This window comes from Mesorhizobium sp. WSM4847 (genome assembly GCF_055811335.1).
In genome coordinates this window covers 1-57,042 of record NZ_JBVVPY010000004.1, presented here as the reverse complement: position 1 = coordinate 57,042, position 57,042 = coordinate 1, and the positions used below count along the sequence as shown (strand labels likewise).

The following is a 57,042-nucleotide window of genomic DNA, read 5'->3' as shown; positions in this document are numbered from 1 at the left end:
CATATGGGCATGCCGATCGCCGTTCGGCTGCGAAGGTTGGCGGCGCAATTTGCCGTGGGTGCGGGGGAGGTGAAGGGTGCAGGCAGCTGAAAAATAGTTTTCGCGGCCTGCGACAGGTTGAAGTCGATCTCCTCAGAAGGAATATGCAATGAAGAAAGTCAGGAAGGCAGTCATACCGGTAGCGGGGCTTGGAACGCGATTCCTGCCGGCGACCAAGTCGATGCCGAAGGAAATGCTGCCGGTCGTCGACAGGCCTGTCGTGCAATATGCGGTGGACGAGGCGTTCGAAGCCGGCATCGAGCACATTGTCTTCGTGACGGGCCGAAACAAGGCGGTCATCGAGGATTATTTCGACCTGCATCCAGAATTGATCGGAACTTTGGAGCAGACCGGCAAGACGGCGCAGCTTCAGGCGTTGGAAAGCCTGCTTCCCGTGGCTGGTGCGACGAGCTTCATCCGGCAGCAGTCACCGCAAGGTCTCGGCCATGCGGTATGGTGCGCCCGGGAAGTCATCGGCGATGAGCCCTTCGCATTGCTGTTACCGGACATGGTGTCCTTCGGCGGTCGCGGATGTCTCGCTGAAATTGCGGACCTCTATGCGCAGACCGGCGGAAACGTCATCGCCGTCGAGCGCTGCGACCCGGCCGAGACCAGCAAATACGGCATCGTCGGCTGCGGCGCCGATGTCGGCTCGGGCTTCGAGGTCACCGCCATGGTCGAAAAGCCGGCTCCGGCGAATGCGCCGTCGAACTACTACATCAACGGCCGCTATATCCTGCAGCCTGAAATATTCGGGCTGCTCGGCAATCAGCAGCGCGGCGCCGGCAATGAGATCCAACTGACCGACGCCATGGTCCGCCTTGCGCAAAGCCAGGCTTTCTTCGCGCAGCCCTTCAACGGCCGGATGTTCGATTGTGGCTCGAAGGAAGGGTTCATCCAGGCCAATGTCGCCTTCGCGCTGGCGCGCGACGACATGAAGGGACCGATCTTCGAGATGCTTCAGGAGTTCGTCCAGTTGCATGAGCGCCGGGTGGAGGCCGCATAAAGCCCATTTTTTGGGAGCAAGCATATGAATGGTACGCAAGACATGCCGATATGTTTGACTGCCCAGGTCTCGCGGTGGCTGGCATGAAGCTTGCGTTGGGCATATGCTGATGCTCCCGCTCTAGCGCCTGCAAACGAGAGCAGCGGACCCGAGTGGAGACAGGGTTTCCGAGGCTCAAACAAAAATAGAGCGGCGGCGCGTTCGACTTGAGAGACCGCCGCTCTAGATGCAAACTTGAATTGGACCGAAGATGAATTATGCCAATTTTCCTCTCGACAAGAGGAAACCATTGCCGAGTTCGGACCCAGTCAGCGCCGACGATTTTATCGATGTCGAGCGCCTGCTCGGCATGGCAGCAAGGCAGGCAAAGGTGGTTGCGGCATGCGCTGCCATCGGTCTTTTTCTGGGCGTGCTCTATTTGCAGACCACGCCTCCCACCTACATGGCGACGAGCCGTGTGCTGATCGACGAAGGGTTGAACAAGGTCGTCGACGAGGTCTCGGCGGCGTCGGTCAGCATGCAGACCGACTCCGCCATTCTGAGCCAGATCGAAATACTCCACTCGGCGAGACTGGCGGCGGTAGTCGTCGACAAGCAGAAACTCGATCAGAACGACGCTTTCATGGACCCTCCGACGTCGGCCGTGTCGAAGGCTGCCGGTTTTGTGCGCGGCGTGGTCCGGTATTTCCGTCCCAATCCCGCCGTGGGTACGGCCGACGTTACTCAGCTTGACCCGGCGACGCGTGACGCGATGATTGCCTCGTCACGGCGCGATTACGCAATCCTCAAACTGCAGGACGAGGTGCAGGCCGAGCGCATCGGTCGAAGCTATGTGATCTCCATCGCCTACCAGGCGACGGACCCCGCACTTGCGACCGCGGTCACCAAAGCCTATGCCGACGCCTATCTCGCCGATCAGCTCGATGCGAGCTTCGATGCGACCGAGCGGGCGGCGGTCTGGCTGCAAGGTCGGCTGACGGAGCTTCGCGAAAGTTCCCAGGCAGCGGCGCTCGCCGTCGAGAAGTTCAGGGCCGAACATGGGCTGGCCGTCGATGACGGCCAGTTGATCAGTGACAAGCAACTGTCGGACCTCAATGGCCAGCTCATTGAGGCGCAGGCCGATACCGCCCGCGCCAGCGCCCGCTACCAGCAATACAAGTCGATCGTCGAAAGCGGTTCGGACAACGCATTCAGGGACGCCGCGATATCCGCCGACCAGCCGAGCAACTCGATCATTTCAACACTCAAGACCCGCTATCTCACTGTCGCCAAGCGGCAGCAGGATATCGAAGCCAATTTCGGGGCTGAGCATCCCCAGGCGGTCGCACTTGCCAAGGAAAGGGCCGACATATCGGCGCAGATATTCGGCGAGTTGAAGCAATTGACCGAAAGCTACCGCAACGAATACGAAGTCGCTCTCGCGCGCGAGACGGCGCTCCGTGCAAATGTCGCGTTAGCGGCTGGCAAGAGTTCCATCGACAACCAGTCGCAGGTCAAGCTGCGCGAACTGGAGCAGAAGGCAACGGCGCTCTCGACGCTCTATCAAACGTTCCTTGGACGCTACGAGGAAGCCTCCCAGCAGCAATCCTTCCCGGTCGGCAAGATCCGCGTCATCTCGGACGCGACGCTGCCGAAGTCCGCGGCAACCCCGCGCACGTCCATAGTGCTGGGACTTTCGCTCGTGCTTGGCGTGATGTTGGGAGCCGGGGTTGGTGGCCTGAATGAGTTCAGGGAACGGTTCTTCAGGACCGGCGAAGACGTTCGCGATCGCGTCGGCCTCAAATTCCTCGGCTACCTGCCGATCATTGGCAGCAAGGTCGCCAAGGACGATAAGCGCGATGACGGTCAGGCGGATATCAAAACCGCCCACTCACCGTCGGCGGCTGAAAGACGCGCGCGCATGCGGGTGAGCATCGACGCCCCGGCATCGATGTTTTCCGAGACGCTGCGCAGCGCCAAGATTGCCTTCGACGTGGTGATGGAAGGGCAAGGCAGCCGGGTCATTGGCGTGATCTCGGTCCTTCCCGGCGAGGGCAAGTCGACCGTGGCGGCGAATCTGGCCGGATTGCTTGCCGCCAACGGGTCGAAAACGCTGCTGGTGGACGGCGACCTGCGTAACCCCGGCCTCAGCCGCAGCCTTGGCATGGAGGCCGAGCAAGGCCTGATGGAAGCGGTGGTGAGCGGGCAGACCTGGCAGTCCGTTGGCAAAATCGACCGGCAGACCAAGCTGGCGATCGTCCCCGCCGTGCCGCGCGGTCATTTCTCGCACACAAGCGAGCTTCTGTCGTCGGCCGGGATGCGGCGTTTCATCGACAATGCCAAGGAGACCTTCCAGTACATCGTCGTCGATCTGCCGCCGCTCGGCCCCGTGGTCGATGCCAAGGCCTTTGCTCCGCTTGCCGACGGCTTCGTGCTCGTGACCGAGTGGGGGCGCACGCCGCGTGCGATGGTGCAATCCATATTGAGTTCGGAATCCTATATCGCCAACAAGATCGTCGGCGTGGTCCTCAACAAGGTCGATTTGAAGAAGCTGGCGAAGTATGGATCGATCGGCGGCTCGGAAAAATTCTTCGACAGATATTCGTCATACTATCTGGAGAAGTCGGAAGCGCGGACGAAGGTGAACAGCTGAGGCCGGTCTGTAGGACCGGCAGATCGTCGTCTTCCGCCGTCAGGCCGATACCGGGCCGAGGCCGTCGTGAGCGAAGACGAATGCCCCTCGAACAGACCATGACCGGCAGCCTGTGCACTAGCCGGTAGGGTCGATGGCGAATGACGTTCCTTAGGATGCCGGTCGATTTCCTCTCTTGATCAGGTCGCCGAGCCGCGACGGGTCGCGCAAAAGCGTCCGCACCCTGCTTTATGCCGAACATTCCACCGTAGGACGTTTGCAGCCAGGAACCGGCGTGACAACGCTGGCGCGTTACGCCGCCTTGAGACGGTAGCGGAAGATGGTGTGGTCGAGCAGAAGCCGGATGCGCGGTTCGGCCTCGATCGCAATCAGCCAGCTCGCGGCGATCATGGTCGCCCCGACGATGACCACCGAAAGCAGGTATGGCACTCCCGCACGCATCAAGGCTCCGAGAATGGCTGCGCCGACGACATTATGGATCAGATAGAGAGGGTAGGTCATCAGGCCGATCCGGCGCCAGCCGCGCCAGGACAGGTCGAGCCGTAACGACCACGCCATCAGCGCCATGGCAGCGAGGAACAGGACGATCGGCGGCCCGTAGGGCATCGCGGCTTCGACCTTGATGCTGCGGACGTCGACAGCACTTATGATCTGCAGCACGCCGCCGGCCAGGAACAAGGCGCAGAAGACAAGGCGGGCGGGCGTCACTGCCTTGAAACGCATCAGCCAGAACAGCACACCTGTCGCGAAAAAACATCCGTGATGCACCAGGAGCAGGTCGAGCCAGCGCGCCTCGGCAAGGTCCGTCCAGTCGAATGGATAGTACAGGCACCAGAAAAGCGTGCTGATAGCGCCGAGCGCAACTGCCACCGCTTCCATCAGGTCGAAGCGGCCGAGCCGCAGCAGGATCCAGACGATGGCGTAAAAGGCGATCTCGATGCCAAGCGTCCAGTAGACGCTGTCGACCCAGGGGTTGAACGGAACGAACAGGGCGGTGCGTATGAGCGTGGTGACTGCGTCCGTCGGCCAACTGAGATCGACGAGAAGCAGCACCATCGCGGTGACCGGCGCACAGATCCAGACGGCCGGCGCCAATCGTTTCACCCTTGCCTCGAAAAACCGCAGCGGTGTGGAATGCTCGGCGCTGAAGGCGATGACGAAGCCGCTGATGACGAAGAATATCTGGACGCCGACCCATCCGAATTGGACCAGTCCGCCTATTTCCGGATGCGGCGGGATGCCGCCCGTCGCACGCGCCGAAACGCCCTCGGGGAATGCCCACACCCAGAAGCCGTAGTGGTAGACCATCACGAGGACAGCGGCGACAAAACGCAGGATGTCGACGCCGCCGAATGTTGTTTTTTGCTGAGCCATGCCGTGCCTTCGGAATGGCCCCCCACGCAAAGGTTTAAGGGCTATTGCTGCATTGCACAACAGACGATTGCAGTGCAGGATGAATTCGTATTCGTCCGAAGCCGCGATCGGCCTGCCGCGCTCCGAAAGCAGCTAAAGCCCGATTCCGCGTCCCTTCAGCGCCGCGGTGATTTCGTCGAGAATGACCGGATCGTCGATGGTCGCTGGCATTGTCCAGTCTTCCTTATCGGCAATCTTCTGCATGGTGCCGCGCAGGATTTTGCCGGAGCGCGTCTTGGGCAGGCGCTTGATCGTGACCACCGTCTTGAAGGCGGCGACCGGGCCGATCCGCTCGCGCACCAGCGTGACCACCTCGGTCTCAATAGTGGCGCTGTCACGCGTGACACCGGCATTCAGCACGACGAAGCCGAGCGGAACCTGACCCTTCATCGCATCTGCGACGCCGACGACAGCGCACTCGGCAACGTCCGGATGCGCGGCCAGCACCTCCTCCATGGCGCCGGTCGACAGCCGGTGGCCGGCGACATTGATGATGTCGTCGGTGCGGGCCATCACGAACAAATAGCCGTCCTCGTCCATCATGCCGGCATCCGCCGTCTTGTAGAAGCCGGGGAATTCGTCGAGATAGGCTTGGCGAAACCGGTCATCGGCATTCCATAGCGTCGGCAGGCAGCCGGCCGGCAGCGGCAGCTTGACCGCGACATTGCCCAACGTGCCGCGCGGCACTTCGTGGCCGGCATCGTCGAGCACACGGATATCGTAGCCGGGCATCGGCACCCCGGGCGAGCCGTATTTCACCGGCAGTAGCCCTAATCCGGCTGGGTTGATCGTCATCGGCGAGCCCGTCTCGGTCTGCCACCAATGGTCGATTACCGGCACGTTCAATTTCTGCTCCGCCCATTTGATGGTTTCCGGATCGGCGCGCTCGCCAGCGAGGAACAGCGTGCGGAATTTCGACAGGTCGTATTTCGGGACGAATTCGCCCTTGGGGTCCTGTCCCTTGATGGCGCGGAATGCGGTCGGCGCGGTGAACAGCGCGACCACGCCATGCTCTGATATCACCCGCCAGTAGGTGCCGGCGTCGGGCGTACCGACCGGCTTGCCCTCGAACAGGACGGTCGTGCAGCCATGCAGCAGCGGGCCGTAGACGATGTAGGAATGGCCGACCACCCAGCCGACGTCGGAAGCCGCCCAGAACACCTCACCCGGCTTGACGCCGAACTCGTTCTCCATCGACCATTTCAGCGCAACCATGTGGCCGCCATTGTCGCGCACGATGCCCTTGGGCTGGCCGGTCGTTCCGGACGTGTAGATGATGTAGAGCGGGTCGGTGGCGAGCACCGGAACGCAGTCGACATTGGCGCCCGCGGCCCGCTCGCGGGCGACGGCGTCGGCATAGTCGATGTCATGGTTCTCCTCTAGCTCGCAGCGCAGCTGATCGCGCTGCAGGATGAGGCAGGCTTCGGGCTTGTGCCGCGACATCTCGATCGCCTTGTCGAGCAGCGGCTTGTAGGCGACGACGCGCCCGGGCTCCAGGCCGCAAGAGGCGGAAATGATCAGCTTCGGTCTGGCGTCGTCGATGCGTGTGGCGAGCTCGTGCGAAGCAAAGCCGCCGAAGACGACCGAATGCACGGCGCCGATACGGGCGCAGGCAAGCATGGCAAACGCAGCTTCCGCCACCATCGGCATGTAGATGATGACCCGATCGCCTTTTTGGACGCCGCGGTTCTTCAGCACCGACGTCAGCGCGACCACCTCGCGTTTCAATTCGGCATAGGTGAATTTCCTGACCGTGCCGGAAATCGCGCTGTCATGGATCAGCGCGATCTGATCGGCGCGGCCACCCGCCACGTGGCGGTCGACGGCGTTGAAGCAGGTGTTGCAGGAGGCGCCGCCAAACCAGCGCCCATAGACGCCGGCATTCGCATCGAAGACCGTTTCGAACGGCGAGAACCAGTCGATGGCCTTGGCCGCATCCGCCCAGAATTTTTCCGGATCGCGTTTCCAGCCGTCATAGACCTCGTGGTAGCGTGACGCCATCCAGCTTTCTCCCAGGAATGTTTCTGTCCTTGGAAATAGCGTATGCTGTTTTTGCAAGCACGTGCAAATTCGTCTTGGCGACCTCGCTTTGGTCGAAATGGACGTGACCACCGCTTTATCGCCGCAACCGGCCAGGTCGTAGAAAGCGCCTGCTTGCTTAATACTGTTCCTATAGCCGTGGCGCGGTGTTGGCCGTGCTACATCCCCCGGCGCAGGGCAGCCGTATGCACCGGTGCGTCCCACAATGCGGTCGTCTCGTCGTCGAGCATGGTCAGCGTGATCGAGCAGCCGGCCATGTCGAGCGATGTCACATAGGACCCGACCAGCGAACGGGCGACCGTCACGCCGTTTTTCTCGAAGATTTTCCGGGCGCTGTTGTACATCAGGTAGAGCTCCATCAGCGGCGTGCCGCCGAAGCCGTTGACGAAAAGCAGCGCCGGGCCTTTTGCTCTGTCACCCAGATCGCCTGATATCGCCGCGCAGATCTCCTCGGCGATGGCGTCGGCGCTCTTCAATGTGTCGCGGCGGCGGCCGGGTTCGCCATGGATGCCGACGCCGAATTCCATCTCGCCGTCGCCGATATCGAAGGTCGGCCTGCCGGCGGCCGGTACGGTGCAACTGGTCAGCGCAACGCCCATCGAGCGCGTCGCGCCATTGATGCGTTCGCCAAGCGCCTTCAACGGCTTCAGCGCCATGCCTTGCTCGGCCGCGGCGCCGAGGATCTTCTCGACCACCAGCGTGCCGGCAACGCCGCGTCGGCCAGTGGTGTAGGAGGAGTTCTCGACCGCGACGTCGTCATTGGTCACCACTTGCATCACACCCTCCGACATTTCAGCAGCCATGTCGAAATTCATCACGTCGCCCTCGTAGTTCTTGACGATGAACAGGCAGCCGGCACCGGTGTTGACCGCCTCCGCGGCCGCCATCATCTGGTCCGGCGTCGGCGAGGTGAACACCTGGCCGGGGCAGGCGGCATCCAGCATGCCATGCCCGACCAGGCCGGCATGCAGCGGCTCGTGGCCAGAGCCGCCCCCGGAAATCAGCGCTACCTTGCCGGGCTTGAGTGTCCTGCGGCGCACGAATTTATGCTCGTCGCCAAGCACAAGGATGTCGGCATGGGCGGCAACGAAGCCGTCGAGGCTTTCGGTCAGCACCGTGTCCACAGAATTCAGAAACTTCTTCATGGCCGTCTCTCCCGAAATAGCTGAACGTGGCGCGACTATGTCCCGCCCTTGCCGGCGATGCTGGTGATCTTCTGGATGAAATCGTTGACCGCCCTGTCGAGCGCCGCGTTCTGTTTGTCGTCGCCGAAATCGGGAACGATCAGCGAAACATGCCGCGTCTTGCGCATGCCGGATGCCAGCGACATTTTTCCCGGATGCGCCTGATGGTAGGCGGCAAGAAAATGGTCGCGTTCGGCCGGGCTGAAATGGCACACGGCGAAAATAGCCGGCAAATGTTTTGACGGGATCGGGATCGAGTAGGCCGGACTGGAAATCTGGGTGACGAAGCTGCGATGCTTGCCCAACGCGTCGGCGAGGCGCTGGCGCATGCCGGACGGGCGCTGGTCGAGGACCTGCGACAGGATCGTCTTGTAGGCGCGGATCGCCTCTTCGGAGCCGGATTCAGGCGTCTTCTTGGTTTCGGCCATGCCGGTGCCTAGATCGAGACGTCCGCAATGGCCGCCTTGGCCATTGCGAGCTGGGCGGGAACCACGGAAAGGTCGCGCATGCCGGCCTCGATCAGCGCCGGGATCGCCGCCGGATCGCCGCCGGCGTCGCCGCACAGGCTGACCGGAATGTTTTGCGCGCGGCCGAACGCTGCAACCGAGGCGATCAGCCGAAGCACGGCCGGATGCCTGATCGAATTGAGATGCGCGACCGACGCGTTGTCGCGCGCCGCCGCCATCACATACTGGGTCAGGTCGTTCGAGCCGATCGAGAAGAAGGCGACCTCGGCAAACGCCTCAGGAGCGATCGCCACCGACGGCACCTCGACCATGATGCCGAGCGGCGGCATTTTTTGCGCGACGCCGCGCGCGGCAAGCGCGGCCTGCTCTTCGGCGAAGAGCGCGGCTGCTCGCTGATACTCGTCCCACACGGCGACCATCGGGAACATCACCTTGAGATTGCCATGCAAGGCGGCGCGCAGCAGCGCCCTGATCTGCACCCGAAAAACCTCCGGTCTCGCCAGCGATAGCCTGATGCCGCGCAGGCCGAGAAACGGATTACCCTCCTCGACGGTGAAACCCGGCACCGGCTTGTCGCCGCCGGCGTCGATGGTGCGGATGGTCACCGGTCTGTCGCCGGCCCATTCGAGCACCTTGCGGTAGGCGCGATACTGCGATTCCTCGTCCGGCAGCGTCTTGCCGAACAGGAACTCGGTCCGCATCAGCCCGACGCCATCGCAGGTCGAGACATCGATACCGTCGACATCGGACGGATCGGCGATGTTGACCTGCACCCGCACCGCAGTGCCGGCTTTCGTCACTGCCGGCCGAGCCAAAAAAGTTTCCGCCCTGTCGCGACGTGCCGCGAAAGACGAGGACGATTGCCGGAACGCCTCGACCTCTGCCCTTGTTGGCCTCAACACGATGCCGCCGTGCTCGGCATCGAGCAGGGCGACGCCGGCAAGATGAGCCGGCGAAGCACCGAGCCCCACGATCATAGGCACGCCGCGCGAGCGCGCCAGCATGGCGACGTGGCTGGCGGTACTGCCCGCCTTCAGCGCAATGCCGCCGCCGGCGCTCCAGTCGGTTTCAAGAAAGCGCGTGGGCGCGATGTCCTCGCCGTAGAAGATGGCGCCTGTCGGCGCGGCAGCCGCGCTGTCCGCGGTCAGCGCGCGAAGCACTTGGTCTCTGATGTCGCGCATGTCGGCGGCGCGTGCCCGGAAATAATCCTGATCCGACGTTTCGTAGCCGACAATTTCGGCGTCAAGCGCCTGCCGCCATGCCGCATCGGCCGGCTGGCCGGCGGCAATCGCGGCATAGGCCGGGCCGGTCAGCGCATCGTCCTCCAGCATGGCGAGCTGGAATTCGAGAATGTCGGCGGCATCGCCCTCGGTTGCCTGGATCAGCTTGGCAAGCCGGCCTGTCGCTGTGCCGATTGCCGTTTCGAGCGCGAGCCTCTCGTCAGCTGCGGTCGCTTTACCTTTATAGCGCGCGACAACCGGCTCGAGGTTGAACAGCGGCCCTTCGGCATAGCCGGCCGAAGCCGGGATCCCCTGCAGCTTAAGCGGTTCGGGCATGGTCCACGCCCTCGTCGAAGTCGCGCCGCACCAGCTCGACGAGCGCGCCGACCGCCTCGCCGGCACCGTCGCCCTTGGCTCTGATATGCAGCACCGTGCCTTGCGGCGCCTTGGCCGCCATCACCTTGACGATGCTCTTGGCGTCGAACCAAGGACCGTTGGCGGCGAGCGCCACTTCGACTTCGGCCGAAAACGTCTTGGCGAGCTTGGTGAATTTCACCGAAGGGCGCGCATGCAGGCCGACCTCATGGGTGATCAGAACGGTGGCTTCTGCGGATGCGGACATTGAGTCAAAATTCCTGTTCATTCACGATGGCGACAATTCGTGTGCCGTCGCCACCACTTCCCTGAGCGAGGCGCCGCCGGACGCCTCCGTCGCCGCCATCACCGCGCCCTCGACGATCGGCGCGTTGCAGACGATGATCTTGTGCGCGCGCGGCTCGCCGATCATCTCGACCGCCATCTCGCTGTTGCTTTCGGCGCCGCCAAGATCGACAAGTATAGCGACACCTGCCTCCGACCAGGCCTTATCGATCGCTCCCATGATCGCCTCGACATTGGTTCCCAGCCCGCCATGGCCGTTTCCGCCGCACCATGCAAGCGGCACTTCGTCGCCGACCATCTGGCGCACCATGTCGGCCGTGCCCTCGGCGACCAGCGGTGAGTGCGATACGATGACGATGCCGACATTGCTCATGCTTGCCCCTCGATGGTCTCAGTGACAGCCCGCACCAGAAGCGCGGTCGAGCGTGCCCCGGCATCCATATGGCCGATGGAGCGGTCGCCGAGAAACGAGGCGCGCCCGCGCAACGCCTTCATCGGCACGGTGGCATCGGCAGCACTGTCCGCGACATCGGCGATTTCCGATCCGGTCTTTCCCTGCAGCAGGGCGTCATGCACCGGCTGCAGCACGTCGAGCATGGTCTTCTGCCCGACCTGCGACTTGCCACGTGCCGCCACCGCCTCGATCGCCTTGCCGAACGCTGCCATCAGATTGGCGTGGTCCGGCTCTACGGAAATCTCCTTGCCGAGCGCCATGAACAGCGTCCCGAACAAGGGGCCCGAAGCCCCGCCGACTGTCATCACCAGCTTGGTGCCGATCGCTTTCAGAGCGTCCGGCAGCGGCTTTGTCGCGAACGTGTCGGCCTCGGCGCGCACCGCCTCGAAGCCGCGCTTCATGTTCAGCCCATGGTCGCCGTCGCCAATCGCCTGGTCGAGCCTGGTCAGCTCTTCGGCGTGAGCGGCAATCGTGTCGGCGGTGACGGATATCAGCGTCTTCAGGTCAAGCTTGTCCATCGTCCCGGTCTTGTCCTGTGTCCCGTTCTTTTCCAGTGCCCAACGGCTCATCGGTTTGCAATCCTGTTTCCGGCCTGGTCGAAGAACAGCGGCGCCCGGTAGCGGATAATCACCCTGTCGCCCTTTTCCAATTGGATGTCGGGATCGGTCAGCGTCACCAGCTTTCTGCTTCCCACCGTCACATGCAGGTGGTTCTGGTCGCCCAGATGCTCGACCCAGTTAACAACGCCGTCGGCGGGGCCATTCGATGCCTTGCCGATCGACAGATGTTCTGTACGCGCGCCGATCGTTTTGGTTCCCGCCGGCATGTCGCCATCCGGCAGCAGGCCGGTCGGCAACAGATTGATCGCCGGCTGGCCGAGCCTTGCGGCGACATGAACGTTTGCCGGCTCCGAGTAGATGGTGCGTGGCGTGCCGATCTGCGCCAGCACGCCGTCGGCGAGAATGCCGATGCGATCGGCCATCGTCATCGCTTCGATCTGGTCGTGCGTGACATAAAGCATGGTGGCGCCGACCTCGGCCTGGATGCGCTTCAGTTCGAGCCGGAGATCGGCGCGCAGCTTGGCATCGAGCGACGACAGCGGCTCGTCCATCAGATAGATCGAGGGCTTGCGCACCAACGCGCGCCCGATGGCGACGCGCTGCATCTCGCCGCCGGAAAGTTTGGTGGAGCGGTTGTTCAGCTTGTGGTGGATACGCACCATCTTGGCCACATCCTCGACGCGGCGGCGCACCGAGTCCTCGCTCAACCGCCGCGCCGGCGAGCGCAGCGGAAAGGCCAAATTGTCGAAGACCGACAGATGCGGATAAAGCGAATATTGCTGGAAGACGAAGGCCGTGTCGCGCTCGGCCGGCGACAACATTGTCGCATCGCGGCCGCCGATATGGATCGAGCCCGTATCCGGCCGTTCCAATCCGGCGATAAGTCTGAGCGTCGTCGTCTTGCCGGCCCCGGTCGGGCCGAGCAGCACGACGAATTCGCCGTCGGCAACGTGCAGATCGAGAGTGTCCACGGCGACATGTTCGCCGAAGCTCTTGGTCACGCCTTTGATCTGCACGTCAGCCATGATGCGCTCTTCCCTGGGAAGCCCCGTCATGGATTGCGGTTCGCACCGCGCGGCCGGAGCCCTTCTCGAACAGCGACAGCCGTGCGCTGCTCAGCGCGAGGCCGACATGGTCGCCCGCATTGAGCCGGATTTCGGCCGGCACCCGCGCCTTGACGATACCGCCGGATGTCTCCACCGCAACGATCTGCGTGGTGCCGAGATACTCGGTGCCATAGATGGCGCCGCGCAGCTTCGAAGCGTCGTCGAAGCGGATGTGTTCCGGTCGGATGCCGAGCGCCATGTCGGCCGGCGCGATGTCCTCGCGCACCTCCGGCACTGCCACTTTGGCGCCTTGCACCAAAATCTCCCTGGCTCCCTTTGAAAGCCCGCCGCCGAAGCCGAGAAAATTCATCGGCGGCGAGCCGATGAAATCGGCGACGAACATGGTCGCCGGCCGGTCATAGATTTCGCGCGGCGTGCCGAACTGTTCGATTACGCCGTGGTTCATAACCGCGATCTTGTCGGCCATCGACATCGCTTCCATCTGGTCATGCGTGACATAGACCGTGGTGGCGTGGATGCGGTTGTGCAGTTCGCGCAGTTCATGCACCATGAGATCGCGGAATTCGGTGTCGAGCGTGCCGAGCGGCTCGTCCATCAGGAAGCATTTTGGCCGCCGCACGATGGCGCGGCCGAGTGCCACGCGCTGGCGATCGCCGCCGGCAAGACCGGAGACCGATTTGTTGAGCAGATGGTCGATGCGCAACAGCTTCGCCGTCTCTTCGACGCGCCGGCGGATTTCGATGCCTGGCGTGCCCTGCGCCAGCAGCGGGAAGCCGATGTTCTTGCGCACGTTCATATGCGGATAGAGCGCGAACAGCTGGAAGACAAAGGCGATGTCGCGCTCGCGGGCACGCCGCATGGTGACGTCCTCGCCACCGAGCAGGATCTTGCCGCCGGTCGGCAGTTCGAGCCCGGCAATCATGCGCAACGTCGTCGTCTTGCCGCAACCCGAAGGCCCCAGCATGACGAAGAACTCGCCATCCCCGACGACGAAGTTGGAATCCTGCACGGCGACGAAATCGCCGAAGGCCTTTCTCAGATGCTCGACCCTGATCTCCGCCATCGTCTACTCCGGAAACTTCGAGACGATGATGAACATCGCCGTGCCGGCCAGCATGGTGATGAACGAATAAGTGTAGAGCGACAGCGCGAAGGGCTGGAACAGCATCAGGAAGCCAATGGCAATGATTACCGTGGCGATGTTCTCCATCAATCCACGCCTCGCCCAGACCGGCCAGCGCGACTTGCGTTTTGCGGGTTGGGTCATGCTCATTTGCGCACCGCGCCGAAAGTGATGCCGCGCAGCAACTGCTTGCGAAGCAGGATGGTGAACACCAGGATCGGCACCAGGAAGATCGTCGTGCCAGCGGCGACCGCCGGCCAGTCCTGGCCGCCTTCGCCGATAATGGTCGGGATGAAGGGCGGTGCGGTCTGCGCCGTGCCCGAGGTCAGCAGTGCGGCGAAGGCATATTCGTTCCAGGCGAAGATCAGGCAGAAGATGGCGGTCGCGGCAATGCCGGTGGTCGCCTGCGGCAGCACGGTGCGCCAGAAGGCCTGCAGCCGCGTATATCCGTCGATCATCGCCGCTTCTTCGTACTCGCGCGGGATCTCGTCGATGAAGCCCTTCAGCAGCCACACGGCGAGCGACACATTGACCGCCGTATAGAGCAGGATCATGCCGAGCGCGGTGTCCGACAGGCCAATCTCGCGATACATCAGGTAGATGGGAATAGCGACCGCGATCGGCGGCATCATGCGCGTCGACAGGATGAAGAACAGCAGGTCGTCGGCCAGCGGCACCTTGAAGCGCGAGAAGCCATAGGCAGACAATGTGCCGAGGAACACCGCGCAAAAGGTCGAGCCGAAGGCGATGATCAGCGAATTGACGAAGCGCGGCATGAAATTGGACGGGCCGGCGATCACCATGTTGCGCTTGCGCACTGTCTCATCGCAGATGCCCGTCGCCGGTCCCAGCGCGTTGATGTATTCCGGTGTCTGCCGGGTGCGGGTCGAGAACAGATTGCAGTAGCCCTCGAGGCTCGGCTGGAACAGGATTTTTGGCGGATAGGCGATCGAGTCCGGCGGCGTCTTGAAGCTGGTGGCGAAGATCCACAACAGCGGCACGATCGAGATCAGCGCGTAAAGCACGATAATTGTGCCGGCGACGCGCTTCGAAATCGCCGAGGGTGCGACAACAGAATGGGCTGACGTCAGGCTCATCTCTGCTTCACCTTGTTGAGCGCCTTGACATAGATGTTGGCCAGCCCGAACACCGCAACGAACAGGATTATGGCGAAGGCCGAGGAATAGCCGGTCCGCCAGCTTTCGAAGGCCTGCCGCTTCAGCGTGATCGAAGCGACCTCGGTGGTCGATCCCGGTCCGCCGCCGGTCAGCAGGTTGACCATGTCGAACATCTTGAAGTTCTCGATGCCGCGGAAAAGCACCGCCAGCATGATGAAGGGCAGCGCCATCGGCAGCGTGATCGACCAGAACTGCCGCCAGTTGGAGGCGCGGTCGACCTCGGCTGCCTCATAGATGTATTCGGGGATCGAGCGCAGGCCGGCGAGACAGATCAGCATCACGTAAGGCGTCCACATCCAGGTGTCGACGATGACGATCGACCACGGCGCCAGCGACACGTTGGAGAGCATGCCGATCTGCGTTGCCGGAATGCCGGTGGCGAACGAGATGGCATAGGCGAACAGCCCGATCTGCGGCTCGTAGAGGAAGCGCCAGAAATTGCCGACCACTGCCGGCGACAGCATCATCGGCACCAGAATGATGGTCGTCCAGAAGGCGTGGCCTCGAAACTTTCGATCGATCAGCCAGGCCAGGGTAAAACCGATCAGTGTTTGCAGCAGAATGGTCCAGAACACGAAATGCGCCGTCGTCTGCATGGCGATCCAGATGTCCTGGTCGCCGAGTATGCGCCTGTAATTGGCAAGGCCGACATTCCTGACCACCTCGTTGGGACGGTTGGCGCGGTAATTGGTGAAGGACAGATAGATCGCCCAGAACAGCGGGAAGATGTTGATGGCGAGCAGCAACAGGATCGTCGGCGAGATGAACAGCCAGGCGAGGCCCTTGTCGCTGATGCCCCGGACCTTGCGGGCCAACGGCTCAGGCGTAGCCCGGGCAACGCTGTTCGCAGTCCGATTGAGCATGATCAGTCCCGCTTCGGTCACTTGGGTCGTCTCGACAGTGGAATTTATCTGAACTGTGTCCCGTGCCAAGGGTGGCACGGGACACGCGGTCGTGGCTCGGGAGGAGCCGATTGGATACTGCCCCAACTACATCTTGCCGTCGTCCTGGAAGACCTCGGTCCAGTCCTTGACCAGGCCATCAAGTGCATCCTTGGCCGAACCCTGGCCGGCGACGACGTAATCATGGAAGCGCTTCTGCGACGCCTGCAGCAGCGGCGCATAGCTGGGCTCTGCCCAAAAATCCTTCACGATGGCCATGGAGTCGAGGAAGGTCTGCGCATAAGGCTGGCTGGCCGGGAAGCCTGGATCCTTGACGACCGCGTTGAGGCAGGAAAAGCCGCCGAGCGACCACCATTTGGCCTGAACATCCTTGTTGGCGAACCACTTGATGTATTTGAGCGCAGCCTCCTGCTTGTCGGAGTAAGAGACCACCGAGATGCCCTGGCCGCCAAGCTGGGCGAATTGATCGCCGTCGGGCCCCTTGGGATTGGCGAAATAACCTATCTTGTCGCCGCCGACATTTTCGTCCTTCTGCAGGCCTGGCCAGGTAAAGGCGAAGTTCATGTGCATCGCCACCTGGCCGGATTTGAAGGCGTCGACGCCTTCGCCCATGTAGCTGTTCGAGGCTCCAGGAGGCGTGCAGCAGTCATAGAGCGCCTTGTAGAACTCAAGACCCTTCACCGATTTCTCGGAGTTGACGAAGCCGTCCATCTCGTATGGCTTGTCGGGATTCTCATATTTGAAACCGAAGCTGTAGAGCCCGTCCATGGCACCCATGGTGATGCCTTCGGAGCCGCGCTCGGTATAGATCGATGCGCCATAGACCGTCTTGCCGTCGATCTCGCGCTTCTGGAAAAACTCGGCGATCTGCTTCAGTTGGTCGAAGGTCGTCGGCGCTGCGAGATCCCAGCCGTACTTTTCCTTGAATTCCTTCTGCAGTTCCGGCTTGGAGAACCAGTCCTTGCGATAGGTCCAGCCGACGACGTCGCCCATGGCCGGCAGCGCCCAGTAATTCGGCGAGTTCTTCGGCCATTCGGAGTAGCCGACGACGGTCGCTGGCACGAAGTCGTCCATGCTGATCTTCTCCTTGTCGAAGAAGTCGTTCAGCTTGACGTAGTGGCCGTTCTCGGCCGAGCCGCCGATCCACTGGCTGTCGCCGATGATCAGGTCGCACAGCTTGCCCTTGGAATTCAGTTCGTTGAGGAAGCGATCGGCATAGTTGGTCCACGGCACGAATTCGAATTTCATGCCGATGCCGGTTTCCTTGGTGAAATCCTTGGACAATTCGACAAGCGCGTTGGCCGGGTCCCAGGCTGCCCAGCAAAGCGTCAGATCTTCAGCCTGCGCGACATTCGAAACGGCGGTCGACGCAAACATCGCCGATGTCAGTCCCAACGTCACTTTCAAGGTCGATTTCATGCCTTCCTCCCATTTGCGAAACGCGCCCGGATGACGGTTTCAAATAACCTCAAAACCCCCTCCTCAGGGGTCTAAACATGACGACGCGGTTAAGCGGCGGATGTTTAGTAATTTGTTTAGTGATGCAATTTTTACTAAACAACGCAAGCGAATTCGTCGCTGCGCTGCAGCATAATTCGCTTGTATCTGGGCGGTGGCCCTGGCCGCGCCGTTCTATTAGGAAATATCCCGACTTCCTGTCGCTCCTCGGCCGCGTCATCCTCGGTGGCTTCCGCCTTTGACTATGGCGAGTAGGTGGACCCGCTTTGAGTTGGTCCGTTGCCCGGTTGCGCGGCGACCGCCACCGCTGATATGCGGGGCGCGACCGACCTGCCGCGAGATTGGGTGGATGCATCCCTGAAACAATGACCAGAAAACCCTTGCCAGAGCTTCCGGTCTCCGCCGTCCTGCCGGCGCTCGGTGAAGCGCTCGGCCATGGCAACAGTGCCGTGCTGGTGGCGCCGCCCGGCGCCGGCAAGACGACGCTGGTGCCGCTGGCGCTGCTCGATGCGGCTTGGCTCGGCACGGGGAAGATCATTCTGCTCGAGCCGCGCCGGCTCGCTGCCCGCGCAGCCGCCCGCCGCATGGCCGAACTGCTCGGCGAGGAGCCCGGCGAAACGGTCGGCTATGCCATGCGGATGGAGAACCGCACTTCTGCGAGGACCAGAATTCTTGTCGTCACCGAAGGCGTGCTGTCGCGGATGATCCTCGACGATCCGGAGTTGCCCGGTGTCTCGGCGGTATTCTTCGACGAGTTCCACGAGCGCTCGCTCGACGGCGATTTTGGTCTGGCGCTGGCGCTCGACGTGCAAGGTGCGCTGCGGACCGATCTGCGATTGCTGGTCATGTCGGCGACGCTCGACGGCGCGCGCGTCGCTCGGCTGCTTTCCGGCGCCCCGGTGATTGAGAGCGAAGGCCGCGCCTTTCGCGTCGACATCCGCTACGACGAGCGGCCGGCCGGCATCGCCATCGAGGACGCGATGGCCAAGGCGATCCGCGCGGCCCTTGCCGAGGAGAGCGGCAGCGTGCTCGCCTTCCTGCCCGGCCAGCGCGAGATCGAGCGCACCGCCGAGCGGCTGCAAGGCCGCGTCAGTGCCGACACCGACATCGTGCCGCTCTATGGCATGCTCGACAACAAGGCGCAGGACGCCGCGATCAAGCCGGCGCCGTCCGGCCGCCGCAAGGTGGTGCTGGCGACCTCGATCGCCGAAACCTCGATTACCATCGACGGCGTGCGCGTCGTCATCGATTCCGGCTTGTCGCGCCTGCCGCGCTACGAGCCGGCCAGCGGCCTGACGCGGCTGGAGACGGTGCGGGTCAGCAAATCCTCCGCCGACCAGCGCTCCGGCCGCGCCGGCCGCACGCAGCCCGGCGTCGCCGTCCGGTTGTGGCGGACCGAGCAGACCGCGGCACTTCCCGCCTTCACGCCGCCGGAAATCCTCGAGGCGGACCTTTCCGGACTTCTGCTCGATTGCGCCGCCTTCGGTGTCGCCGACCCGTCGAGCCTCTGCTTCCTCGATCCGCCGCCGGCCCCGGCACTCAACGAGGCAAGGGCGCTGCTTCGTGCGCTCGACGCCATTGACGAGGCAGGGCGACTGACGCAATCGGGTGCTGCGATGCGCAGGCTGGCACTGCCTGTGCGGCTGGCTCACATGGTCGCCGAGGTGGCAAACACCGGCCGGGCGTTCGAAGCGGCCATGCTCGCCGTGCTGCTCACCGAGCGTGGCCTGGGCGGCGACGGCGCCGATCTCGAACGGCGGCTGCTTCGGTTCCGATCCGAAAGATCGCCGCGCGCCACCGCCGCCCGGCAACTCGCCGAGCGGCTGGCGAAACAGGCTTCACCCTCCCCTTCGAGGGGGACCGAAGGACGGGCGAGACCCGTGGTTCGCCCCGGTATGTCGATCCGCGAAGCGGATCGGGGTGGGGTTGGGTCGGGCACGTTATCGCCGACCCCACCCCGTCTCCCTCGCCTCGCTGGGCAAGGCTCACTGGCCGACCCTCCCCTCGGGGGGGAGGGCAGCGCCGGCGCTCTCCTCATCCACGCCTGGCCGGATCGCGTCGCCAGGGCGCGCGGAGAGCGCGGCCGTTTCGTGCTGGCCAACGGTTCAGGCGCCATGCTTGACGCCGCCGACCCGCTGGCGGGCGAAACCTGGCTTGTCGTCGCCGATCTGCAGGGCAAGGCGCAGAACGCCCGCATTACGGCAGCGGCGGCGATAGACGAAGCCGACATTCGCGCTTCGCTCGCCGACAAGATCGAGACAAACCGCGAAACCAGTTTCGACGGCGACAGGCGTGCGGTGCGTGTGCGTGAAACCGTTCGCCTCGGCGCCATCACCCTGTCCGAACGGATGCTGCCGGCGCCGGCCGGCATCGCCGCCGATCGCGCCATCCTTGACGCCCTGCGCCAACACGGGCTGTCGCTTTTGCCGTGGGGCAAGGAGGCCGAAACGCTGCGCCAACGGCTCGGCTGGCTGCATCGCGGTCTTGGCGCGCCCTGGCCGGATGTTTCCGATGAGGCGCTCATCGACCGCCTCGACGACTGGCTGCTGCCCTTCCTTTCCGGCGCGGCGTCCTTTGCCGCGATCGATCCGGGCGTGCTTTCGGCCGGCCTCATGGCATTGGTGCCGCACGATCTGCAGCGCCGGATCGAGGCGCTGGCGCCGACCCATTTCGACCCTCCATCCGGCAGCCGCGTGCCGATCCGCTATGACGGTGAATGGCCGGTGCTGGCGATCCGCGTCCAGGAGCTGTTCGGTCTCGACCGGCATCCCGCGATCGCCAACGGCGCGGTGCCGCTGACGCTCGAGCTATTGTCACCGGCGCACCGACCGATCCAGACGACGCGTGACCTGCCCGGTTTCTGGCGCGGCTCCTGGGCCGATGTGCGAGCCGAGATGCGTGGCCGCTATCCCCGGCATGTCTGGCCGGAGAACCCGCTTCTCGCCACCGCCACCAGCCGCGCCAAACCGCGGGGGACCTAGCCTTTCTCCTTTTCCGGCTATAATCCTTGGCCATGATAAACATCCTGCGGGCGCCCGACTTCCAGCAAAGCCAGCGGCTGCGCCTCAACACGCTGATCAGGCTGCGCTGGCTTGCCATTGTCGGCCAGAGTCTGACGGTTCTTGTCGTTGCCTACGGGCTGAAATTCCCGCTGCCGGTCAGTCTCTGCTTCGCGCTGATCGCCTGTTCGGCCTGGATGAACCTGTTGCTGACCTTCCGTTATCCGGCGGCGCATCGGCTGACCCCGCTGCAGGCTTTCGCCATCCTGACCATCGACAGCCTGCAGCTTGCCGGTCTGCTCTACCTGACCGGCGGCCTCACCAACCCGTTTTCAGTGCTGGTCACCGTGCCCGTGGTCATCTCGGCGACGTCGCTGCCGCTGCGCCTGACCGCCATCCTCGGCGCGCTGGTGATGGTGACGGCGAGCCTGCTGGTGTTCCTCCATCTGCCGCTGCCCTGGTACGAGGGCGCGCCGCTGGAGATGCCGTTCATTTACGTCGCTGGCATGTGGATGGCGGTGTTTTCCTCGATCGCCTTCACCGCGATCTACGCCTTCCGCGTGGCCGAGGAAGCCCGGCTGCTCGCCAACGCGCTTGCCGCCACCGAGCTGGTGCTGCAGCGCGAACAGCATTTGTCGGCGCTGGACGGCCTTGCCGCCGCCGCCGCGCATGAGCTCGGCACGCCGCTCGCCACCATCACGCTTGTTGCCAAGGAGATGGAGAAGGCGCTCCGCAATGACCCGAAATACGGCGAGGACGTGACGCTGCTGCGCTCGCAGAGCGAGCGTTGCCGCGAGATCCTCAAACGCCTGACCAGCCTGTCCTCCGAGGGCGAGGCGCATCTCTCCCGCCTGCCGCTGACCTCGCTGGTCGAGGAGATGACCGCCCCGCACCGCGATTTCGGCATCTCGATCAAACTTCGCCCCGGCGAGCGCATCGGCCCCGAACCGGTGGGACGGCGCAATCCCGGCGTCATCTACGGCCTCGGCAATCTGGTCGAGAACGCCGTCGATTTTGCCCGCAAGAGCGTCACCGTGCGCTGGAGCTGGAACGAGGCAACGGTCACCTTCTCGATCACCGACGACGGGCCGGGCTTTCCTCCCGAAATCATCGATCGCATCGGCGAGCCCTATATGTCGACACGCCAGGGCACCGAGGCCGGCGGCGGGCTCGGACTGGGGCTGTTCATCGCCAAGACCCTGCTTGAACGCTCGGGCGCCACGCTCGATTTCCGCAATTCAAACGAGCCGGGCGAGGGCGCCGTCGTGCGGATATCGTGGCCGCGCAGCGTCTTCCTCAACCCTGAATCGGCTTCGGCCACCATGTTTGACACGGCTTGAATTGGACAATAGCGCTCCAAAACTATATCTGCGTAAAATTCGGGCAGCAGGAATGTCAAGACGATGAATGGCGACGAAACGATTGGCGCAATGGTTGAGGGCGAGGACACCTCGCTGCTGATCGTCGACGACGACAGGCCATTCCTCACGCGCCTTGCCCGCGCCATGGAGACCAGGGGTTTCGTGGTCGAGACGGCCGAGAGCGTCGAGGAGGCCGTGGCCAAGGCGCGCGCCAATCCGCCAGCCTACGCGGTGGTCGACATGCGGCTCGCCGACGGCAACGGCCTCGACGTCGTTGCCGCCATCCGCGAGAAGCGCGACGACGCCCGCACCGTCATTCTCACCGGCTATGGTAACATCGCCACCGCGGTTACGGCGGTGAAGCTCGGGGCCATCGACTATCTGTCGAAACCGGCAGATGCCGACGAGGTTTTCGCGGCTCTTACCCGCACTGCGGGCGAACGCGCCGCACCGCCTGAAAACCCGATGTCGGCCGATCGCGTGCGCTGGGAGCACATCCAGCGCGTCTACGAAATGTGCGACCGCAACGTCTCCGAGACGGCCCGCCGTCTCAACATGCATCGCCGCACGCTGCAGCGGATACTCGCCAAACGCGCGCCGCGCTAACGCCTGACCGTCCTTTGCGCGCGCCAAGGTCGCGTGGCACTGTAAGAACTGCCCTGCCATCGGCGGTTGCGCATCATCGCACACGGTGATGTTGTCCCTGCCGGCTGGTAGGCGACACGACGGAGACGACATGCAGGACCAGAAGCCGCGGCCGACTTCCACCTTTCGCGAATTCCTGGCCAGCGAGGCGACAGGCGGCATCGTCCTGATGGCAGCCGCGGCCTTGGCGCTGGTCGTCGCCAATTCGCCGCTGGCCAAAACCTATTTCGACGCCCTTCACGCCTATCTGGGACCGCTCAGCGTATCGCATTGGATCAATGACGGCCTGATGGCGGTGTTTTTCCTGCTGGTCGGCCTGGAGATCAAGCGCGAGATGCTGGACGGCCAGCTCTCGACCTGGCCACGCCGCGCTCTGCCCGGCATCGCCGCTGCCGGCGGCATGCTGGTGCCGGCACTTGTCTATGTCGCCATCAACCGCGACAATCCAGCCGCCCTGTCCGGCTGGGCGATCCCGACCGCCACCGACATCGCCTTTGCGCTCGGCGTGCTGTCGCTGCTCGGCAGCCGCGTGCCAGGGTCGCTGAAGGTATTCCTCACCGCGCTCGCCATCATCGACGACCTTGGCGCCGTCATCATCATCGCGGTGTTCTATACGAGCGGCCTGTCGCTCGCCTATCTCGGCGCCGCCTTCGCGGTCATCGCTCTGCTCATCGTGCTCAACCGCATGAAGGTGCTGACGCTGCTGCCCTATCTCCTGCTTGGTGTCGTGCTGTGGGTGCTTGTGCTGAAATCGGGCGTCCATGCCACGCTCGCCGGCGTGGCGCTGGCCCTGACCATACCTTTGAAAATCACCCCCGGCATCAGCCAGGATTCAGACCATTCACCGCTGCACCGGCTCGAGCACGGCCTGCACAGGATAGTGCCCTTCGTCGTCGTCCCGATCTTCGGCTTCGCCAATGCCGGCGTCCCGCTCGCCGGCCTCAGTGCTGCCACCCTGGTCGAGCCACTGACGCTGGGCGTCGCCGCCGGCCTCGTCGCCGGCAAGCTGGTCGGCGTGTTCGGTTCTTCTGCGCTTGCCATCCGGCTCGGCCTCGCCGATCTGCCGGTCAATGCCGGCTGGCTGCACATGGTCGGCATTTCGCTGCTCTGCGGCATCGGCTTCACCATGAGCCTGTTCATCGGCCTGCTCGCCTTCGCCAGCAATGTCGAGCTCCAGGACGCGGTGAAAGTCGGCATCCTCGCCGGCTCCTTCATCGCCGCCATCCTCGGCGCCGCCGTGCTGCTGATGGCGCCGGCAGCGAATGGGATGGACCAAGAGGAAGAGTAGCCGACGAACGTTGCGCCGCCCCTCATTGCCCTGCCGGGCATTTCTCCCCGTTTAGAGACGGGGAGAAAGACGCCTTCGCAAAAGATTTCGCCAATCTCCAGCGTTGCAGAAAGGGTGCAGAGGTTGCGGCCATCGCCCTTCTCCCCGTTCACGGGGAGAAGATGCCGGCAGGCAGATGAGGGGCAGCGCAAACGTCGAAGGTTACAGGGGGATCCGAAAACCCTCTACTCGCTCTCGCCCTCCAGCGCCGGCACCGCCACGCCGGCAAGTTCCGCCGCGAGCAGCCGCGCTGCTCCGGCCCGCGCGATCCTCAGCATCAGCGCCTTGCGCGTCGCCGCCACCATGCGGTGCTCGGGCGCATCGCGCAGGATTTCGGCGCCGTAGCCGTCGGAAAGGATAAAGCCGCATTCCTGCGGAAAGATCTCCGACGGCACGCCGGGATGGGTGGCGAAAAAAAATCGGTCGGAGTGCAGCCGGTAGTCCGGCCATTTGCGGTCGACCCTGAAATCCTCGATCGAGGATTTGATCTCGATGATCCAGATGTCGCCCTGGCGGGTCAGCGCGACGAGGTCGGCGCGGCGCCCGGTCGCCAGCGACAGTTCCGGCAGCACATGCGCGCCCATCTCCCTGAGCAGCCGCTGCACGCCACGCCGAACCAGCATCGCGCGCTCCGACTGGCGGCCGTCGATCAGCGGATTGAGGGGTACAGGTGAGATGATTGGCATGGGCTCACCATGCCAGACTTTGTTCACGGTTTGAACCCGTTTCTTGATGGCAGCTGTGCATTTGACAACCTGTATTGCAGAACGGGGCGGGTTGGCGTCCTGCTGGCAGGTCGATTTCCCCGCGACTTCGTGCCTAGGTTAAGCCAGGGCGGGAATACGCAATCGCAGCTATCGTCGTGCTAATTCTAGGAGCTATCAAATGGCTCCTTTAGGAGCCATCGTTTCCTAAGCGATACCCCTGCCATTCCCCGATGGCTGGGTCGCGCTGTCGGGTAGGGGCGTTTCAAGCTCTGCCTTAACTTTCAGAACGCCGTCAACCAGGTCATTGAACTCCTCAACGCTTCAACTGCACAGGGCCTCGGCCGCACCGTAATGGCAAAATTTGAATTCTACGAATTTCTTGTTGTCGGCTCTATCCAGCTTGATGAAGAACCTAAACGAATGGGCTCCGCGAAGCGACACATAGACATAAGCCAAGTCGACGGCCATGAACTGCCGTTTGATGAACTGCCAAAGCCCCATAGTCGCCCCGCCTTTTCCTACGGGTATCTGTTGCCTCCAAGCTGCCTAGCGCGGCCAGCGGCAGTTGGTGATTTGACAGTTAGTGGGCCGCACATTATCCGCTCTACGCCCGGTGTATTTATATAATAAGCCCGCACGCAGTATTTATTTGGAGTGTCTGGCAGGCAAAGTTCACGCTTTTCACCTGTCCCTGGATCAACATAGATTCGACAGGTTTTTTTACTCGTATCATAAGGAACGTTCGCCTGACTGGTGCATGCCGATGCACCGACGGCAACGGCTATAGCGGTGGCTATGCGGATCATGTGTTTCCCCCAAGACAACCGCACTTGAATCATGATTTGTTGCCGGTGCCAAGGCGTATTGTCGAATAAATAAGCGCCTTTCCTAAGGTGATTGTATATTTGATCAAAGACCCGACAGTTTAGCGCGTTCGACTCAGTGAGCGGACAAAGAGAACAATGGCCCCTAATTCACGTCTTCATACATTAGTAATATGAGATATTGTGCGAATGCGGGTGGGTTTAGGGAGTTTGGATGATGAACGCGGACGAGATGCAGGCGGTGGCCGACGCCTATCCGGTCGTGACGCCTGACATGGCACCCAGGCAATTGATCAAAGCGGCCAGGAACCCGAACGCGTCAAAGAAGGAAATCGCCCGTGCGGCGTTCTTCTCGATTGTCGCCTTGAGCGTATCGATGGTGCCGATTGATCGCTGAAACCTAACCTGGAAAACGGCTGGCGACGCCACGCAACCTTCACACCTGTGCGGGAACGACTTTGTCTGATGGCAAAATCGCCCCCGCGATATCGTCCAGGATCGGGCAGTCCGGCCGGTCATCGCCGTGGCAGGCATGGATCAGCTTCTGCAGGGTCGAGCGCATCGACTGCAGTTCGCGCACCTTCTCCTCGATTGCCGTCACATGCGCGGCGGCGATCTCGCGCACGTCATGGCTGGCGCGGCTGCGGTCCTGGTAGAGCGCCATCAACTGGCGGCAGTCGTCGATGGAAAAGCCGAGATTGCGCGCGCGGCGCAGAAACGTCAGCCGGTGGATGTCGTCGCCCGAATAATCGCGGTAGCCGTTGCCGGCCCGCGCCGGACGGATCAGGCCGATCTCCTCATAGTAGCGAATGGTCTTGGCCGGCAGACCGGAACGCTGGGCGGCATCTCCGACATTCATGATTGGTTCCCTAACTTCCGGCGGCCTGGCGGACCGCCCCATTGAATTTCCTACATAATCTTATGAGTGCCGTTGCCGAAAAGCCACAGCTGCGGACTTACCGGCATGTAAGCCCCTGCATATAGGCATCGCCCGCTTGGCAAGCAAAGCAAATGCCAGCATGAATGATGGCGACAAGGCGGCCGTCTCGTGCCGCTATCTTTCGGGCGGGGCATCGGACCTTTTCATGCGCATGAAGTCATTCGCAATCGTCGCGGCACTTGCGCTGTCGACGGCAATTGCCGGTTGCAGCACCATCGGCTCGCAGATCTTCACCAACAACTATGGTCCGATGACCGATGCGGGCTATCAACTGCCGCGCATTCCGATCGAAAAGGTGCCGTTCAAGTACCGCCGGCAGATAGTGAGCTACGACACCGGTGAAAAGCCGGGCACCATCGTCGTCGATACGCAGAACAAGTTCCTCTATTATGTCATGGGCGGCGGCGAGGCTATGCGTTACGGCATCGGCGTCGGCCGCGAGGGTTTTGAATGGCGCGGCACCGCCCGCATCGCGGCGAAGCGCGAATGGCCGACCTGGACGCCGCCATCGGCGATGATCAAGCGCCAGCCGGAACTCGCCAAATTTGCCGGGGGCATGGACCCCGGATTGACCAACCCGCTCGGCGCGCGCGCCCTGTATCTGTTCAACAAGGGCGGCGATTCAGGCTACCGCCTGCATGGCAGCCCGGAGTGGAACTCGATCGGCAAAGCGATGTCGTCGGGCTGCATTCGGCTGATGAACCAGGACATCATCGACCTTTACGACCGCACCTCCGTCGGCGCCAAGGTCATCGTTCTCTAGAGCTCATACGCGGACCGTCTAGGCAACAACTGACGTCCCAAAACAAAAAACCGGGCAATTTGGCCCGGTTTTTTGTGTCGCGCGAAGGGGCGAATTGACGTCCTTTGATCTTAAGAGACCTGTTCGACCTGCTGCACCTCGGGCACAAAATGCCGGAGCAGGTTCTGGATGCCGTGCTTCAGCGTCGCCGTCGACGACGGGCAGCCGGCGCAGGCGCCCTTCATGTGCAGGAACACGGTGCCGTTCTCGAAGCCGCGGAAGGTGATGTCGCCACCGTCCTGGGCGACGGCCGGACGCACCCGCGTGTCGAGCAGTTCCTTGATGGTGATGACCAGTTCCTCGTCGGCCTTGTCGTAGAATTCGCCGGTCTGGCTGGTCTCGGCGGCGGGGCCGGCCCTGGCCATGACCGGCGCGCCGGACATGAAGTGCTCCATGATGGCGCCGAGGATCGCCGGCTTCAGATGCTGCCAGTCGGGGCCGTCCTTGGTCACGGTGACGAAATCATAGCCGAAGAAGACGCCGGTGACGCCGGGGATCTCGAACAGCCGGCCGGCCAGCGGCGAAGCCGCGGCAGCGCTGTCGGCATCGCGGAAATCGGCGGTGCCTTCGACAAGCACTTCCTTGCCGGGGAGGAACTTCAATGTCGCCGGATTTGGCGTCGATTCGGTCTGGATGAACATGGACGTCTCCGAGCCCGTTCGGGCATATAGTTTGGAATAATTCTAAATAGGCCCTATCGGCAGGACATTCAAGCGAAAGCCATCGCCGGAACGGCTGGCTGGGAGAATGTTTTTGCGGTCTTCTGCAACACACCTTAGGCCAGGCTGTCGATTTCTTCGTCTGACAGGTTCTGCGGCACCACTGTCACCGGGATCGGGAAGGCGGCGCCCTTGCCGGCGACCGCGCCGACCAGCGGGCCTGGCCCCTCCTTGCCGGCGCCGGCGGCCAGCACCAGGATGGCGATATCCTGGTCCTCCTCGATCAATCTGTGGATCTCTTCCGTCGGCTTGCCTTCGCGCACCACCAGTTCCGGCTCGATGCCCAGCTTCTGGCGCACCTTGTTGGCATAGCTGTCCAGTGCGGCGCGCGCGGTGGCGGTGGCCTCCTCGCGCATGATCTTCTCGACACCCAGCCAATGCTGGAAATCGTCCGGCTCGATCACATAGAGCAGCACCAGCACGCCGCTGGTGCTCTGCGCGCGCTTCGAGGCGTAGACGACGGCCCGTTCGCATTCGGGCGTGTCGTCGATGATCGCCAAAAACTTGCGGCGATGGCCGGCTTCGCGGCTGAGGCGTTTGGAGACCATATTCTACCTCAAATGGTTTCGGTCGCAATCTGCCACCGCCACGGTCCGGCCGCAAGCGACCGGCGGATGTAGCGATATTGGCTGCAGATTAACCCTGCAGCAGGCCGATGATGTCGCGCACGGTCTTCATCGTCGTCTCGGCCAGCAGGCCGGCCCGCTCGCCGCCATCCCTGAGCACCGCATCGACATAGGCGCGGTCGTCGGAAATGCGGCGCATTTCGCCGGCGACCGGCGCCAGCTTTTCCACGGCAAGGTCGGCCAGCGCCGGCTTGAACACCGAAAACTGCTGGCCGCCGAACTCTTTCAGCACTGCCTCCTTCGATATCTCGGCGAGACCGGCATAGATGCCGACCAGGTTTTCGGCTTCCGGCCGGCCGGCCAGGCCGTCCAATTCGCCAGGCAACGCCTCCGGGTCGGTCTTGGCCTTGCGGATCTTCTTCGAGATGCTGTCGGCATCGTCGGTCAGATTGATGCGCGACAGGTCAGACGGATCCGACTTCGACATCTTCTTCGAGCCGTCGCGTAGCGACATGATACGCGCCGCCGGTCCGCCGATGATCGGTTCGGTCAGCGGGAAATAACCGTTCACGGTCTCCTCGCCGACCTTCATCTCGACGCCGACGCCAAGGCCGGCGATGCGGTCGGAAAAGTCGTTGTTGAATTTTTGCGCGATGTCGCGTGTCAGCTCCAGATGCTGCTTCTGGTCGTCGCCGACCGGCACATGGGTGGCGCGGTAGACAAGGATGTCGGCCGCCATCAGGCTCGGATAGGCAAGCAGCCCGAGCGAGGCGTTCTCGCGATCCTTGCCGGCCTTGTCCTTGAACTGCGTCATCCGGTTCATCCAGCCGATGCGGGCGACGCAATTGAAGATCCAGGCGAGCTCGGCGTGCTGCATGACCCGCGACTGGTTGAAGACGATGTGCTTCTTCGGGTCGATGCCGGAGGCGAGAAACGCCGCGGTGATCGCGCGCGTCTGGTCCTTGAGATCCTCATGGACAAGCTGCGCGGTCAGCGAATGCAGGTCGACGACGCAATAGATGCAATCGGAGGTGTCCTGCAGGGCGACGAATTTCTTGATGGCGCCGAGATAGTTGCCGAGGTGCAGATTGCCGGTCGGCTGGACGCCGGAAAAAACGAGGGGCTTGAAGGCGGGCTGATTGGCGTCAGTCATGGTGTTTCCTTGGCTTGTGGAGGGCCGTTTCGCGCGCGGCGAAAGTCTTGCGACGGCGCGCTTATGGACGAGAGCGATTAGACGATCAAGGGGCTGTAGGCGATCGCGGCAGAGCAATTGCTTCAGGTCGGATGGCTTGTTCGATGTTGTTGGCGCCGCGCTTATGGCGCCTGTCTCTGCTTGACAGGTCGGCGCCGCCCCTCATTGCCCTGCCGGGCATTTCTCCCCGTATAGTGACGGGGAGAAAGACCCGTCGTCAACGGTTTCGCCAACGACAGGCGTTGCAGGACGAGCGCCGAGGGGCAGCCAGCTTCTTTCTCCCCGTTTACGGGGAGAAATGCCCGGCAGGGCAATGATGGGCGGCGCCGAAATCGATATGTATGATAGGGTGGAACATATTCTGCAAACGATCTGATGAGAAATGGATGACCATCTCCAAGGAGAAAGCTTTGGAGCGCCGACATGGCCGCGAGACGCCACTGGAGACAGCGGGCGCGACTTCGGGCCGAATTCGGTATCGAACTTAGCAAGCAGGCACGTAAGCCGCTGCCGCGCCCGGTCTATGACGAATTGTCCGGCGAAGACTGATGCTTGTCGACGGGGTCGCTATGGTCAAGTTCACGGATCTGGAGACTGTTCCTTGACCGACGCAGGCCGCTTCCGCCTGATACTGCGCCGGATCATGCCGAAATCCGCGCCGCCGGTGGCGAAGGCTGTGACGAAGTAAAGCAGCGCCCCGCCGGCGACCAGCCCAAGCAGCGTTGCAGTCTTGACCACCAGCGGCGAGCCCGAAGCCAGTTGGGCGGCAAACCAGTGCTCGGCAAAATACAGCGCCGCCGCCATCACCGCCGCCGACAGCACCAGCCGTGGGATGCGTCTCAAGAGCGGCACGTCGCGGCCCCAATGGCCGCGCCGGATCAGCACGCCGAGCAGCATCAGCGCATTGACCCAGCCGGCGACGGCCGAGGCGACGGCGATGCCCGGCGCGCCCATCTGCGGAAACAGCGTCAGCGCGGTGGTGATGTTCACCGCCACCGAGATCGCGGCGAAGATCATCGGCGTGCGCGTGTCCTCGCGAGCGAAATAGCCGGGGGTGAACGCCTTGATCAGCACGAAGGCCGGCAGCCCCAAGCCGAAGATCGCCAGGATCGCCGCCACGATCGGCGTCGAGTTGTTGGCGGCAAATGCGCCGCGTTCATAGACCAGCCCGACGATCGGCTCCGCCATGACCAGCAGTGCCGCCGCCGCTGGCAAGGTCAGGAACAGCGTGAACTCCACCGACCGGTTCTGCAGATTGGCCGCCTCCATCAGATTGCCCGACTTCAGCGCCCGCGACAGTTCGGGCAGGAGCACGATGGCGACGGCGATGCCGACGACGCCGAGCGGCAGCTGATAGATGCGATCGGCATAGGCGAGCGACGACACCGCGCTGTCCTGGGCCGAGGCGATTGCGGTGCCGATCAGCTGGTTGATCTGGGTGATGCCGCCGGTGATCGCCGCCGGCAGCGCCAGGATCAGCAGCCGCTTGACATTGGGCGTCATCCTTGGCCGGCGAAAGCCGATCGAGATGCCGGCATGGCGCACCGCCACCCAGACGATCGCAAGTTGCACCAGCCCCGCCGCCAGCACGCCCCAGGCCAGTGCGAAGCCAACGGCGCGCGCGTCAGATCCCTTGTGCCACGCATAGGCGAGCACGCCGATCAGGATGACGTTGAGGAACACCGGCGCCACCGCGGCGGCGAAATAGCGGCGCAGCGAATTCAGCATGCCGGCCATCATGGCGCCGAGCGACATGCAGATCAGATAGGGAAACATGATGGTCGCGAGCCGGACCGTCATCTCGAACTTTCCAGGCGAGTCGGCAAAGCCCGGCGCCACCAGGTAGCGCACGATCAGCGGCATCGCCAGTTCCATGGCGATGGTCAGCGCCAGCAGCGCCGTGAACAGCACGCCGAACACCTCTTCGGAAAAGCGCTTGGCGCCATCGGTGCCGTGGGTCTCGATCTCCTTGGCGAACAGCGGCACGAAGGCGGCGTTGAAGGCGCCTTCGGCAAACAGCCGGCGGAAGGTGTTGGGAAACTGGAAGGCAGCGTTGAAGGCGTCGGCGATCGGCCCGGTGCCGAGCGCGGCCGCCATCAGCATTTCGCGGCCGAAGCCGAGGGCGCGGCTCATCAGCGTGCCGGAAGCGACCGTCGCGAACTTTTTGACAAGGCTCATGCGTCTGGAGACTGCCTGCAGGATTGGGACAAATGAGTGGTGGCTGTCACTCGGCCGCAGCCTTGGCCTTGCCGCCGCGCTCGGGCACGGTGCCTTCAAGGACGGCGATCAGCCTGTTTTTGATGGCGGCCATGCGGGTCGGGCTGTCGATCTTCTGGCCGGTGAGATCGGTGACATAGAAGGTGTCGATGACCTTTTCGCCGAACGTGGTGATGTGGGCCGAGGCGATGTCGAGCGACAGGTCGGACAACGCCCCGGTGATCTCGGACAGCAGGCCCGGCCGATCCAGCCCCTCGACCTCGATCACCGAGAACCGGTTCGACAGCGTGTTGCGGATTTCGGCGCGCGGCTGAATGCGGAAGACCTTGGCGCCGCGCCGCGGCTTGGTGCGCTTTTCGATCATTTCCGGCAGCCAGCTCTTGCCCGACAGCACGTCCTCGATCAGGCGGCCGACGCGCTCGGCACGGCGGCGCTCATCCTCGTCGCGGTCGAATTCCCTCGAGATCAGGATGGTGTCCAGCGCGCGGCCGTCGGAGGTGGTGAAGATCTGCGCGTCGACAATGTTGCCGCCGGCCGCCACGCAGGCGCCGGCAATGACCGACAGCAGGCGGGGATGGTCCTGCGCCAGCACGGTGATCTCGGTCACCGCCTCGAACTGATGGGTCTTGATCATGGTGGCGAGCTTCTTGCCCGCCGCATCCGCCTCGCGGATGAATTCGGCGTGGCGAAGCTGGTCGGCGAGATCGACCGCCAGCAGATAATTCTCATAGTGCTTGGCGACATAGCGCTTGCGGGCCTTTTCCGGCCAATCGGCGAGCGCCTCGGCCAGCTTTTCGCGGGCGGCCGCGGTGCGCATCGCACGCGACACCTCCGAAAACCCGCCGGTCAACAGCAATTCGGTCTCGTAGTAGAGCGTGCGCAGCAACTGCCCCTTCCAGCCGTTCCAGACGCCAGGCCCGACGCCTCTGATATCGCAGACGGTCAGGACGAGCAGCAGCTTCAGCCGTTCGACCGACTGCACGATCGCGGAAAAGTCCTCGATCGTCTTGCGGTCGTTGAGGTCGCGGGTCTGCGCCGTCATCGACATGACGAGATGGTTCTCGACCAGCCAGGCGATCGTTTCGGTGTCGGCCGCCGACAGCCCCATATGCGGGCAGATCCGCCGCGCGATCCGGGCGCCCGCTTCGGAATGGTCCTCGGGCCGGCCCTTGGCGATATCGTGCAGCAGCACCGCGACATAAAGCGCCTCGCGGCTTTTTTTTAGCCCCGGCATCAGCGAGTGGGCAAGCGGATGGATCTTTTCACCGTCGCCGCGCTCGATCTCGGCCAGCACGCCGATACAGCGGATCAGGTGCTCGTCCACGGTATAATGGTGGTACAGCGAGAACTGCATCATGGCGACGATCTTGCCGAAATCCGGGATCAGCTTTGCCAGCAGTCCCGCCTCGTTCATGCGCCTGAGATTGAGTTCGGCATTGCGGTCCGACGTCAATATGTCGAGGAACTGCCGGTTGGCTTCCTCGTCGCGCCTGAGCGCCTTGCCGACGAGGCCGAGCGAACGGGTCAGCAGCTTCAGCGCATCGGGGTGAAATTCCAGCCCGTGCTTGTCGGCGAACCAGAACAGCCGCAGGAGATTGACCGGATCGCGCTCGAACACCAGGTCGTCGGCGATGTTGATGCGATGGTTGTCGACAATGAAATCGGACGTGCCGGCAAGCTTGCGCTTGCGGCGCGAGAAGGTGAGGAAGATGCGGTTGAAGCCCGGCACATGCTTGGCCTGCTCTTCCTCCAGCGCCGCGCAGAAGATGCGGGTCAGGTCGCCAACATCCTTGGCGACGAGGAAGTAATGCTTCATGAAGCGCTCGACCGCCGACAGGCCCGGATGTGTGGTGTAGCCCAGGCGCTCGGCGATCTCGCGCTGGATGTCGAAATGCAGCCGTTCCTCGGCCTTGCCGGTGAGGAAATGCATGTGGCAGCGCACCGCCCACAGGAAGTCCTCGGCCTTCTGGAATTCCCGGTATTCGGTGCCGGTGAAGACGCCCTTGTCGACCAGTTCCTCGCCGGTGCGGACCCGGTAGAAATACTTGCCGATCCAGAACAGTGTCTGCAGGTCGCGCAGGCCGCCCTTGCCGTCCTTGACATTGGGTTCGACCAGATAGCGGCTTTCGCCGGCCTTGGCATGACGCTCGTCGCGTTCGGCAAGCTTGGCCTGCACATATTCGGGTCCGGTGGTGCGCACCACCTCGCGGTCGAAGCGCTGCAATAGCTCGTCATAGAGCTTCTGCTCGCCCCACAGGAAACGCGCCTCCAGGATCGAGGTACGGATGGTAATGTCGGTGCGCGACTGCCGCAGGCATTCGTCGATGTTGCGGGTGGCGTGGCCGACCTTCAGTCCCAGGTCCCACAGCACGTAGAGCATGTATTCGACGATCTGCTCGCCCCATGGCGTCTGCTTGTAGGGCAGCAGGAAGAGCAGATCGATATCGGATCCCGGCGCCAGCGTGCCGCGGCCATAGCCGCCGACCGCGACGACGGCCATGCGTTCGGCCGATGACGGGTTTTTGATGCGATAGACGTGGGTGGCGGCGAACTCGTAGAGCGCGCGGATGATTTCGTCCATGAGATGCGACAGCCGGGCGGCGCAGGCTGTGCCGCTGCCGTCGTCCATCAGCATGCGTTCGGCGATGCTGCGGCCGGCGGCCAGCCTGCCCTTGAGAAGCTGGAGAACACCGGTGCGCGCAGCCTTGCCGGAGCCGTCGCCTGCCGTGGCCGCAGTCAGCGCGGTCATCTCGCGGCGCAAGGCTTCGCCGTCGATCAGTTCGTCGAGCTTTAGAGAGATTCTTGCCATAAGTGCCGTTCGGCCTCGTCGTTTTGGCGGCGTCTATAGCGCGTTTTCGCGGCGCTGGGTATGGGGCGGACGGACAGGCTCTCCACGGGAGTCGAAACCGGATGATCGCCTCCTGCCGCACTTGATGGATGGTCTTGCTGGACGATGTTGCCAAGCCCGGAAGTGGCGGCGGCCATAAGCATGGAAGCGGTTTGGGTCAGGCAGTCCGGCATGCACCACGGCACCAAAGGTCGAAATTGGCCTTGACCTTCCAGTTACTGGAAGCACTACCTCTGTTGCAAGTTCGAGAGAGAGCGGTCTTTCCGCATTGACGCATTCCGACCACGACCATCACGCCCATAGCGGTTGCTGCTCGCCGAAAGCTGCTCCGTCCGTCGCCGACGCGGTCATTCGCGACCCGGTCTGCGGCATGACCGTCGATCCGGCCGCCGGCAAGCCGACCGCCGAGCATGGCAGCCATCGCTATCATTTCTGCAGCGAGCGCTGCCGTTCGAGGTTCTCGGCCGAGCCGGAAAATTACATTGCCGCCACCGATCCGGTCTGCGGCATGCGTGTCGAGCGTGCCGCCGCGAAGCACTTTTCCCGGCATGAAGGCCAGGGCTTCTATTTCTGCTCGGCCGGTTGCAAGGTGAAGTTCGAGGCGGAGCCGGCAAAGTATCTTGGCGACAGGCCGGAGCAGCAGGCGATGCCGAAAGGCACGCAATACACCTGTCCGATGCATCCAGAAATCGTCCGCGACAAGTCAGGCGCCTGCCCGATCTGCGGGATGGCGCTGGAACCGATGGGCGTGCCGACCGGCGACGAGGGCCCGAACCCGGAACTGGTCGATTTCACCAGGCGCTTTTGGGTGAGCGCCGTGTTGTCGGTGCCATTGCTGATCTTCGCCATGGCGCCGATGCTCGGCCTGACGTTTAGCGCCTTCATCGAGGATTCGACCAAGATCTGGGTGGAATTGGCGCTGGCCAGCCCGGTTGTGCTGTGGGCGGCTTTTCCTTTCTTCCATCGCGGCTGGGAATCGGTTCTCAACCGCAGCCCCAACATGTGGACGCTGATTTCGCTCGGCGTTGGTGCCGCCTATCTCTACAGCGTCGCCGCCGCGCTGTTCCCCGATATATTTCCGCACCAGTTCCGCGGTCATGAGGGCACGGTCCCGGTCTATTTCGAGGCAGCCGCCGTCATCGTGGCGCTGGTTTTCCTCGGCCAGGTGCTGGAATTGCGCGCCCGTGAAAAAACCGGCTCCGCGACCTCGCGCCGAAGACCGCGCGGCTGATCGGCGAGGACGGTTCCGAAAACGACGTGCCGCTCGACACGGTCAAGGCCGGCGACCGCCTGCGCATCCGCCCTGGCGACGCCGTGCCGGGTCGACGGCATGGTGCTGGAAGGTCGCTCTTCCGTCGACGAATCGATGCTGTCAGGCGAGCCTCTGCCGGTCGAAAAGACTGAAGGCGACCCGCTCACTGGCGGCACGCTCAACAAGAACGGTTCGCTGATCATGCGCGCCGAGAGGATCGGCGCCGAAACTACGCTGGCGCGGATCGTCGAGCTCGTCGCCAAGGCGCAGCGTTCGCGCGCGCCGATCCAGGGCCTGGCCGACCGCGTCTCCTTCTATTTCGTCCCGGCCGTCGTGGTGGTTGCGATCGTTGCGTTCATCGCCTGGGCGATCTTCGGGCCGCAACCCAGTCTGATCTTTGCAATCGTCTCGGCGGTCTCGGTGCTGATCATCGCCTGTCCCTGCGCGCTGGGCCTTGCCACGCCGATGTCGATCATGACCGCCACAGGGCGCGGCGCGCATGCCGGCGTGCTGATCAAGGACGCCGAGGCGCTCGAGCGCTTTGCCTCGGTCGACACGCTGATCGTCGACAAGACCGGCACATTGACCGAAGGCCGGCCGAGATTGACCGAAATCGTCGCTGCCGAGGGCATGGCGGACGATGATCTGCTGGCCCTTGCCGCCGGCCTCGAAAAAGGCTCGGAGCATCCGCTGGCCGAGGCGATCGTCGAAGGCGCCCGTGAACGCGGCGTAAAGATTCCCGACGCCGGCGGTTTCGAGGCGGTCACCGGCAAGGGCGTTTCCGGCACGGTGTCGGGACAGAAGGTGGCGCTCGGCAACGCCGCGATGATGGCCGCTCTCGGCATCGATATCGCATCCATCTCGACCAGCGCCGAGGCGCTGCAGGCCGAGGGCAAGACCGCGATGTTCGTCGCCGTCGGCAACAAGCTGGCCAGTATCGTCGCCGTCGCCGACCCGATCAAGGCGACGACATCAGAGGCGATAAAGGCGCTGCACGAGCGCGGCCTGAAGATCATCATGGCGACCGGCGACAACGAACGCACGGCGAAGGCCATCGCAAGCAAACTCGGCATCGACGAGGTGCGTGCCGGCCTGCTGCCGCAACAGAAGAGCGCGCTGGTCGAGGAGTTGCGCGCCAGCGGCGGCGGCGTCGCCATGGCCGGCGACGGCGTCAACGACGCGCCGGCGCTGGCCGCCGCCGATGTCGGCATCGCCATGGGCACCGGCGCCGATGTCGCGGTCGAAAGCGCCGGGATCACGCTGGTCAAGGGCGATCTCAACGGCATCGTTCGGGCCCCGCACGCTCGCCCAGGCGACGATCCGCAACATCCGCCAGAACCTGTTCTTCGCCTTCCTCTACAACGTGCTTGGCGTGCCGGTCGCCGCCGGCGTGCTCTATCCGCTCACCGGCACGCTGTTGTCGCCGATGATTGCGGCAGCGGCGATGAGCCTGTCCTCGGTTTCGGTGATCACCAACGCGTTGCGGCTCAGGACGTTGAAACTCTGAGCCAAGTCCCCAGATAGGAACTCGTTCAAAAAGGAGATCATGAATGACGTTGGCCAAGAAGATCGTGCTGCTGCTGATGGCTGCCGGAATGCTGCTTGCCGTTTTCCTGGAAAGCATTCCGTCGCAAGCCCAGGAGACGAAACACGACATGGGCGCGCACGACATGGGGGCTATGGGCGCGCAGGGTGCCTCGACCGACAGCTACAAGGCGGCGATGGACAAAATGCACACCGCGATGACGGCGATCGAATATTCCGGCAATGCCGATGTCGATTTCGCCCGCGGAATGATCCCGCATCACCAGGCGGCTATCGACATGGCCAAGGTCGAGCTTGTCAATGGCAAGGATCCGGAAATGCGCAAGCTGGCCGAAGCGGTGATCGCGGCGCAGGAAGCCGAGATCAAGCGGATGCAGGATTGGCTGGCCGCCCATCCGGTGAAGTAGCATCAGCCATCGGGCCTCGACTGGAGCACGCCATGCCGTCAACGATAAGAACCACAACATTGCCCTCGGGCGAAGCCGTTCCCGTGCTGGGTCAAGGCACCTGGAAAATGGGCGAGGACGCCCGCCGCCATGCCGATGAGGTCAATGCCCTGAAGCTTGGGCTGGATCTCGGCATGACGCTGATCGACACCGCCGAAATGTATGCCAGCGGTGGCGCCGAGGAAGTGGTGGCGGATGCTATTGCCGGGCGCCGCGACGAGGTGTTCCTGGTCTCCAAGGTGCTGCCATCCAACGCCTCGCGCACCGGCGTGCCGGCTGCCTGCGAGGCAAGCCTCAGGCATCTGCGCACCGACCGCATCGATCTCTATCTGCTGCACTGGCCCGGCAGCGTGCCGCTGGCGGAAACGGTCGAGGCCTTCGAAGCGTTGAAAAAAGCCGGCAAGATCCGCCATTGGGGCGTCAGCAATTTCGATACTCATGAGATGGAGGAACTGGTCAGCCTGCCGGCCGGCGACGGCGTCCAGACCAACCAGATCCTCTACAATCTGTCCCAGCGCGGCCCCGAATTCGACCTTGCGCCCTGGAGCCGGCAGCGCGGCATTCCGCTGATGGCCTATTCGCCGGTCGACCAGGGCGTATTGGCGCGCAACGCCAGCCTAGAAGCCATCGCCGCCCGCCACGATGCGACGCTCGCTCAACTGGCGCTGGCCTGGGTGATGGCACAGGACGGCGTTATCGCCATTCCAAAGGCCAGCAAACAGGAGCATATCCGCCAGAATGTCGGCGCGCTCGACATCGAACTAACGCGTGAGGATCTCGCCGAAATCGACCGCGCCTTCCCGCCACCGAGGCGCAAGCACGGCCTGCAGATGATTTGAGGGATGGGAGCGGACGAGGCCCAGCTACTTACCCGCCATTCCCTTCAGCCGGTACAGCGCCTCCAGCGCCTCCCGCGGCGTCATCTCGTCGGGGTTGATCTCCCCAAGCGCCGCGCTCAGTGCATCGCTCTTCACCGGCTTCGGCGCTTCCCGTTTCAGCGCCACCGAAAACAGCGGCAGATCGTCGACCAGCCGGTTGGCCTTGCCCGAAACCTCGCCCGCTTCCAGCTGATGCAGCACTTCCCTGGCCCGCCCGACCACCGCCTCCGGCAAGCCGGCCAGTCGCGCCACCTGCACGCCGTAGGAGCGGTCGGCGGCACCCTTGCCGACCTCGTGCAGGAAGACCACGTCGCCTTCCCATTCCTTGACCCGCATGGTGACATTGTGCAGTCGAGCGAGCTTGCTGGCCAGCGCAGTCATTTCGTGGAAATGGGTGGCGAAGATCGCCCGGCAGCGGTTCTTCTCGTGCAGATACTCGACCGCCGCCCAGGCGATCGACAGGCCGTCGAAGGTGGCGGTGCCGCGGCCGATCTCGTCGAGGATCACCAGCGCGCGTTCGCCGGCCTGGTTGAGGATCGCCGCCGTTTCGACCATCTCGACCATGAAGGTCGAGCGGCCGCGCGCCAGGTCGTCCGAGGCGCCGACACGTGAAAACAGCCGGTCGACAACGCCGATATGGGCTGATGCCGCCGGCACGAAGGAGCCGGTCTGGGCGAGGATGGCGATCAGCGCATTCTGCCTGAGGAAGGTCGATTTGCCGCCCATATTGGGGCCGGTTAGCAGCCAGATCGCGCCGTTTTTGGCATTGCCTTCCGGCGACAGATCGCAATCATTGGCGACGAACGGTCCTTCGCCCGAACGCCGCAGCGACTGTTCCACCACCGGATGCCGCCCGCCCGAAATGGCGAAGGCGAGGCTCGCGTCCACCACCGGCCGGCACCAGGCGTCGCTTTCGGAAAGCAGCGCCAGTGCCGCCGACACGTCGAGCACGGCGAGTGCTTCGGCGCCGGCACGGATCTTGTCCGCCTCGCCGACGGCTTCCGCCGTCAGCCTGTCGAAGGCGGCAAGCTCGATCGCCAGCGCCCGGTCGGCGGCATTGGCGATCTTCGATTCCAGCTCGGCCAGTTCGGTCGTGGTGAAGCGCATGGCGTTGGCCATGGTCTGACGATGGATGAAGCGCGCCTTCGCCCCGTCGCTGCTCGTCATGATCGCATGGTTGTTGGCGGTGACTTCGATGTAGTAGCCAAGCACATTGTTGTGCCGGATTTTCAGCGAGCGGATGCCGGTTTCGTCGATCAGCGAGCGCTCCAGCCCGGCGATCACCTTGCGCGATTCATCGCGCAGCGCTCGCATCTCGTCGAACTCGGCGTTGTAGCTGGAACGGACGAAGCCGCCGTCGCGCTTGAGCAGCGGCAGCTCGTCGGCGAGCGCCCGCGTCAGATGCTCGGCCAGCGGGCGCGGCAGCGCCTCGATCGCCGCCAGCCCCGCCGCCAATTCTGGAGGCAGGGCGGTCGCCCCAAACAGTTCGGCAATAGCGCCGGCTGCCTCGAACCCGGCACGCAGCGCGCCGAGATCGCGCGGGCCGCCGCGGTTGAGCGCCAGCCGCGACAGCGCGCGTGGCATGTCGGCGACGCTCTTCAGGCTCGCCCGCACCGCCTGGCACAGCCGTGTCTCGGACCGGAAGAACGACACCGAATCCAGCCTTGCGCCAATTGCCGCCGGATCGGTCAGCGGCGCCATCAGCCGGTCGGCGAGCAGCCGCGCGCCGCCGCCGGTCACCGTGCGGTCGATCGCCTTGAACAGCGAGCCCTCGCGGCTGCCGGACAGCGTGCGCAGCAGTTCCAGATTGGCGCGTGTCGCCGGATCGATGAACAGCGTCGAACCCTGCTCCTCGCGCTCGGGCCGCGACAGCGGCGGCCGCTCGGCCTTCTGCGTCTTCTCGACATAGGCGATGGCGCCTGAGATCGCCGACAGCTCGGCGCGGGAAAACGTGCCGAAACTGTCCGGCGTCGCCACCTCGAAGAAACGGGCGATGCGCCCGGCGGCCGACGCCGAGTCGAACAGGCTCGGCGGCTGCGGACTGGCGATGCGGCCGAGCACATCGAACACCGGTTTCAGCTCCGGATCGTAAAACACCGGTTCGGCGACGATCAGTTCGCGTGGGTCGACGCGAAAGACATCGGCGAGCAGCCGGTCGGCGCTGGTCTCGGCAACCCGGAAGGCGCCGGTCGAGATCTCGATCCAGGCCAGCGCAAAACTTCCTTGGTTCCCTGTCGCGCTGCCGCGCTCCCCGCTTCTTTGTTCGGCTCCGCCCTTGACCCGGCCAAGTGCCATCAAGAAACTCGATTCCGACGGCGCCAGCAATTTGTCCTCGGTGATGGTGCCGGGCGTTACCAGCCGCACCACGTCGCGGCGCACCACCGATTTGCCGCCGCGTTTCTTCGCCTCTGCCGGATCCTCGATCTGCTCGCAGACGGCGACGCGGAACCCTTGTCCAATCAGCTTCTGCAGATAATCGTCGGCGGCATGCACCGGCACGCCGCACATCGGGATGTCGAGGCCCTGGTGCTTGCCACGCTTGGTCAGGACGATGCCGAGCGCCCGGCTCGCCTTCTCGGCGTCGTCGAAGAACAGCTCGTAGAAATCGCCCATGCGGTAGAACAGCAGCGAATCCGGGTTCGCCGCCTTGATCTCGATATACTGCTCCATCATCGGCGTTGCCGGCGCAAAGGCCGGCGTAGCGCTGTCGCTGCGAATGGGCGTTTCGTCGTTCAAGAAGTTGCTTCCAAAATTTCCCAAGCCATCTGCTTGGCGGTTTACAGCGGCGAAGTGTAGCCTTAATCCCGAACGTTCCACAAAAGAAAGCACCGCGCCCGTCTCAACGAGGTGCTGCACGGGTGAGGAAATCGAAAGCATCATGGCCAAGAAAACCGAAAGCAACGGCCCCTCCGTCAGTGCGCAGGAGGCGCTGGAATTCCACGCCATGGGCCGCCCGGGCAAGCTGGAGATCGTCGCCACCAAGCCGATGGCCACCCAGCGTGACCTAAGCCTCGCCTATTCGCCGGGCGTCGCGGTTCCGGTGCTTGCCATTGCCGAGGATCCCAGCCGCGCCTTCGACTACACGGCGCGCGGCAACATGGTCGCCGTCATCTCAAACGGCACCGCCATCCTCGGCCTCGGCAATCTCGGCGCGCTGGCCGCCAAGCCGGTGATGGAAGGCAAGGCGGTGCTGTTCAAGCGCTTCGCCGATGTCGATTCGATCGATCTCGAGGTCGACACCGAGGATGCCGAAGAGTTCATCAATTGCGTCCGTTTCCTTGGGCCGTCGTTCGGCGGTATCAATCTGGAAGACATCAAGGCGCCGGAGTGCTTCATCATCGAGCAGCGGCTGCGCGAACTTATGGACATACCGGTCTTTCATGACGACCAGCACGGCACCGCCATCATTTCGGCGGCCGGCCTGATCAACGCGCTGGAAATCACCGGCCGCGACATGAAGACCACTAAAATGGTCTGCAATGGCGCCGGTGCCGCCGGCGTCGCCTGCATCGAGCTGATGAAGGCGATGGGCTTTGCGCCCGAAAACATCATCCTGTGCGACACCAAAGGCGTCGTCTTCCAGGGCCGCACCGAAGGCATGAACCAGTGGAAGTCGGCGCATGCCGTCAAGACCGACGCACGCTCGCTGGCCGAGGCGCTCGACGGTGCCGACGTGTTCCTCGGCCTCTCGGCCAAGGGCGCGCTGACCACCAAGATGGTGCAGTCCATGGCCGAGAAGCCGATCATCTTCGCCATGGCCAACCCCGATCCGGAGATCACGCCGGAGGAAGTCGCCGAAATCCGCGCCGATGCCATCATGGCCACCGGGCGTTCGGACTATCCGAACCAGGTCAATAACGTGCTCGGCTTCCCTTACATCTTCCGCGGCGCGCTGGACGTGCGGGCGACCACCATCAATGACGACATGAAGATCGCCGCGGCGCGTGCGCTCGCCGAACTGGCGCGCCAGGATGTACCCGACGACGTCGCCGCCGCCTACCAGGGCATGCGGCCGAAATTCGGCCCCAACTACATCATCCCGGTGCCGTTCGACCCGCGCCTGATCTCGGCCATTCCGATCGCGGTTGCCAAGGCCGCGATGGAATCCGGCGTCGCGCGCAAGCCGATCCTCGACCTCGACCGCTACGCGCAGGAGCTTTCCGCCCGCCGCGATCCGATCGCCTCGACCCTTCAGCGCATCTACGACCGCGTGCGCCGCCAGCCCAAGCGCATCGTTTTCGCCGAGGGCGAGGAGGAGCAGGTGATGCGCGCCGCCGTCTCCTATGTGAACCAGCGGCTCGGCACCGCCATCCTGCTGGGCCGCGACGACATCATCAAGGAGAACGCCAGGAACGCCGGCATCGAACTGAACAAGCAAGGCATCGAGATCATCAATGCCAGGCTGTCGCGCCGCAACGGCGTCTACACCGACTATCTGTACGAGCGTATGCAGCGCAAGGGCTTCCTGTTTCGCGACTGCCAGCGCCTGATCAACACCGACCGCAACCATTTCGCCGCCTGCATGGTGGCGCTGGGCGATGCCGATGGCATCGTCACCGGCGTCACCCGCAACTACTCGACGGCGCTCGACGACATCCGCCGCATCATCGACGCCAAGCCCGGCCACCGCGTCATCGGCGCCTCGATCGTGCTGGCGCGGGGCCGAACCGTGATCGTCGCCGACACCGCCGTGCACGATATGCCGAATGCCGAACAGATCGCCGACATCGCCGAGGAGGCCGCCGGCTTTGCCCGCCGCATGGGTTATGAGCCGCGGCTGGCCATGCTTGCCTATTCCACCTTCGGCCATCCGCAGGGCGAGCGCTCCGAACGCATCCAGGAAGCGGTGCGCATCCTCGACAAGCGGCGCGTCGATTTCGAGTATGACGGCGAGATGGCAGCCGACGTGGCGCTCAGCGCACGCGCCATGGCGCAATACCCGTTCATCCGGCTGACCGGCCCAGCCAATGTGCTGATCATGCCGGCCTTCCACTCGGCCTCGATCTCGACCAAGATGCTGCAGGAGCTCGGCGGCTCGACCGTTATCGGCCCGCTGCTGGTCGGCCTGGACAAGCCGGTTCAGATCGTCTCGCTCAACGCCAAGGACAGCGACATCGTCAACATGGCGGCGATTGCCGCTTATACGGCGGGGGCCTGAGGAGCGAGCGCCTCTTCCTAAATCAGGCCTGCCTGCTCAGCCTCGTGGCGTAAATTCTGCCGCGGCCTTGGCCCGATCTGCTGGATCACCAGCCCGGCCGCCAGCGAGCCGAGATCGCCGCAATGCTTCAGGCTGCGGCCTTGTGTGTAGCCGTAGAGGAAGCCGGCGGCATAGAGGTCGCCGGCGCCGGTGGTGTCGACCAGTTCGCGGATTTCCGTCGCATTGATGGTGACGGTCTCGTCGCCGCGCACGATGACCGAGCCCTTTTCGGAGCGGGTGACGGCGGCGATCTTGCAATCCTTGCGGATCTGGGCCAGCGCCTCGTCGAAGGAGGCGGTCTGGTACAGCGACTTGATCTCGTGGCTATTGGCAAAAACGATATCGACAGTGCCCGAGCGCATCAGCTCCAGAAACTCCTCGCGGTAGCGGTCGACGCAGAACGAATCCGACAATGTCATCGACACTTCGCGCCCGGCTGCGTGGGCGAGCTTCGCCGTCTGCCGGAACGCTTCCTTGGCGCGCGGCGGGTCCCACAGATAGCCCTCGAAATAGGTGACGGCGGCGCCCGACGCCTTGTCCGCCTCGACATCCTCCGGACCGAGCTCGACGCAAGCGCCGAGATAGGTATTCATCGAGCGCTCGCCGTCCGGCGTGACGAAGATCATCGAGCGCGCCGTCGGCGGTTCGCCATTGAGCGGCCTGGTGTCGAAGGCCACGCCCTGGGCGTGCATGTCATGGGCGTAGATTTCGCCGAGCGTGTCGTTCGAGACCTTGCCGAAGAAGGCGGCGCGACCGCCGAAGCTGGCGACGCCCGCCGCCGTGTTGCCGGCGCTGCCGCCGGAGGCTTCGATGGCCGGGCCCATGCGGCTGTAGAGCAGCTCGGCGCGCCTCGTATCGATCAAATTCATCGCGCCCTTGATGATGCCGTTCGTCTCAAGGAATGCCTCGTCGCACTGGGCGATGATGTCGACAATGGCATTACCGATACAAAGCACGTCATAGTTCGGCATCAATCATGTCTCCGCGAAAAACCACCGGCTTTCTGGCATGCCGGCCGCGGGCGGGTCTAGTGATTTGATGCGGCTTTGCCTAGCCAACAATCACGGTTGGATAATGATCGAAGCATTTCTTTCGTGCCTCGCTTACAAGGATGGCGTCGCCGATCAATGTTCCCCCGAAGGTTGCGAACCCGCCATGCCTGCAAAAACCGACATGAAGACCGAGCTGGCGCTCCTCATTGCGCTCGCGGTGCTGTGGGGTGCTTCCTATACCTTCATCAAGATCGGCGTCGAGACGATCCCGCCGGTAACGCTGATCGCAGCCCGAACGTTGATTGCGGGTGGAATTCTTCTCGCCCTCATCCGCTGGCGTGGCCTGACCCTGCCGCGCGATACCGCCAGCTGGCGTCGGTTCGCGTTCCAGGCATGCCTCAACAGCGTTGTGCCGTTCACGTTGATAGCCTCGGCCGAGCGCTCGCTAGACGCCGGCCTGGCCACGATCCTGAATGCGACGTCCCCAATCTTCACCTTCTTGCTGACCGCGCTCATCACGCGCCACGAACCAGTGACCATGCGCAAACTGTTCGGCGTCGGTGCGGGAATAGCTGGAATATGCCTCATCGTCGGCACCCAGGCGCTTGGCGGCCTTGGTCACCAGTTGTGGGCGCAGCTTGCCGTCGTCGCGGCGACGGTCTGCTACGCAGGTGCCGCCATTTTCGGTCGCGGCTTCAAGGGTCTCGATCCGATGATTCCAGCCGCCGGTTCGATGCTTTGCGGCGCCGCGATACTCGTCCCCCTCAGCCTTGTGTTCGACCGCCCTTGGGCGTTGGCGCCATCAACGGCCTCGATCCTTGCTCTGCTCGGACTTTCGGTTTTTTCAACTGCGCTGGCCTTCTGCATTTATTTCCGCCTCATCCATACGCTGGGCTCCGTCGGCACCACCTCGCAGGCCTATCTGCGCGTGCCGATCGGCGTCGGTATCGGGGCCGTATTCCTCGGCGAGAGCCTTGGCCCGACGGCGTGGTGGGGAATGGCCCTTGTTGTCGCCGGCGTGGCTGCGATGACCATTCCTGTCCGCAAGCCGGTGTTTGCGCGGTAACTTGCGTTATCAGCAGCAGTTGCGCTGATGATTTCCCTTTCCTATCTCGGGGGGCGTCCTGCCCAAAACGGGCGCGTTGCATATGGGTTTGAAACGCGATGATACTCGACGCCGCCCGCGCCGCCCTGAGCCGGCTGTTCTCGCCCGAATTCCGCTCGGTTTTCATCAAGACGCTGGGGCTCACCTTGCTGGCGCTGGTGGCCTTGTGGTTCGGGTTGACGAGCCTTGTCGAGTGGCTGGCCTTGCCGTGGTTGGAGTCCCTGATACCCGGCCTGCCGTCCTGGGCCGGCTGGTTGGGCGGCATCATCGCCGCCATCGCCCTTGCCTTCGGTCTGGCCCTGCTGATCGCGCCGGTGACGGCGATCATCGCCGGCCTGTTCCTCGACGCCGCCGCCGAACTGGTCGAGCGCACCGACTATCCCAATGACCCACCCGGCCGCGCGATGCCGGCACTGCGCTCGCTGGTGCTGGCGATCAAATTCTTTGGCGTCGTCATCGTCGGCAACCTTTTGGCCTTGCTGCTTCTGCTGGTGCCGGGCATCAACATCGCCGCCTTCTTCATCGTCAACGGCTATCTGCTGGGACGTGAATTCTTCGAATTCGCCGCGATGCGCTTTCGCCCGGAGGCCAACGCCCGGGCGTTGCGCAATAAACATGCCGTCACGGTGTTCCTCGCCGGGCTGGTTGTCGCTGCCTTCCTCGCAGTGCCGCTGCTCAACCTTTTGACGCCGCTGTTCGCCGCCGCCATGATGGTACATCTGCACAAGGCGATCTCGGCGCGGGAAGCGGCTTAGGAGTGCTGATGTTCTGGTGATGCAGGCTTGCGAATGGCGGTTGTAGCCAAACGTTACGCTCCGTTCCGTTTTGTTGGGTTCGGCGCTAACGCAAAAGAAAACCGTGTCCCAGTTCGTCGTCGGGTTCGACGATGAATTCGGCCCGGCCGCTGTAGAAGGCGCGGCCGCCGACGCGGGCGATGATGGCATCATGCGGCCCGGCTTTCGCGGTCCTCGCCACGCTGCCGGAAAAGCGCGAGCCGGCGATACTCTCGAACAGCCGCGTCTGGCCGGCGATTTCGCCCCTGGCATGCATCGCCGCCAGCCGCGCGGCGACGCCCGATCCGGTCGGCGAGCGGTCGACCTGGGCCTCGGCGAAGACGCAGATGTTCTTGGTTGGGCTATCGGAATATGCGTCCTGTCCGTCGGTCAGGATGGTGCCGTAGAGAAAGGCAAGCTCGGCATGGTCGGGGTGCGACAGCGGGAATCCCTTCTTCAGCTTCTCCGTCAGTGCCGTCGCCGCATCGACGAAATCGCGCACGCGGTTCCTGCCGAACTCCAGCCCGAACTGCCGGCAATCGGCGAGCGCATAGAAGGCGCCACCATAGGCGATGTCGAATCCGATCGCCCCGTAACCTGGCAATTCGACCTGCTGGTCGCGGGCGAACAGAAAGGCCGGCACGCTTTCGAATGACACAGCACCGGCCTTGCCGTCCTGCACCTCGACCGAGACGACGACCAGCCCGCACGGCGCCTCGATGTTGACTGTCGTCAGCGGCTCCTGCCGCGCCACCAGCCCCTCGTCGACGGCGTAGCGGCCGAGCGCGACGATGGCGTGGCCGCACATCGTCGAATAGCCCTCATTGTGCATGAACAGCACGGCGAGGTCGGCGCCGGGCAGGTCGGGTTCCACCAGCAGCGCGCCATACATGTCGTAATGGCCGCGCGGCTCGAACATCAGGATCTTCCTGAGATGATCGAGGTGATCGCGCACATAGGCGCGTTTTTCCAGGATCGTGCCTGCAGGAATCCTGGGATAACCACCGGTGACGATCCGCAGCGGCTCGCCGCCGGTGTGCATGTCGACGACGCTGAGCTTCATGCGCTGGGGCCCATCTAAGCTGAAGATTTGGCAAACAACGCCTGCAGCTTGCCGAACGGCATGGCGGTGCGGGTGAAGCCGAAGGTGCCGTCCTGCTGGATCTCGCGCGCCGCCGTTTCCAGCATGCCGAAGGCGTAGTTGGTCAGCCAGGGCCCGAGCGAAATGCGCTTGACCCCTGCCTGGGCAAGATCGGCGATGGTGAAGCCGGGCCTCACCATGACGTTGACCGGCTTGGTCAGCGCCGAGCAGACGGTTTGCACCGTCTCGACATCGCCGAGGCCTGGCGCGTAGAGCACGTCGGCGCCGGCCCTCTCGAAGGCCTGCAGCCGCTTGATCGTGTCGTCGATGTCTGGCCTGCCCCACAGAAAGTTCTCGGCCCGCGCGGTGAAGACGAAGTCGTGCTTCAGCGCCCGTGCCGCCTCCGCTGCAGCGGCGACGCGCTCGACGGCATGCGAAAATTCATAAATCGGCTTGTCGGGCTCGCCGGTGTGGTCCTCGATCGAGCAGCCGGCGAGGCCTGCCGCTTCGGCTGCGAAGACAGTTTCCGCGGCACTTGTCGCGCTGTCGCCCTTGCCCTTCTCGAGGTCGGCCGAGACCGGCAGGCCGGTCGCCGCGGTCACGTCGCGGCAGTGGTGGATCATCGCCTCGAAGGTCACCGCGCCATCGGGCAGGCCGCGCGAAAAGGCAAAGCCGGCGCTGGTCGTCGCCAACGCCTTGAAACCGAAGGAGGCCAGCAGTTTCGTCGTGCCGACGTCCCAGGGGTTGGGCATGACGAAGATCGAACTGTGCAGGTCGCGAAAGGTCTTGCCCTTGTCCATGGATGCTCCCCAGAGTGCGAAGCGCATTTTATCCCGCCACTGCCCGCCGGGCAAACGAATGCGATTGGGTCAGAAGCGATTGGCGTTCTCTCCTGCCAATTTGTCCAGTGCGTCGGACCCCTTGACGTACGCGGTCCCGTCCCAATGGTAGGTGACGGAGATGTCGCGCGAGGAAGCCTCGGGCGCCGCATCGTCGCAGCTTTCGCCATTCGGCATGGTGGCATCGGTCACCGTCGCCTTGATGGCCGCATAGGGCTGGCCTTCCGCAACGGTCTGAAACGCCAACTCCTGCGTGCGCCTGTAGGCGCACAGGGACTCGTCGAACGTAGAGATCATGTCGATCAGCTCGAACCTGTCGTCGCGGACCAGGATCAGCGGCGTGCTCACATAGCCCTGGCTCGAATTGAAATGCGTGCTCAGGGTGATGATGACGTCATCGCCTAGCCCGATCGGAAGCTTGCCCGGATCGCGGAAATAGGTGCTCCGGTCGACGGCGACATTGACAGCGTCGAGCAGTCTCGGCTTGCCGGCAAGATCGTAGAGCGCCAGCACCGCAAAGCCCTCTGCGCTGTCGGAGGAACTGCCGAGGTCGAACAGCATGGCCAGCCGTTCCTTGCCGCCGGCCCTGATCTGGAGCACGCCAGCATCGGAAAAGCCCGACGTTTCGGGCGGCGAGCCACCGCTATCCCCACCTTCGATATGGCGCATCTCGATCGGCATGGAGCCACCGTAGAAGCCATCCTTGTCCGCCGCCAGATCGGGAATGACCATCCTGGCGAGGTCGAGATAGGTCGTGTTCTCGTGGCCGGGGATGGTGCTGCCAAGGTCCGGGAAGCTGACGCCCTGCGCGCCGGCCGCGGCCCACAGACACGGCAGCAGCAAGCAGGCGAGGGTGAAGCGAAACAGGATCGAGTTCATAGGCTGGGCGCCTCCCACTGTCGAACATTGGCAAGCTAGCATGGGCGCCTGGCGCGTCCAGCCGGATAAAAACCTGAAGACCAGATCAGGGGATCGGCACCAGCCCGGCCAGCTCGCGCATGTCGTCAAACAGGATGCCGCCGGCCTCGGTCAGGCCGTCGCGGTCGGAATGCGGGTCGCCGTAGTAGGAAAATACGCGCATGCCGGCGGCAATGCCGGCTAATGTCCCGGCGACGCTGTCCTCGATGACGATGCAGTCGGCTGGCGCGAAGCCCATCGTGCTTGCGGCATGCAGGAACAGGTCGGGAAAAGGCTTGCCGCGCGAAACCATGGTCGAGCTGAACAGTGCATGCTCGAACAGCGGCAGCAGCCCGGTCTGGCCGAGCGTGATGTGCATTTTACTCACCCGCGCCGACGAAGCGACGCAAGTTGCGATGCCGGCAGCGTGCACGGCTTCGATGAACTGCCTGACATAGGGGACGGCTTCGACGCCATGCGCGAACAGGTCCGGCAGACCGGCGTTCCAACGGTCGACGAAATCGGCGCCGAGGCTGGCGCCGGTCGCCTCGACTTCCTTCTGCACCGAGACCATGGCGCGGCCGGAGAAGTTCTTGCGGCAATATTCGAAGCTTGCCGGGTAGCCGGCGGCGCTGAGCCATTCGGCGAGGCGCCGATTGGCCAGGTTCTCGGTGTCGACCAGAACCCCGTCGCAATCGAAGATGACGAGTTTGGGTAGCGACATCAGGCCGTGCCGGTCGATCCGAAGCCGCCGGAGCCGCGCGTCGTTCCGCCGGCCAAGCTGCGCTCATCGACCGTCGCCTGCGTCACCGGGGCGAAGACGATCTGCGCGATCCGCATGCCGCGCGTCACCGCGAAATCCTCGTCGCCAAGATTGATCAGCAGCACCTTGACCTCGCCGCGATAGTCGCTGTCGATGGTGCCCGGCGTGTTGAGACAGGTAAGCCCGTGCTTGAAGGCGAGGCCCGAGCGTGGCCGGACCTGGCCTTCCACCCCCTCCGGGATCTCCAGGATCAGTCCGGTCGGCACCAGCGCGCGTTTTCCCGGCAGGATCAGCAGCGGCCGGTCGTCCGGCACCGCGGCGCGCAGATCCATGCCGGCGGCGCCCGGGCTTTCATAGGCGGGAAGCGGCAGGCCTTCACCGTGCGGCAGCCTGATGAAGCCGACGGCCGGACCGATGACGGAGGAAGTGTAGAGGGCTGCGCGCATGAGGCTGATCCTATCGCTATCAACGCCGATTCAGTCAACTCGGCGGCCAGACTATCAACGGCTTTCTTTCAGCGCAGTTCCGTTTCAGCGCAGTTCTACGGGGACGATGGTCGTCTCCTTGATCTCCTCCATGACGAAGGAGGCCGAAACATCCGACAGCGCCACCTTGGCGATAAGCCGCTGATAGAGCCGGTCATACGCCTTCACGTCGGCGACGCGGGCGCGCAAGACATAGTCGAGGTCGCCGGACATGCGGTAGACGCCGGTGATCTCGGGAAAGCCGCCCACTGCCGCCCGGAATTTTTGCAGCCAGTCGGGATCATGATTGGAGGTCCGGACCAAGATGAACACCGAAAGGCCAAGGCCAAGCTTGTCGGCATCGACCAGCGCCACCCGGCCGGTGATGACGCCGTCTTCCTCGAGCCGCTTGACCCGGCGCCAGCAGGCGTTGCGCGACAGCGACACCCTTTGCGACAATTGGTCGACCGACAGCGTGCCGTCGCGTTGCAGTTCGGCCAGCAATCTTCGGTCGATCTCATCGATTTCCAGCGACATGTGGGATGTTTGTCCCAATAATTGACCAGACACAAGGATATTTTGGGACTAATCAATCAAAACCTCGTGTCAGAATACTCAGCATCGGGGGCTTTTCCCGGCAGGAGGGACCACCATGACGACACCGCTTGCAAGGCTCTTTACCTCTCACCCGGCCAAGGTCGGCGAGACCTATTTCAGCCATATGGCCTTCGCGGCATGGTTCTGCTCGCGTCTGTTCATGGCAGCGTTCGCCGCACTCATTCACGCTTTCTTGCCGTTTCTGTTTGAGACTACGGCCAGCCGAATCGTTCGCGAGCTCTATGAGCGCACGCACAACAGAGGCACACACGCGATCAAGGAGCCTGCGGCTCTCATGGATCGCGCCTGAGGGGATTAAGAGAATGTGCCGGTGGGCGGCCTACCTCGGCGAAGCGGTTTTCCTGGAAGACATCGTCACGGCGCCCTGCCATTCGCTGATCGCCCAGAGCCATTGCGCCCAGGAAGCCAAGTCGCCGACCAATGGCGATGGCTTTGGTCTCGCCTGGTACGGCGACCGGCCCGAACCGGGCCTGTATCGCGACATCCTGCCGGCCTGGTCCGATCCCAATCTGAAGAGCCTGTGCCGGCAGATCAGGTCCAGCCTGTTCCTTGCCCATGTGCGCGCCTCGACCGGCGGCGCCACCAGCCGCATGAACTGTCATCCCTTCACTGCCGGCCGCTGGTCGTTCATGCACAACGGCCAGATCGGCGGCTTCGAAAGAATCCGCCGGGCGCTGGAAAACGCGCTCTCCGACGATGTCTTCGATCGGCGCGAGGGCACCACCGATTCCGAACTTTTCTTTCTCCTGATGATCGACGAGGGTCTGGCGGGCGATCCGCAAGGCGCGGTGTCGCGCGCTACGGCGCGGGTGATCGACGCCTCGCGCCGCGCCGGCTTCGAACCGGCGCTGATGCTTACCGCCGCCTTGTCGGACGGCGAATCGCTCCATGCGGTGCGCTATGCGACCGATGCCCACGCGCCGACGCTCTACACCTCCGTCTTCCGCAACGGCGGCGGGCGATGCCTGATGTCGGAGCCTTTCGACCGTGATGGCGGCGACTGGCAGCCGATCCCGCCCTCTAGCTTCGTCACCATTACCAGAGACGGCATGACCACTCGTCCATTTGCGCCGGAACCGGCAAGACTGGCGCTGGCCGTGTAGCTCCCTCGCTATCGCGGCAACATCGCGGGACAGCGCCCCCTCAACAGACCCTCGCAGCGCAATTCCGATCAAGCACCACCTGTCCTCGAATGCTGAACTCGGCTTGAAGACGCGCCGTAGTCCGCCATTTGGTGAGGCTGGCGCCGCTAGCAAGCCGGAGCATTGGTCATGGACCTCGTCTTTTCCTCCACCAGAGACTTGGCTGCCGCGATCCGCGACCGCAAGATTTCCGCCGTGGAAGCGCTGGACGCGCATTTGGCTGAGATCGACAGGCATAATGAGGCGGTCAACGCGGTCGTCACGCTCGACAGGGAAGGGGCTCGCGCTCGCGCGAAGAAGGCCGACGAAGCGCAGGCGCGCGGCGACGCTCTCGGGCCGCTGCACGGCGTGCCGTTCACGCTGAAGGACACTCACGAAACACTGGGGATGAAGACGACGGTCGGCTTCCCGCCTTTTGCCGACTATGTGGCGAGAAAAGACAGCCCGGTCGTTCTCAGGTTGAAGGCGGCCGGCGGCGTGCTCGTCGGCAAGACAAATGTCGCAACGATGCTGGGCGACTGGCAGTCGAACAACCCGCTGTTCGGCCGCACCAGTAATCCGTGGGATCTATCGCGCACCGCCGGCGGTTCCAGCGGGGGAGCGGCGGCAGCACTTTGCGCAGGCATGACGCCATTCGAACTCGGCACCGACATGCAGGATTCGATCCGCCTGCCGGCAGCCTTCTGCGGCGTCTACGGCCTCAAGCCGACCGAGCATCGCGTCTCCTTGGCCGGCGCCTTTCCCGATCCCGGTGGCGTACCGCGCGGCGTACGGCTGATGTCCTGCATCGGTCCGCTGGCCCGCAACGTCGAAGATCTGGCGCTGATTCTGAGGATCATTGCAGGACCGGATGGCAGCGACACCGACCTTGCCCCGGTGCTGGTCGAGGACATGCCTGGGGTCAATCTCAAGACCCTGCGCATCGCTTTCGCGCCGGCCTTTCCGGGTTTTCCGGTAGCCGGCGAGATCAGGGCCGCGGTCGAAAGTCTGGCCGAGCAACTCAAGTCTGCGGGGGCAGTCGTCGAGGAAGCAAGACTGCCGACGCTCGGCCTGCATGACGATCTGACGCAAGGCGGCGCGCTGATCGGCATGATGCTGGAGGCTGCGCAGCCGGAGCCGCCAGAAGAACCGACACCGGTCTCGCGCTGGTTCGAAGCGCTCGCCCACCGCGACCAGTCAATCCTTGCCTGGGACCGGTTTTTCGAAGGTTGCGATGTCTTGCTTTGTCCCGTCGCCATGACCACGGCCTTTCCGCATTGCGAGGCGGGAACACCAATCAAGGTCGATGACAGGGAGCAGAGCTACTGGCTGCTGCCAGCCTATGGCGCGGTGTTCAACTACAGCGGCCACCCGGCACTGTCGATGCCCTGCGAGCAGGACCGCGACGGCCTGCCCATCGGCCTGCAGCTGGTCGGCCGTCGCTGGTCAGAATCGCGGCTGCTTGGCATCGCCAGGGCGATAGCGCCGCTGAGCGGCGGTTTTCGCCGTCCGCCCCGGCTATTGAGCAAACCGCGTTAGCCTATAGGGCTCAAGTAGCGGATCGCGCGCGTCGTCCAGTATTTCCCGGCCGGCGAACAGGCCGACGGCAGGCGCCAGCGTGATGCCGGAATGCATGACCGCGACATAGAGGCCGCTCACGCCTTGAGCCCGTCCGATGATCGGAAAGCCGTCGATCGGCGTCGGCCGATAGCCGACGGTGTGAAAATCCAGTTCCAGCCGGTCGGCGCCGCGCAGCATGCTCTTCATCGCCGCAAACAGGTCGCGGGCTGTGGCTTCGGCATCCATGCCCGGATCGGCGCCGCCGAAATCCGAGCCGGCGATGATGCGGCCCTCGGCAGTCTGGCGCATGTGCAGCCGGTCGCCGATCACCAGGCCGTTGAGCAGCTTTTCGTACGGGCGTGAATGGACGATCAGGCCGGGCGGCGTCTCAATCGGCAGTTTTAGCCCGGCCGTTGCCGCAATTGCCGCAGAGCCGGCGCCGGCCGCGATCACCACCTCGTCGGCGACAATCCGTCCGCCTGACGTATCGACGCCGTTAATCCTGCCATTGGTCTGTATCAGCGCGGTGACTGTCGTGCCGGTAATCACCCGCGCGCCAAGTCGCTCGGCGTCGGCCAGCAGCGTCTGCGTGGCCGCGACCGGTTCGGCCACGCCCTCCTCAGCGACGTGACGGGCGAAGTCGGGAAGCTCGGTCAAATTGGGCTCTATACGTGCGGCTCCCACGCGGTCGACGCGCTCGATCCCGTAGCCCCAGGCGGAATGCTCGGCGGCATAGGCCTCAAGCTCGGCCGGCGGCAGGTCCCAGCACAGGCCGCCGCACCAGGCGAGCGGAATGCCGGGCACGTCATGGGCAAGCCGCGTCCATTCGGCCATCGAACGGGTACGCAGCCGGAAATACGGCTCTGGATTGCCCCAACTGGCATTGATCCAGGCAAAGGAATTCGGCGTGGCGACGCCGCCCGCACCGCTGTCGGCAACGATCGTCACGTTCGCGCCAGCCTTCGCCAGATGCCAGGCGATGGACGCACCGATGATGCCGGCGCCGACGACAATGACGTGCTTGGCTGCGCTCATGGATGGACCTTTATCGAACCGCCTCTGTTGATGCCATTGCGGCGGACCTATCTCAAGGCCGGGCAACCGCCCAAAATTGTTCGACAGGCTGCAAAAGCGCTGCTAGAAGCCCGCGCACCACATGGGATTCCACAAATTGGCTGAAGACATCACGAACGCGGTGGCGCGCCGCCGCACTTTCGCGATCATCGCGCATCCGGACGCCGGCAAGACGACGCTGACCGAAAAGCTGCTTTTGTTCGGCGGTGCCATCCAGCTTGCCGGCGAGGTCAAGGCCAAGAAGGATCGCATCCAGACCCGGTCGGACTGGATGAAGATCGAGCGCGAGCGCGGCATTTCGGTCGTCACCTCGGTGATGACCTTCGAGTATGAGGACAATGTCTTCAACCTGCTCGATACGCCCGGTCACGAGGATTTCGCCGACGATACCTATCGCACGCTGTCGGCGGTCGATGCGGCGGTCATGGTCATCGACGCCGCCAAGGGTATCGAGCCGCGCACGCTAAAACTGTTCGAGGTCTGCCGGCTTCGCGACATCCCGATCATCACCTTCGTCAACAAGATGGACCGCGAAAGCCGCGACCCGTTCGAGATCCTCGATGAGATCGAGCAGAAGCTGGCGCTGGACACCGCACCGATCACCTGGCCGATCGGCCGCGGCAAAACCTTTTCCGGCACCTATCATCTGGCGCTGAACGCGGTGCGCAAGGGCGACGCCGAGAAAGAACGCACGCCGGTCAATGGTCCCGACTCCAACCGCGTCGCCGGCCTGTTGCCGGAGAACGAGCGCGAGGCTTTCATCGAGGAGCTGGAGCTGGCGCGCGAAGCCTGCCGCCCGCTCGACATCGGTGCGTTTCGCGAGGGCCATCTGACGCCGGTTTATTTCGGTTCGGCGCTGCGCAATTACGGCGTCCGCGACCTGATCGAGGCGCTTGGTGCCTACGGGCCGCCGCCACGCGCGCAGGAAGCCGATACCCGCAAAGTCGAGGCGACCGAGGATAGGATGACCTCCTTCGTCTTCAAGATCCAGGCCAACATGGATCCCAACCACCGCGACCGCATCGCCTTCGTCCGCGTCTGCTCGGGCAAGCTCGAGCGCGGCATGAAAGCCAAGCTGGTGCGCACGGGAAAACCGATGAGCCTGTCGGCGCCGCAATTTTTCTTCGCCCGCACCCGCGTCACCGCCGACGAGGCCTTTGCCGGCGACGTCGTCGGCATCCCCAACCACGGCACGCTGCGCATCGGCGATACGCTGACCGAGGGCGAGGAGATCCTGTTCCGCGGCGTGCCGAATTTCGCGCCGGAAATCCTGCGCCGCGTCCGGCTCGGCGACGCGATGAAGGCCAAGAAGCTGAAGGAGGCGCTGCACCAGATGGCCGAGGAAGGCGTCGTGCAACTGTTCTCGCCAGAAGACGGCTCGCCGGCAATCGTCGGCGTCGTCGGTGCGCTGCAGCTCGACGTGCTGAAGGAGCGGCTGAATATCGAATACACGCTGCCGGTCGATTTCGAGATGTCGCGCTTTTCCGTCTGCCGCTGGATATCGGCCGACGACAAGGCCGAGGTGCATCGCTTCATCGAGGCGCATCGCGGCGACATTGCCCGCGACCTCGACCACGATCCGGTGTTCCTTGCCCAGCACGCCTTTTCGCTCAACTACGAGGCCGAGCGCTGGAAGGCGATCCGCTTCGCCGCGGTCAAGGATTACCAGGTCCGCGACAAGGCGGCTTGACCGTTGCCGTATGGCCGCCAAGATCACACTCGCGCGTTGCGCCGCCCTTCATCCGCCTGCCGGTGTCCAGTTGAAAGATGGGTAACACTTTGAACCGGATACATGGGTTACAGTTTTCCCCCTGTCGTGTCCGCCGCAGCGCTGCGGCGGACAAGCTTCATGCGCCTGGTGTCGAGGATGCCGAGCGGGTGGGCATG

Annotated in this window: 49 protein-coding genes and 1 pseudogene (1 of these 50 only partly in view); 20 read left to right on the top strand and 30 right to left on the bottom strand. The window is 63.7% G+C overall.

Annotation, left to right across the window (positions count from 1 at the left end; translation table 11 throughout):
• The 3 genes from AC0L28_RS06665 to AC0L28_RS06655 all read left to right on the top strand — a co-directional run.
• Positions 1-90: the final stretch of a glycosyltransferase family 2 protein gene (locus AC0L28_RS06665; RefSeq protein ID WP_091592817.1), read on the top strand. The gene continues 879 nt to the left of window position 1, outside the view; 90 of the gene's 969 nt are visible here — the last part of the coding sequence; its start codon lies beyond the left edge, outside the window; it ends in the stop codon at positions 88-90.
• Positions 91-148: 58 nt separating this feature from the next.
• Complete coding sequence (locus AC0L28_RS06660; RefSeq protein WP_473476323.1) at positions 149-1,045, top strand: UTP--glucose-1-phosphate uridylyltransferase; 897 nt, start codon at positions 149-151, stop codon at positions 1,043-1,045.
• A gap of 250 nt (positions 1,046-1,295) precedes the next feature.
• Positions 1,296-3,677 carry a polysaccharide biosynthesis tyrosine autokinase gene (locus AC0L28_RS06655; protein ID WP_473476321.1) on the top strand — a complete coding sequence of 794 codons (2,382 nt, stop codon included), beginning with the start codon at positions 1,296-1,298 and terminating at the stop codon, positions 3,675-3,677.
• A 291-nt stretch (positions 3,678-3,968) separates the two neighbouring features.
• Here the strand turns inward: AC0L28_RS06655 and AC0L28_RS06650 are convergent, their stop codons facing one another.
• The 14 genes from AC0L28_RS06650 to AC0L28_RS06585 all read right to left on the bottom strand — a co-directional run bounded on the left by AC0L28_RS06650 (position 3,969) and on the right by AC0L28_RS06585 (position 17,364).
• Entirely contained in the window at positions 3,969-5,051 is a 1,083-nt protein-coding gene (locus AC0L28_RS06650; protein ID WP_027151563.1) for an acyltransferase family protein, read from the bottom strand.
• A 132-nt stretch (positions 5,052-5,183) separates the two neighbouring features.
• Positions 5,184-7,091, bottom strand: a complete 1,908-nt coding sequence (locus AC0L28_RS06645) for a propionyl-CoA synthetase (protein ID WP_473476319.1) — start codon at positions 7,089-7,091, stop codon at positions 5,184-5,186.
• A 197-nt stretch (positions 7,092-7,288) separates the two neighbouring features.
• Positions 7,289-8,275, bottom strand: coding sequence for a dihydroxyacetone kinase subunit DhaK (gene dhaK / locus AC0L28_RS06640; protein WP_473476317.1), 987 nt, complete (start codon positions 8,273-8,275; stop codon positions 7,289-7,291).
• A gap of 35 nt (positions 8,276-8,310) precedes the next feature.
• Entirely contained in the window at positions 8,311-8,742 is a 432-nt protein-coding gene (locus tag AC0L28_RS06635) for a hypothetical protein (RefSeq protein ID WP_473476316.1), read from the bottom strand.
• An 8-nt stretch (positions 8,743-8,750) separates the two neighbouring features.
• A complete protein-coding gene (gene ptsP, locus AC0L28_RS06630) occupies positions 8,751-10,337 on the bottom strand; it encodes a phosphoenolpyruvate--protein phosphotransferase (RefSeq protein WP_473476314.1) in 1,587 nt (528 codons plus the stop codon).
• Entirely contained in the window at positions 10,321-10,623 is a 303-nt protein-coding gene (locus AC0L28_RS06625; RefSeq protein WP_287258218.1) for an HPr family phosphocarrier protein, read from the bottom strand. The genes ptsP and AC0L28_RS06625 overlap by 17 nt, the downstream gene beginning before the upstream one ends.
• Positions 10,624-10,644: 21 nt before the next feature.
• Entirely contained in the window at positions 10,645-11,034 is a 390-nt protein-coding gene (dhaM, locus tag AC0L28_RS06620) for a dihydroxyacetone kinase phosphoryl donor subunit DhaM (protein WP_473476312.1), read from the bottom strand.
• A complete protein-coding gene (gene dhaL / locus AC0L28_RS06615) occupies positions 11,031-11,633 on the bottom strand; it encodes a dihydroxyacetone kinase subunit DhaL (RefSeq protein WP_473476679.1) in 603 nt (200 codons plus the stop codon). The genes dhaM and dhaL overlap by 4 nt, the downstream gene beginning before the upstream one ends.
• 47 nt (positions 11,634-11,680) lie before the next feature.
• Positions 11,681-12,700 carry an ABC transporter ATP-binding protein gene (locus tag AC0L28_RS06610; protein ID WP_287177599.1) on the bottom strand — a complete coding sequence of 340 codons (1,020 nt, stop codon included), beginning with the start codon at positions 12,698-12,700 and terminating at the stop codon, positions 11,681-11,683.
• Positions 12,693-13,805 (bottom strand): ABC transporter ATP-binding protein, encoded by a 1,113-nt coding sequence (locus AC0L28_RS06605; RefSeq protein WP_473476310.1) that lies wholly within the window; start codon positions 13,803-13,805, stop codon positions 12,693-12,695. Before AC0L28_RS06605 ends, AC0L28_RS06610 begins: the two co-directional genes overlap by 8 nt.
• Before the next feature lie 3 nt (positions 13,806-13,808).
• Entirely contained in the window at positions 13,809-14,015 is a 207-nt protein-coding gene (locus AC0L28_RS06600) for a hypothetical protein (RefSeq protein ID WP_027151572.1), read from the bottom strand.
• Positions 14,012-14,962, bottom strand: a complete 951-nt coding sequence (locus tag AC0L28_RS06595; protein WP_128183364.1) for a carbohydrate ABC transporter permease — start codon at positions 14,960-14,962, stop codon at positions 14,012-14,014. The genes AC0L28_RS06600 and AC0L28_RS06595 overlap by 4 nt, the downstream gene beginning before the upstream one ends.
• Positions 14,959-15,906 carry a carbohydrate ABC transporter permease gene (locus AC0L28_RS06590; RefSeq protein ID WP_473476677.1) on the bottom strand — a complete coding sequence of 316 codons (948 nt, stop codon included), beginning with the start codon at positions 15,904-15,906 and terminating at the stop codon, positions 14,959-14,961. The genes AC0L28_RS06595 and AC0L28_RS06590 overlap by 4 nt, the downstream gene beginning before the upstream one ends.
• 126 nt (positions 15,907-16,032) lie before the next feature.
• Positions 16,033-17,364 carry an ABC transporter substrate-binding protein gene (locus AC0L28_RS06585; protein WP_473476307.1) on the bottom strand — a complete coding sequence of 444 codons (1,332 nt, stop codon included), beginning with the start codon at positions 17,362-17,364 and terminating at the stop codon, positions 16,033-16,035.
• Between the two features lie 404 nt (positions 17,365-17,768).
• On the opposite strand from AC0L28_RS06585, the gene hrpB reads away from it, so the two are divergent.
• The 4 genes from hrpB (at position 17,769) to nhaA (ending at position 23,696) form a co-directional block, all read left to right on the top strand.
• On the top strand, positions 17,769-20,384 hold the full coding sequence (gene hrpB / locus AC0L28_RS06580) for an ATP-dependent helicase HrpB (protein WP_473476305.1): 2,616 nt from the start codon (positions 17,769-17,771) through the stop codon (positions 20,382-20,384).
• 32 nt (positions 20,385-20,416) lie between these two features.
• Positions 20,417-21,742 carry an ActS/PrrB/RegB family redox-sensitive histidine kinase gene (locus tag AC0L28_RS06575; protein WP_473476675.1) on the top strand — a complete coding sequence of 442 codons (1,326 nt, stop codon included), beginning with the start codon at positions 20,417-20,419 and terminating at the stop codon, positions 21,740-21,742.
• A 63-nt stretch (positions 21,743-21,805) separates the two neighbouring features.
• Positions 21,806-22,369, top strand: coding sequence for an ActR/PrrA/RegA family redox response regulator transcription factor (locus tag AC0L28_RS06570; protein ID WP_128168331.1), 564 nt, complete (start codon positions 21,806-21,808; stop codon positions 22,367-22,369).
• Between the two features lie 130 nt (positions 22,370-22,499).
• Complete coding sequence (gene nhaA / locus AC0L28_RS06565) at positions 22,500-23,696, top strand: Na+/H+ antiporter NhaA (protein WP_128168330.1); 1,197 nt, start codon at positions 22,500-22,502, stop codon at positions 23,694-23,696.
• Between the two features lie 224 nt (positions 23,697-23,920).
• On the opposite strand, the gene AC0L28_RS06560 is transcribed toward nhaA, so the two are convergent.
• Complete coding sequence (locus AC0L28_RS06560; protein ID WP_023796715.1) at positions 23,921-24,421, bottom strand: MmcB family DNA repair protein; 501 nt, start codon at positions 24,419-24,421, stop codon at positions 23,921-23,923.
• Between the two features lie 1,059 nt (positions 24,422-25,480).
• On the opposite strand from AC0L28_RS06560, the gene AC0L28_RS06555 reads away from it, so the two are divergent.
• Positions 25,481-25,663, top strand: coding sequence for a hypothetical protein (locus AC0L28_RS06555; RefSeq protein ID WP_306454924.1), 183 nt, complete (start codon positions 25,481-25,483; stop codon positions 25,661-25,663).
• Between the two features lie 39 nt (positions 25,664-25,702).
• On the opposite strand, the gene cueR is transcribed toward AC0L28_RS06555, so the two are convergent.
• The gene (gene cueR / locus AC0L28_RS06550; protein WP_287171365.1) at positions 25,703-26,125 is read right to left on the bottom strand and encodes a Cu(I)-responsive transcriptional regulator; all 423 of its coding nucleotides are present in this window, start codon (positions 26,123-26,125) and stop codon (positions 25,703-25,705) included.
• A gap of 226 nt (positions 26,126-26,351) precedes the next feature.
• Between cueR and AC0L28_RS06545 the strand changes: the two genes are divergently transcribed.
• Positions 26,352-26,969, top strand: a complete 618-nt coding sequence (locus AC0L28_RS06545; RefSeq protein ID WP_027151583.1) for a L,D-transpeptidase — start codon at positions 26,352-26,354, stop codon at positions 26,967-26,969.
• 110 nt (positions 26,970-27,079) lie between these two features.
• Here AC0L28_RS06545 and AC0L28_RS06540 read toward each other — a convergent pair whose 3' ends face one another.
• From AC0L28_RS06540 to trpS, 3 genes are all read right to left on the bottom strand, one after another.
• Positions 27,080-27,649 carry a NifU family protein gene (locus AC0L28_RS06540; protein WP_023796710.1) on the bottom strand — a complete coding sequence of 190 codons (570 nt, stop codon included), beginning with the start codon at positions 27,647-27,649 and terminating at the stop codon, positions 27,080-27,082.
• 134 nt (positions 27,650-27,783) lie between these two features.
• Positions 27,784-28,275, bottom strand: a complete 492-nt coding sequence (locus AC0L28_RS06535) for a universal stress protein (RefSeq protein ID WP_128174113.1) — start codon at positions 28,273-28,275, stop codon at positions 27,784-27,786.
• Positions 28,276-28,363: 88 nt separating this feature from the next.
• Positions 28,364-29,446: a tryptophan--tRNA ligase gene (gene trpS, locus AC0L28_RS06530; protein ID WP_128174111.1), complete on the bottom strand. Its 1,083-nt coding sequence runs from the start codon at positions 29,444-29,446 to the stop codon at positions 28,364-28,366.
• A 462-nt stretch (positions 29,447-29,908) separates the two neighbouring features.
• Between trpS and AC0L28_RS06525 the strand changes: the two genes are divergently transcribed.
• Entirely contained in the window at positions 29,909-30,034 is a 126-nt protein-coding gene (locus AC0L28_RS06525) for a hypothetical protein (protein ID WP_287171364.1), read from the top strand.
• A gap of 30 nt (positions 30,035-30,064) precedes the next feature.
• On the opposite strand, the gene murJ is transcribed toward AC0L28_RS06525, so the two are convergent.
• Together murJ and AC0L28_RS06515 are read right to left on the bottom strand one after the other, a co-directional pair.
• On the bottom strand, positions 30,065-31,663 hold the full coding sequence (gene murJ / locus AC0L28_RS06520) for a murein biosynthesis integral membrane protein MurJ (RefSeq protein ID WP_128174109.1): 1,599 nt from the start codon (positions 31,661-31,663) through the stop codon (positions 30,065-30,067).
• Positions 31,664-31,709: 46 nt separating this feature from the next.
• A complete protein-coding gene (locus AC0L28_RS06515; protein ID WP_128174107.1) occupies positions 31,710-34,511 on the bottom strand; it encodes a [protein-PII] uridylyltransferase in 2,802 nt (933 codons plus the stop codon).
• 307 nt (positions 34,512-34,818) lie between these two features.
• Here AC0L28_RS06515 and AC0L28_RS06510 point away from each other — a divergent pair.
• The 3 genes and pseudogenes from AC0L28_RS06510 (at position 34,819) to AC0L28_RS06500 (ending at position 38,632) form a co-directional block, all read left to right on the top strand.
• Positions 34,819-37,309, top strand: a pseudogene (locus AC0L28_RS06510) (heavy metal translocating P-type ATPase).
• A 43-nt stretch (positions 37,310-37,352) separates the two neighbouring features.
• Positions 37,353-37,754 (top strand): CopM family metallochaperone, encoded by a 402-nt coding sequence (gene copM, locus AC0L28_RS06505; RefSeq protein WP_473476298.1) that lies wholly within the window; start codon positions 37,353-37,355, stop codon positions 37,752-37,754.
• Between the two features lie 32 nt (positions 37,755-37,786).
• Positions 37,787-38,632: an aldo/keto reductase gene (locus tag AC0L28_RS06500; RefSeq protein WP_287171362.1), complete on the top strand. Its 846-nt coding sequence runs from the start codon at positions 37,787-37,789 to the stop codon at positions 38,630-38,632.
• A gap of 24 nt (positions 38,633-38,656) precedes the next feature.
• On the opposite strand, the gene mutS is transcribed toward AC0L28_RS06500, so the two are convergent.
• The gene (gene mutS / locus AC0L28_RS06495) at positions 38,657-41,407 is read right to left on the bottom strand and encodes a DNA mismatch repair protein MutS (RefSeq protein ID WP_128174101.1); all 2,751 of its coding nucleotides are present in this window, start codon (positions 41,405-41,407) and stop codon (positions 38,657-38,659) included.
• Between the two features lie 142 nt (positions 41,408-41,549).
• Between mutS and AC0L28_RS06490 the strand changes: the two genes are divergently transcribed.
• The gene (locus AC0L28_RS06490) at positions 41,550-43,829 is read left to right on the top strand and encodes an NADP-dependent malic enzyme (RefSeq protein ID WP_128174099.1); all 2,280 of its coding nucleotides are present in this window, start codon (positions 41,550-41,552) and stop codon (positions 43,827-43,829) included.
• A 17-nt stretch (positions 43,830-43,846) separates the two neighbouring features.
• On the opposite strand, the gene AC0L28_RS06485 is transcribed toward AC0L28_RS06490, so the two are convergent.
• Positions 43,847-44,839, bottom strand: coding sequence for an adenosine kinase (locus tag AC0L28_RS06485; protein ID WP_023803749.1), 993 nt, complete (start codon positions 44,837-44,839; stop codon positions 43,847-43,849).
• Between the two features lie 184 nt (positions 44,840-45,023).
• Between AC0L28_RS06485 and AC0L28_RS06480 the strand changes: the two genes are divergently transcribed.
• A complete protein-coding gene (locus AC0L28_RS06480; protein WP_031257008.1) occupies positions 45,024-45,926 on the top strand; it encodes a DMT family transporter in 903 nt (300 codons plus the stop codon).
• Positions 45,927-46,024: 98 nt separating this feature from the next.
• Entirely contained in the window at positions 46,025-46,720 is a 696-nt protein-coding gene (locus tag AC0L28_RS06475) for a sulfate transporter family protein (RefSeq protein ID WP_473476295.1), read from the top strand.
• An 85-nt stretch (positions 46,721-46,805) separates the two neighbouring features.
• On the opposite strand, the gene AC0L28_RS06470 is transcribed toward AC0L28_RS06475, so the two are convergent.
• The 6 genes from AC0L28_RS06470 to AC0L28_RS06445 form a co-directional block, all read right to left on the bottom strand.
• Entirely contained in the window at positions 46,806-47,801 is a 996-nt protein-coding gene (locus AC0L28_RS06470) for a proline racemase family protein (protein WP_473476292.1), read from the bottom strand.
• 14 nt (positions 47,802-47,815) lie between these two features.
• Complete coding sequence (locus AC0L28_RS06465) at positions 47,816-48,619, bottom strand: isocitrate lyase/PEP mutase family protein (RefSeq protein WP_473476671.1); 804 nt, start codon at positions 48,617-48,619, stop codon at positions 47,816-47,818.
• A gap of 69 nt (positions 48,620-48,688) precedes the next feature.
• A complete protein-coding gene (locus AC0L28_RS06460) occupies positions 48,689-49,537 on the bottom strand; it encodes a hypothetical protein (RefSeq protein WP_473476287.1) in 849 nt (282 codons plus the stop codon).
• 85 nt (positions 49,538-49,622) lie between these two features.
• Positions 49,623-50,279 (bottom strand): HAD family hydrolase, encoded by a 657-nt coding sequence (locus AC0L28_RS06455; protein ID WP_287055152.1) that lies wholly within the window; start codon positions 50,277-50,279, stop codon positions 49,623-49,625.
• Positions 50,279-50,764: a dUTP diphosphatase gene (dut, locus tag AC0L28_RS06450; protein ID WP_023803741.1), complete on the bottom strand. Its 486-nt coding sequence runs from the start codon at positions 50,762-50,764 to the stop codon at positions 50,279-50,281. The genes AC0L28_RS06455 and dut overlap by 1 nt, the downstream gene beginning before the upstream one ends.
• Positions 50,765-50,848: 84 nt before the next feature.
• Complete coding sequence (locus AC0L28_RS06445) at positions 50,849-51,319, bottom strand: Lrp/AsnC family transcriptional regulator (protein WP_023803740.1); 471 nt, start codon at positions 51,317-51,319, stop codon at positions 50,849-50,851.
• 115 nt (positions 51,320-51,434) lie between these two features.
• Here AC0L28_RS06445 and AC0L28_RS06440 point away from each other — a divergent pair, with 115 nt between their 5' ends.
• From AC0L28_RS06440 to AC0L28_RS06430, 3 genes are all read left to right on the top strand, one after another.
• Entirely contained in the window at positions 51,435-51,689 is a 255-nt protein-coding gene (locus AC0L28_RS06440) for a DUF6356 family protein (RefSeq protein WP_023803739.1), read from the top strand.
• Positions 51,690-51,702: 13 nt separating this feature from the next.
• On the top strand, positions 51,703-52,503 hold the full coding sequence (locus tag AC0L28_RS06435) for a class II glutamine amidotransferase (RefSeq protein ID WP_128168313.1): 801 nt from the start codon (positions 51,703-51,705) through the stop codon (positions 52,501-52,503).
• A 168-nt stretch (positions 52,504-52,671) separates the two neighbouring features.
• Entirely contained in the window at positions 52,672-54,060 is a 1,389-nt protein-coding gene (locus AC0L28_RS06430) for an amidase (RefSeq protein ID WP_473476283.1), read from the top strand.
• Here the strand turns inward: AC0L28_RS06430 and AC0L28_RS06425 are convergent.
• Positions 54,040-55,116: an NAD(P)/FAD-dependent oxidoreductase gene (locus AC0L28_RS06425; protein WP_473476281.1), complete on the bottom strand. Its 1,077-nt coding sequence runs from the start codon at positions 55,114-55,116 to the stop codon at positions 54,040-54,042. The genes AC0L28_RS06430 and AC0L28_RS06425 overlap by 21 nt on opposite strands.
• A gap of 136 nt (positions 55,117-55,252) precedes the next feature.
• On the opposite strand from AC0L28_RS06425, the gene AC0L28_RS06420 reads away from it, so the two are divergent.
• Positions 55,253-56,845, top strand: a complete 1,593-nt coding sequence (locus tag AC0L28_RS06420; protein ID WP_031257006.1) for a peptide chain release factor 3 — start codon at positions 55,253-55,255, stop codon at positions 56,843-56,845.
• Positions 56,846-57,042 lie beyond the last annotated feature (197 nt).

What these genes read in the sequence shown, in the direction of transcription:
- murJ (WP_128174109.1), bottom strand. Translation starts at nt 31,663, where the DNA reads ATGAGCCTTGTCAAAAAGTTCGCGACGGTCGCTTCCGGCACGCTGATG.
- ptsP (WP_473476314.1), bottom strand. Translation starts at nt 10,337, where the DNA reads ATGCCCGAACCGCTTAAGCTGCAGGGGATCCCGGCTTCGGCCGGCTAT.
- nhaA (WP_128168330.1), top strand. Translation starts at nt 22,500, where the DNA reads ATGCAGGACCAGAAGCCGCGGCCGACTTCCACCTTTCGCGAATTCCTG.
- AC0L28_RS06490 (WP_128174099.1), top strand. Translation starts at nt 41,550, where the DNA reads ATGGCCAAGAAAACCGAAAGCAACGGCCCCTCCGTCAGTGCGCAGGAG.
- AC0L28_RS06600 (WP_027151572.1), bottom strand. Translation starts at nt 14,015, where the DNA reads ATGAGCATGACCCAACCCGCAAAACGCAAGTCGCGCTGGCCGGTCTGG.
- AC0L28_RS06560 (WP_023796715.1), bottom strand. Translation starts at nt 24,421, where the DNA reads ATGCCAATCATCTCACCTGTACCCCTCAATCCGCTGATCGACGGCCGC.
- AC0L28_RS06635 (WP_473476316.1), bottom strand. Translation starts at nt 8,742, where the DNA reads ATGGCCGAAACCAAGAAGACGCCTGAATCCGGCTCCGAAGAGGCGATC.
- AC0L28_RS06605 (WP_473476310.1), bottom strand. Translation starts at nt 13,805, where the DNA reads ATGGCGGAGATCAGGGTCGAGCATCTGAGAAAGGCCTTCGGCGATTTC.
- AC0L28_RS06625 (WP_287258218.1), bottom strand. Translation starts at nt 10,623, where the DNA reads ATGTCCGCATCCGCAGAAGCCACCGTTCTGATCACCCATGAGGTCGGC.
- trpS (WP_128174111.1), bottom strand. Translation starts at nt 29,446, where the DNA reads ATGACTGACGCCAATCAGCCCGCCTTCAAGCCCCTCGTTTTTTCCGGC.
- AC0L28_RS06455 (WP_287055152.1), bottom strand. Translation starts at nt 50,279, where the DNA reads ATGTCGCTACCCAAACTCGTCATCTTCGATTGCGACGGGGTTCTGGTC.
- AC0L28_RS06595 (WP_128183364.1), bottom strand. Translation starts at nt 14,962, where the DNA reads ATGAGCCTGACGTCAGCCCATTCTGTTGTCGCACCCTCGGCGATTTCG.
- AC0L28_RS06435 (WP_128168313.1), top strand. Translation starts at nt 51,703, where the DNA reads ATGTGCCGGTGGGCGGCCTACCTCGGCGAAGCGGTTTTCCTGGAAGAC.
- AC0L28_RS06570 (WP_128168331.1), top strand. Translation starts at nt 21,806, where the DNA reads ATGAATGGCGACGAAACGATTGGCGCAATGGTTGAGGGCGAGGACACC.
- cueR (WP_287171365.1), bottom strand. Translation starts at nt 26,125, where the DNA reads ATGAATGTCGGAGATGCCGCCCAGCGTTCCGGTCTGCCGGCCAAGACC.
- AC0L28_RS06535 (WP_128174113.1), bottom strand. Translation starts at nt 28,275, where the DNA reads ATGGTCTCCAAACGCCTCAGCCGCGAAGCCGGCCATCGCCGCAAGTTT.
- AC0L28_RS06650 (WP_027151563.1), bottom strand. Translation starts at nt 5,051, where the DNA reads ATGGCTCAGCAAAAAACAACATTCGGCGGCGTCGACATCCTGCGTTTT.
- AC0L28_RS06575 (WP_473476675.1), top strand. Translation starts at nt 20,417, where the DNA reads ATGATAAACATCCTGCGGGCGCCCGACTTCCAGCAAAGCCAGCGGCTG.
- AC0L28_RS06545 (WP_027151583.1), top strand. Translation starts at nt 26,352, where the DNA reads ATGCGCATGAAGTCATTCGCAATCGTCGCGGCACTTGCGCTGTCGACG.
- AC0L28_RS06470 (WP_473476292.1), bottom strand. Translation starts at nt 47,801, where the DNA reads ATGAAGCTCAGCGTCGTCGACATGCACACCGGCGGCGAGCCGCTGCGG.
- AC0L28_RS06460 (WP_473476287.1), bottom strand. Translation starts at nt 49,537, where the DNA reads ATGAACTCGATCCTGTTTCGCTTCACCCTCGCCTGCTTGCTGCTGCCG.
- AC0L28_RS06445 (WP_023803740.1), bottom strand. Translation starts at nt 51,319, where the DNA reads ATGTCGCTGGAAATCGATGAGATCGACCGAAGATTGCTGGCCGAACTG.
- AC0L28_RS06555 (WP_306454924.1), top strand. Translation starts at nt 25,481, where the DNA reads ATGATGAACGCGGACGAGATGCAGGCGGTGGCCGACGCCTATCCGGTC.
- AC0L28_RS06660 (WP_473476323.1), top strand. Translation starts at nt 149, where the DNA reads ATGAAGAAAGTCAGGAAGGCAGTCATACCGGTAGCGGGGCTTGGAACG.
- AC0L28_RS06475 (WP_473476295.1), top strand. Translation starts at nt 46,025, where the DNA reads ATGATACTCGACGCCGCCCGCGCCGCCCTGAGCCGGCTGTTCTCGCCC.
- AC0L28_RS06465 (WP_473476671.1), bottom strand. Translation starts at nt 48,619, where the DNA reads ATGGACAAGGGCAAGACCTTTCGCGACCTGCACAGTTCGATCTTCGTC.
- AC0L28_RS06525 (WP_287171364.1), top strand. Translation starts at nt 29,909, where the DNA reads ATGGCCGCGAGACGCCACTGGAGACAGCGGGCGCGACTTCGGGCCGAA.
- hrpB (WP_473476305.1), top strand. Translation starts at nt 17,769, where the DNA reads ATGACCAGAAAACCCTTGCCAGAGCTTCCGGTCTCCGCCGTCCTGCCG.
- AC0L28_RS06585 (WP_473476307.1), bottom strand. Translation starts at nt 17,364, where the DNA reads ATGAAATCGACCTTGAAAGTGACGTTGGGACTGACATCGGCGATGTTT.
- AC0L28_RS06540 (WP_023796710.1), bottom strand. Translation starts at nt 27,649, where the DNA reads ATGTTCATCCAGACCGAATCGACGCCAAATCCGGCGACATTGAAGTTC.
- AC0L28_RS06485 (WP_023803749.1), bottom strand. Translation starts at nt 44,839, where the DNA reads ATGCCGAACTATGACGTGCTTTGTATCGGTAATGCCATTGTCGACATC.
- AC0L28_RS06610 (WP_287177599.1), bottom strand. Translation starts at nt 12,700, where the DNA reads ATGGCTGACGTGCAGATCAAAGGCGTGACCAAGAGCTTCGGCGAACAT.
- dut (WP_023803741.1), bottom strand. Translation starts at nt 50,764, where the DNA reads ATGCGCGCAGCCCTCTACACTTCCTCCGTCATCGGTCCGGCCGTCGGC.
- AC0L28_RS06590 (WP_473476677.1), bottom strand. Translation starts at nt 15,906, where the DNA reads ATGCTCAATCGGACTGCGAACAGCGTTGCCCGGGCTACGCCTGAGCCG.
- AC0L28_RS06480 (WP_031257008.1), top strand. Translation starts at nt 45,024, where the DNA reads ATGCCTGCAAAAACCGACATGAAGACCGAGCTGGCGCTCCTCATTGCG.
- AC0L28_RS06655 (WP_473476321.1), top strand. Translation starts at nt 1,296, where the DNA reads ATGAATTATGCCAATTTTCCTCTCGACAAGAGGAAACCATTGCCGAGT.
- AC0L28_RS06425 (WP_473476281.1), bottom strand. Translation starts at nt 55,116, where the DNA reads ATGAGCGCAGCCAAGCACGTCATTGTCGTCGGCGCCGGCATCATCGGT.
- dhaK (WP_473476317.1), bottom strand. Translation starts at nt 8,275, where the DNA reads ATGAAGAAGTTTCTGAATTCTGTGGACACGGTGCTGACCGAAAGCCTC.
- dhaM (WP_473476312.1), bottom strand. Translation starts at nt 11,034, where the DNA reads ATGAGCAATGTCGGCATCGTCATCGTATCGCACTCACCGCTGGTCGCC.
- dhaL (WP_473476679.1), bottom strand. Translation starts at nt 11,633, where the DNA reads ATGGACAAGCTTGACCTGAAGACGCTGATATCCGTCACCGCCGACACG.
- AC0L28_RS06500 (WP_287171362.1), top strand. Translation starts at nt 37,787, where the DNA reads ATGCCGTCAACGATAAGAACCACAACATTGCCCTCGGGCGAAGCCGTT.
- AC0L28_RS06645 (WP_473476319.1), bottom strand. Translation starts at nt 7,091, where the DNA reads ATGGCGTCACGCTACCACGAGGTCTATGACGGCTGGAAACGCGATCCG.
- AC0L28_RS06430 (WP_473476283.1), top strand. Translation starts at nt 52,672, where the DNA reads ATGGACCTCGTCTTTTCCTCCACCAGAGACTTGGCTGCCGCGATCCGC.
- AC0L28_RS06515 (WP_128174107.1), bottom strand. Translation starts at nt 34,511, where the DNA reads ATGGCAAGAATCTCTCTAAAGCTCGACGAACTGATCGACGGCGAAGCC.
- AC0L28_RS06440 (WP_023803739.1), top strand. Translation starts at nt 51,435, where the DNA reads ATGACGACACCGCTTGCAAGGCTCTTTACCTCTCACCCGGCCAAGGTC.
- copM (WP_473476298.1), top strand. Translation starts at nt 37,353, where the DNA reads ATGACGTTGGCCAAGAAGATCGTGCTGCTGCTGATGGCTGCCGGAATG.